We start from the raw sequence: 57,671 nt of genomic DNA, 5'->3' as shown, positions 1-57,671 counted from the left end.
CGGGCCTTCACGCGGTCTTACCCGCGCTTCACCCTGGCCATGGGTAGATCACCCCGCTTCGGGTCCACAACACGCCACTACACCAACCCCAACGAGTTGGATACGCCCTATTCAGACTCGCTTTCGCTGCGGCTACCCCACCCGGGTTAACCTCGCGACATGTCAGTGACTCGCAGGCTCATTCTTCAAAAGGCACGCCATCACCCCACACCACAGGGCGGGGGCTTTGACGGTTTGTAGGCACACGGTTTCAGGTACTTTTTCACTCCCCTCCCGGGGTACTTTTCACCATTCCCTCACGGTACTGTTCCGCTATCGGTCATCGGGAAGTATTTAGGCTTACCGGGTGGTCCCGGCCGATTCACAGCAGATTCCACGGGCCCGCTGCTACTCGGGAACGCTTCCACGGAAGCCGCGCTGTTTTCGCCTACCGGGCTCTCACCGTCTACGGCGGGCCATCCCAGGCCACTTCGACTAACACCACGGTTGATCACTTCCGCCCGGGCCGGCGGACCCAGACCAGAAACGCCCCACAACCCCGCACACACAACCCCCGCCGGGTATCCCATGTGCACGGTTTAGCCATCCTCCGCGTTCGCTCGCCACTACTAACGGAATCACAGGTTGTTTTCTTCTCCTGCGGGTACTGAGATGTTTCACTTCCCCGCGTTCCCCCCCGCACCCTATACATTCAGATGCGGGTGACACGACATCACTCGTGCCGGGTTACCCCATTCGGACATCCTCGGATCCACGCTCGGTTGACAGCTCCCCGAGGCTTATCGCAGCCTCCCACGTCCTTCATCGGCCCCCGATGCCAAGGCATCCACCATGCGCCCTTAACCACTTACCTTCACACACAAAACCAAGACACAAAAAAACGCTGCCACGCTTTTTGTCGATGCTCGCAACCACTATCCACGACTCAAACACCACACCCCACCACCACGGTGAGGCCACAACACCAAACCGGTGTTGCCTCAAAACCCAACAGTGTGCTGGCGGCTCATCTGCTGCGCACCCCACCCAACCAACCCCACCACGGGGCCGGCCCCGTCAACATTGATATTGACGCTCCCCCGAACCCCCGCTACCACACGAGAACCCGGGAAAACACGAGGTGCTCCCTAGAAAGGAGGTGATCCAGCCGCACCTTCCGGTACGGCTACCTTGTTACGACTTCGTCCCAATCGCCGATCCCACCTTCGACGCCTCCCTCCCGGACGGGTTAGGCCAGCGGCTTCGGGTGTTACCGACTTTCATGACGTGACGGGCGGTGTGTACAAGGCCCGGGAACGTATTCACCGCAGCATTGCTGATCTGCGATTACTAGCGACTCCGACTTCACGGGGTCGAGTTGCAGACCCGATCCGAACTGAGACCGGCTTTCAAGGATTCGCTGAACCTCACGGCATCGCAGCCCTTTGTACCGGCCATTGTAGCATGTGTGAAGCCCTGGACATAAGGGGCATGATGACTTGACGTCATCCCCACCTTCCTCCGAGTTGACCCCGGCAGTCTCCCATGAGTCCCCACCCTCACGTGCTGGCAACATGGGACAAGGGTTGCGCTCGTTGCGGGACTTAACCCAACATCTCACGACACGAGCTGACGACAGCCATGCACCACCTGCACACAGGCCACAAGGGAACCGACATCTCTGCCGGCGTCCTGTGCATGTCAAACCCAGGTAAGGTTCTTCGCGTTGCATCGAATTAATCCACATGCTCCGCCGCTTGTGCGGGCCCCCGTCAATTCCTTTGAGTTTTAGCCTTGCGGCCGTACTCCCCAGGCGGGTACTTAATGCGTTAGCTACGGCACGGATCCTTCAGGAAAGAACCCACACCTAGTACCCACCGTTTACGGCGTGGACTACCAGGGTATCTAATCCTGTTCGCTCCCCACGCTTTCGCTCCTCAGCGTCAGTTACTGCCCAGAGACCCGCCTTCGCCACCGGTGTTCCTCCTGATATCTGCGCATTCCACCGCTACACCAGGAATTCCAGTCTCCCCTGCAGCACTCCAGTCTGCCCGTATCGCCCGCACGCCCACAGTTAAGCTGTGGCATTCCACGAACAACGCGACAAACCGCCTACGAGCTCTTTACGCCCAGTAACTCCGGACAACGCTCGCACCCTACGTATTACCGCGGCTGCTGGCACGTAGTTGGCCGGTGCTTCTTCTGCCCCTACCGTCACCACGAGAAAACCCGCAGCTTCGTCGAGGCTGAAAGAGGTTTACAACCCGAAGGCCGTCATCCCCCACGCGGCGTCGCTGCATCAGGCTTGCGCCCATTGTGCAATATTCCCCACTGCTGCCTCCCGTAGGAGTCTGGGCCGTATCTCAGTCCCAGTGTGGCCGGACACCCTCTCAGGCCGGCTACCCGTCGTCGCCTTGGTAGGCCATCACCCCACCAACAAGCTGATAGGCCGCGGGCCCATCCCACACCACTACATAACGCTTTCCACCACACCACATGCATGGGGTGGTCCTATCCGGTATTAGACCCAGTTTCCCAGGCTTATCCCGAAGTGCAGGGCAGGTCACCCACGTGTTACTCACCCGTTCGCCACTCGAGCACCCCCAAAGGGGCCTTTCCGTTCGACTTGCATGTGTTAAGCACGCCGCCAGCGTTCGTCCTGAGCCAGGATCAAACTCTCCAAACAAAACCCAACACTCCCCACAACAGAGAGCCCAGGCCAATCAGAGATACCTGACCACAAACACCACACCCTGACACGGGGACATCAGAGCGCGGCACAAAAACAACAACAAACAAACCACCAAACACACTATTGAGTTCTCAAACAACACCCGCTGAAGGGCAACCCTGCCATTGTACTCCGCGCATTGCTAAACGTCAACACCCATGTGTTATAGTTCACTGCGGCATAAGGGAGTTGACGTCTGAGCTTTATTCTAACCGCTCGATCTCGGCCCCGAGACTGACAAGGTTTTCCACGAACAACGGATAGCCGCGATCAATGTGGAAGACATCGTGCACTTCGGTGTCACCGTCGGCCACCAAGCCTGCCAGTACCAAACCAGCGCCCGCGCGGATGTCCGAGCACCACACCGGCGCGCTCGACAGTTGCGGCAGTCCGCGCACCACAGCATGGTGTCCGTCGGTACGTGCGTCGGCGCCCAACCGGATCATTTCCTCGACGAATCGGAAGCGCGCTTCGAACACGTTCTCGGTAATCATCGAGGTTCCGTCGGCGATCGAGGCCAACGCGATCGCCATGGGTTGGAGGTCTGTCGGGAACCCCGGAAATGGCAATGTCGCGACATTGACAGCCTTCGGGCGCTCATACTGTGTCACCCGGAAGCTGTTATCGGTCTGCGTGACGGTCGCGCCCGCATCGTGCAGTTTGTGCAACACCACCTGTAAGTGCGCGGGGTCGACGCCGGTCACCGTGATGTCCCCGCGAGTCATCGCTGCGGCGATGCCCCAAGTGGCGGCCACGATGCGGTCTCCGATCACTCGATGCTCAGTCGGATAGAGGCGCGGCACACCAGTGATCGTCATGGTCGGTGAGCCGGCACCCTCCACCTGTGCACCCATCTGGTTGAGCATCGTGCACAGGTCGACGACGTCCGGTTCACGCGCCGCATTGTGGATGGTGGTGACGCCCTCGGCCAGGACCGCGGCCATCAGGATGTTCTCAGTCGCCCCCACCGACGGAAACTCCAGCTGAATCTCCGCGCCGTGCAGCCTATCCGCCTGGGCCACTACGCATCCGTGTTCGATGTTACATTCGGCACCCAGCTGGCGCAGACCGGCCTGGTGCATATCCAGCGGACGTGATCCGATCGCGTCTCCTCCCGGCAGCGCAACCTTGGCCCGCTTGCACCGCCCGACTAGCGGTCCGAGCACGCACACCGACGCCCGAAACTGCCTTACCGCAGCGAAGTCGGCATCGTACTTGGGTTCGTCCGGCGATGTGATGCGGACGGTGTCGCCGGCTAACTCGACATTGGCGCCCAGGCCGCGCAGTACTTCCGCCATCAAAGGCACGTCGAGGATATCGGGGCAGTTGGTGATCGTGCTGGTTCCCTCAGCCAACAGCGCTGCGGCCATCAGCTTGAGCACGCTGTTCTTCGCGCCCCCGACAGCAACCTCACCTGACAATCGGTTGCCACCGGTCACCACGAAACGCTCAGCCACTCGGGTTAGTTTAGTGAACGGCATCGCCGGATGTCAGTCGGCCCGGTAGGGTTTGACACATGGCAGTGCACCTCACCCGCATCTATACCCGCACCGGCGACGACGGCACCACCGCACTGAGCGATTTTTCGCGCGTCTCCAAAAACGATGCGAGGTTGGTGGCGTACGCCGATTGCGACGAAGCAAACGCAGCGATTGGCACTGCAATCGCACTGGGAAAGCCTGGGCAGCAAATAACCCATGTGCTGCGACAGATCCAAAATGACCTATTCGACGTCGGCGCAGATTTATCGACTCCGGCCGTCGCGAATCCGAAGTATCCCCAGCTGCGAATCACGCAGGCCTACATCGACCGGCTGGAGGGATGGTGCGACAGGTTCAACGCGGCCCTGCCCGCGTTGAACTCCTTTGTACTGCCAGGCGGTTCGCCACTGTCGGCTCTGCTCCACGTCGCCCGCACAGTGACTCGTCGTGCTGAACGCTCGGCGTGGGCCGCTGTAGAAGCTCACCCGAAGGATGTAAATACCTTGGCAGCAAAGTATCTCAACCGGCTGTCCGATCTGCTGTTCATCCTCGCTCGGGTCGGAAACCCCGACGGCGATGTCCTGTGGCAGCCCGGCGGTCACAGGGCTGAGGAGCCGGAGCGCTGACACCATCGGGATGCGTGCCGTCGGCTCACGTTTGGCGACGTCGTGCCCGCGGTGAGGGACGTGACTCCAACCAGGAGAGAAAAGCGGTCAATGCGCCTCTGTCGAGCGCGATCTCGTAACCCCAACGGCGGTCCTGTGTGGTGTCGTGCACTTCCAGGACAACGACCTCGTCGGTCATGATGTCAAACTCGTCGCCCCGCGGCGATCGCCGCGAGACAATCTCGATGCCTCTCCTACTCAGCCGTCGATCCGGCCATAACCGCACGCTGGACAGCCGGTAGAACGCCGCTTCGCCACCGCGATAACGGACCACTCCATGACGCCACCCGTGGCCTCCGACCGCAGGGATGTCGCGCATGATCGCTGCAGTTCCTCCCCGGCGCAGCTTCCACAACCGGTAACTCAGCGCGAAGACCGCAGCGAATAGCACAGCGGTGAGCGCGACCATGGCCATCATTGGCGCGCTCACCATCCCCGCTAATCAAGCAGGCCAAGAGCACGCAATCTGGCCCGCCCTTGTGCGGCGATCCTGGGATCGCCCGACTGGGCGTCGTGGCGGGCGGTGGTCTCGTCGATTTCCGAAGCGAACTCTGCTGACTCGGCGAGAATACTGACACCACCCTGCTCAGTCACCGACAAGTATCCGCCGTGCGTCGCGATGCGCAGATCCTCTTCGCCCTCACGTTCGACACGAACCATCGCATCCTCGACCAGTTGCGCGACCAGCGGGATATGCCGCGGCATGATTCCGATCTCGCCAACGGTGGTGCGGGTGAAGATGAACGTCGCTTTACCTGACCACATCTTCCGATCAGGCGATACTATGTCGACGTCCATTTCAGCCATCTCACACCACCTTTCAACTCAGCCCGCTACTCCGCACGAAATCCCCAACGCTAACGTAACCGCGCTAAAGCTTGACGCCGAAGGTTTCGGCCTTCTTGGCCAGGTCGTCAAGACCACCGATCAGAAAGAACGCCTGCTCGGGAACGTGGTCGAATTCGCCTTTGCACAAGCGATCGAACGCCTCGATGGTCTCCTTGACCGGGACCGTCGAGCCGGGCTGGCCAGTAAACTGCTCGGCTGCCATCATATTCTGCGAGAGGAAGCGCTCGATACGGCGCGCGCGGTTGACTAGCTGCTTGTCTTCCTCGGATAGTTCATCAATGCCCAAAATCGCAATGATATCTTGAAGGTCCTTGTAGCGTTGCAAGATTCGAATTACTTCCTGCGCCACTCGGTAATGTTCCTCGCCGACAATCGCTGGATCGAGGATGGTGGAGCTGGATGCCAACGGGTCTACGGCGGGGAAGATGCCTTTCGAGAACACCGTACGCGACAGCTCAGTGGTGGCATCCAAGTGAGCGAAGGTGGTCGCTGGTGCGGGATCGGTGTAGTCGTCAGCCGGAACGTAGACCGCTTGCATCGACGTGATAGACCGACCCCGTGTCGAGGTGATGCGTTCCTGTAGCTCGCCCATCTCGTCGGCCAGCGTGGGCTGGTAACCCACCGCCGACGGCATTCGGCCCAGCAGTGTCGACACCTCCGACCCCGCTTGAGTGAACCGGAAGATGTTGTCGATGAACAACAGTACGTCTTGACCCTTTTCGTCGCGGAACCACTCCGCCATGGTCAGCGCAGACAGCCCCACCCGCATCCGGTTGCCTGGAGGCTCGTCCATCTGACCGAATACCAGCGCGGTGTCCTTGAGGACATCGGCTTCGCCGAGCTCGACCCACAGGTCGTTGCCCTCGCGGGTGCGCTCGCCCACGCCGGCGAACACCGAGGTGCCGCCGAAGTTACGCGCGATGCGGTTGATCATTTCCTGGATCAGTACCGTCTTGCCCACCCCCGCTCCGCCAAACAATGCAATCTTTCCGCCACGCACATACGGGGTGAGCAAATCGACGACCTTCAAACCTGTCTCTAGCATCTCCGTGCGCGGTTCCAGTTCTTCGAAGGCTGGCGACTTACGGTGAATCGACCAGCGCTCGAAGTCTTTCCCGTAGCCTGGCTGGTCCAGGCAGTCGCCGAGCACGTTGAAAACGTGACCCTTGACGCCCTCCCCAACCGGCACGGAGATCGAGCCACCTGTGTCGATCACCTCAGCACCGCGCACCAACCCATCAGTAGGTTGCATCGAGATGCAGCGAACCAGGTTGTCGCCGAGGTGCTGCTCTACCTCCAACGTCAAGGTTTTCGCCAACGACTTGAACGAGACGTCGACGTGTAACGCGTTGAACAGCTCGGGAATCGAACCGCGCGGGAACTCGACGTCAACCACGGGCCCGATCACGCGCACCACCCGCCCGTTCGCGTCTGTGCGCCTTGCTGTCTTTTCAGCGGTAGCAGTCATAATTTTGTTTCCTCGTGCACTTACGTAGCAGACTCGGCGAGCGCGTTTGCACCGCCGACGATTTCGCTGATTTCTTGTGTTATCTGGGCCTGCCGCTCGCGGTTAGCCTCCAGCGTCAGCGCTTTGATAAGGTCGTCGGCATTGTCTGTGGCCGACTTCATCGCGCGCTGTCGTGACGCCAATTCGGATGCCGCGGCTTCTAACAACGCGGCGTAGACTCGCGTGGTGAGATAGCGCGGCAGTAGTGATTCGAAAAGCGTTGTCGCGTCTGGTTCGAACGAGTACAGGGTACGGGGTCCGACTTCCTCTTCGACATATTCCACCACCATGGGAGCGATCCGGCGCGCCTCAGCTGACTGCGACAGCATTGACTTGAACTCGGTGGCGACGATGTGCAGCTCGTCGACGCCCTGGACGGTGCCGGGATCTTGGCTCTCGCCGTCACCGGCGCCGGCCATGAACGTATCCACCAGCGTCGAGGCGATTGCTGCGGCGTTTTCATACCGAGGTTGCTCCGAGAAGCCACTCCACGACTGGGTAATGTCCCAGTGACGAAAAGTATAGTAGTTCAGTGCTTTTCGACCCACCACGTAGAGAACTGGCGTCTTGCCTTCCTCGCGGAGCAGTGAGAAAAGCTCCTCGGCACGGCGAAATATATTCGCGTTGTACGCACCACAAAGTCCGCGGTCGGACGACACTACCAAAACACCGGCCCGCTTGGGCTCGGGACGCTCCACGAGCAGCGGATGGTCCAGGGCAGCCTCAGCGGCCAAGGTGGTGAGCATCCGAGTGATCTCGAAGGCGTAGGGCCGAGCCGCTTCGAGTCGCGCCTGCGCCCTGGCGATACGCGAGGTCGCGATCAGCTCCTGGGCCTTGGTGATCTTTTTAATCGACCCGGCGGAGCGGATCCGTCCCCGCAATTCACGCAGTGTGGCTGCCATGCTTCGACTACTTCTTCTTCGCCGGTGGCGGCTTGCGAACCTGCACCGATTCTTTGCCCAGTTTTTCTTCGTCTAACGCTGCGACATGCTCGTCGCCCGGAACCACCGAGGTGCCGCTCGTCGTTGCGAAGCCCTTCTTGAACTCGGTGACCACCTGGCTGAGCTTGTCGCTGAGCTCATCGGTGAGTTTCTGGCTTTCCCGGAGCTCTTGCAGAATCTGCTGCTCTGAGACCCGCACGTGGTCGAGAAACTCGGCCTCGAAGCGCCGGACGTCTTCAACGGGCACCGAGTCGAGATGTCCCGCGGTGCCCAGGAAGATCGAAACCACCTGCTCTTCAACAGGCATCGGCTGAAATTGCGGCTGCTTGAGCAGCTCAACCAGGCGCGCCCCGCGCTCTAATTGTGCTTTGGAGGTCGCATCCAGGTCGGACGCGAAAGCAGCGAAGGCTTCCAGTTCGCGGTACTGCGACAGATCCAAACGCAGTGAGCCGGCGACGTCCTTCATGGCTTTGATCTGCGCATTACCCCCCACCCGAGACACTGACACCCCGACGTTGATCGCCGGACGCACACCCTGGTTGAACAGGTCGGTCTCCAAAAAGCACTGACCATCGGTGATCGAAATGACGTTGGTTGGGATGTAGGCCGAGATGTCGTTCGCTTTCGTCTCGATAATCGGCAGCCCCGTCAGCGAGCCGCCACCGAGCTCGTCCGACAGTTTCGCGCACCGCTCCAACAGCCTGGAATGGAGGTAAAATACGTCGCCCGGGTAAGCTTCGCGGCCGGGCGGGCGCCGCAGCAACAACGAAATCGCTCGGTAGGCCTCGGCCTGCTTGGAGAGGTCGTCAAAAACGATCAGCACGTGCTTACCCTGATACATCCAATGCTGCCCGATCGCTGAACCGGTGTACGGCGCTAGCCATTTGAAGCCGGCTGACTCGGACGCCGGAGCGGCGACGATGGTCGTGTAATCCATCGCGCCGCCCTCTTCCAATGCGCGGCGCACGGCTGCGATCGTGGAGCCCTTCTGCCCTACCGCCACGTAAACACACCGCACCTGCAGTTTGGGATCCCCGCTCTCCCAGTTCTTCCGCTGGTTCAAAATGGTGTCGACGCACACAGCGGTCTTGCCGGTCTTGCGGTCACCGATGATCAGCTGACGCTGACCACGACCGATCGGGGTCATCGAGTCAATGGCCTTGATCCCGGTTTGCAGCGGCTCCTTGACGCCCTGACGCTGCACCACCGAGGGAGCCTGGATCTCCAGCGCGCGGCGGGTCTCAGCTTCGATGTCGCCGCGCCCGTCGATCGGCTGGCCGAGCGGATTGATCACACGACCCAGGAAGCCCTCGCCGACCGGAACCGACAACACGTCCCCGGTTCGCTTGACCTGCTGGCCTTCTGCGATCTTCTCGAAGTCGCCCAGGATGACCGCTCCGACCGTGTGCTCATCGAGGTTGAGCGCGACTCCGAGGATCCCGCCGGGGAATTCAAGCAGTTCCTGGGTCATCACTGAGGGCAGGCCCTCGACGTGCGCGATGCCGTCACCGGCATCCACGACCGTACCCACCTCCTCACGGACGGTTTCCGACGTGAACGAGCTAACGTATTCCTCGATCGCGCCTTGGATATCACCAGCGGAGATTGTCAACTCTGCCATCGCTTTTCGTCTTCCTGCTTGTCAATTAGGTGTTCATGGGCGTTCAGTCGGGCAACTGGGTCTCGGCTACGGCCAGGCGGGACGAGAGCGTGCCGTCGATCACCTCATCGCCGACACAGATCGACAGTCCTCCCAGCAGCGCTGGGTCGATGTGCACCTGCACCGACACCGGATTACCGTAAATCCGGGTGAGCACCTCGGTGAGGCGAGTGTGCTGGGCCTCGCTGAGCTCAGCTGCCGCATCGACGTGCGCCACAACTTCGCCGCGGCGAGCCACCGCCGCTTCGGCCAAACCCAGCACCGCCTCCTCGGCCGGTTGGCCCCGCAACAGCTCGACAGCTTGGGACAGCAATGCGGCTGCGATCGGGTTGACGGGGCTCGCCGCGCGGTCAAGCACAGTGTGCAGCAACCCGAGACGGCGTTCGACGGGCGCCGTGCGGTCACCCAACATGACGGCTAGGCGTGGATTGGCGTCCAGAATACGAGAGAACCGGAATAGCTGGTCTTCGACCTCGTCGACGTGACCCTCCCGTTCGGCGCGCGTTAACAACGCTTGCCGCGCCAGGTGCTCAACGGCATCGACCAAATCCGAGTTTGCCGACCATCGCGCCGACACAGCAGCTCTCAGCACGTCAAGCGTCGGCGCGCCAACTCTTCCGGACACCAACCGCTCGATCAGCTGAACCTTGGGCCCCGAATCGTCGGTCGGTGCGGTGAGATAGCGCGTCAGAGTGACTTCGCGGTCCAAGAGCCCGGCCAGCGACGCCAACTCGCCAGCGAGCGTGGACAGCTGCTGGTTGTCAAGGGTACCGGCCAATTCGTCGAATTGCTGCACGACGGTGATCAGCGCTTGACGACTGGCTGCACGCATCTTCGCCAACACGGGGTGGTCGACACCCGCCTCGGACGGCGCCATGGCCTCGAGCTCATCCAGAAAGCGATCGACAGTCGCGGACCGCTGTGCCGGGTCGGTGACGTGGTCCCGCACCAGTTCGCCCGCCCGGCGCACAGATTCGTGACCCAGATCGTGCCGCAGCTGGCGGATCAACTGGGCGCGCAGCAACTCGACCTGTTTGCTGCCCTGAACCTTGATCCGCTCCACTTCGTGGTCAGCCTGGGCCCGCAGCTGTTCGACGATGCGTTCGGCGTCGACGCGGGCCTCCTCGACTAATCGCTGCGCCTCCACCTTGGCTTCCTCGAGAGCCTTGGTATGCGCCTGGCGCGCTTCGGTCAGCCGCTCCGCGGCGGCAGCGGCCTCGTTCAATTCCTGGCGCACCGCGTTCTGCCGTGCCGTCATCAGCTCCCGCACCGGCGGTACCGCGTAACGCCATACGAGGAACACGATGACCGCGAACCCGACCAACTGCCCGAGGAATGTCGACATTCGTCGCTACCGCCCGGATACCCTAACCGTCGGCGCCGCCGCGGTTGAGGTGGCGCTGATGTCGACCCCGAGGATCCGGCTGGCCAGAACCGTCGACATGGCCTCTACCCTCGCACGCAGATCCGTTGCCACCACGTCACCTTCTCGCTTCAATTGCTCGCTGGCGTTGTTCAACGTCGACGCCACCTCCTCCTCAGCTCGGGCGCGCATGTCTTCGATGACCTTGCGCCCGTCGGCGCGAGCATCGTCACGGATGGCCGACGCCTGGAGCCGGGCTTCAGCCATCGCCTTTTCGTAGTCGGCTTGGGCAGCGGCGAACTGTTGAGCTGCATTTCTGTTGTCCTCGATGGTCTTGGTGACCATATTCTCGCGTTCCCGCAGCACTTTCATGATCGGCGGCACGACGAAGGTGCCGATCACACCGAGCACAATCAAAAAAATAATCAGCACAACGAAGAAAGTGCCGTTGGGGATGAGGAAGTTGCTGCTTCCTCCTTCCCCCGCCGTCTGGCCGCCGGCCAGAACGCTAGCGCTCACCTCACCCCTCACCGCGGATTACTTGACTGGCGTAGCGAAGACGAACAGTGCCATGAAAGCCAGGTTGATGAAGTACATGGCTTCCACGAGGCCGACGGTGATAAAGAACGGGGTGAACAACCGGCCCTGCGCCTCGGGTTGCCGTGCAATGCCGGAGATCAGCGCGTTACCGGCGACACCGTCACCGATAGCGGCGCCGACAGCGCCGCCGCCCAGGATCAGTCCACCGCCGATCAGTGCGCCGGCAGCGATAGTGGGGTCCATTACCTCTCCTCCTTGCTCTCTGGCAGCCATCTACCAGTTCTGTTGTGATGCCGCGGCCGCTGGCCGTGCTACCCGTGTTCCTCTTCCAGTTCCATCGACTGAGCAAAGTACAAAATCGTCAACAACGCGAAAATGAATGCCTGAATGAAGCCGACGAACAAGTCGAACGCCTTCCACACCGCATTGGGCGCCCACAGGATATACGGCGGGAACAGGGCAATGAGGGCCACCATGATGCCCCCGGCGAAGATGTTGCCGAAGAGTCGGAGCGACAGTGAGATCGGCTTTGCGACTTCTTCGACAACGTTGATCGGTGCCAGGGCCGCAACATGCCCCTTGAGCAGTTTGACCGGGTGTCCCAGAATGCCGCGGCGCCAGATGCCGGCCAGGTGGTAGCAGACGAACACGAACAGAGCCAGCGCCAGCACGTAGTTGATGTCGGCCGCCGCCGGTTTGAGTAATTCGCTGGTTTGCCCTGCCGCATCGGTGTATTGCAGCGGCAGCACGGCCAGCCAGTTGGAAATCAGGATGAACACGAAGATCGTCACCGCCAGCGGCAGCACGAACGGGGCGATCCGCATACCGATGGTGCTCTCGATCTGGTTGCGCATCTGGATGGTGACGGCCTCAAAAAACAACTGCACACCACTGGGCACGTCGGTCGAGGTGACTTTGGCGCGCAGAAAGAAAGCCAGCGCGATGACGATCACCGCTGCGATCGCGGTAGACAGCACCGTGTCGGTGTTGACGGTCATCCCCAACCACGTTGCGGTATGGTGCTCGCCCACCTCGATATGGGCGTCAGCCAACGGGATGGTCTCACTCATCGCCGGCTTGCCTCCTTTCCGCGCTGTCCCCGCCTGCACCCTGATCAGATGTCGCCAATGACGCATTTGGCGTGCGGAGTTTCTTCCAGACCGGCAGCGCGGTCGATACGACCAGGAGCACCTGGAAGAACGCCAGCCCGAACACCACGCAGAGCCCATCCGGCCGAAACGCGAACGCGATGGCGAGAGCAATGACAGTGAACACCAGCAACCGCCCTGCGGAATTTATCGCCATCTTCCTCTTCAGCAGATGGGAACCAGCGGTGATCGCTGCCACTGAGCGCCGCACCAGAATGGCGTTGAACAGACCCATCAACAGCCCGATCCCGAAGAACACGCCGTCGATCAGGCGACCGAACGATCCGGTGACCAGGATCGCCAGCACCATCAAGGCCATGCAGATGACAAAAAGTCGAGTCGGGCGAAAAGCAACGCCGGGCAACACCAATGGCGCGTTCTGCGCGGGTGTTGTCACTGCGACACCTCACTCGCGGGTATGGGGACACCGAATTGATCGGTAGTGCGCAGAGCGTATCGAAGGGCAGTCGCCGCGCTGCAATCACCCAATGGGCAGCCCCTTAGGTCGGTCGTTGAATCGGCACGATCGGAGATGCTTCCGACGGGCCGGTGGCCGGCAACCCGTGATGCTTTTCCGGGTTCTAGCTGCACCGTACCACAAGGTAGAGCCGGTACTACTGCTCGTCGTAGAGATCGTCTCGCCGGCGCAGCAGCGGGATGAGCGTCACGACGACCGCCCCCACGACGGCGGCCAGCATCACCACCGCAGTGCCGCGTGGGTTAAAGAAGATCGTGCTCGCGGTACCGAAGGCCACGATGCCCACCCACAAATAGATCAGCAGCACCACCCGCCGGTGCGAATGGCCAATCTGCAACAGGCGGTGGTGCAGGTGCATCTTGTCGGGACTGAACGCGCTGCGGCCCGCGCGGGTACGCCGCACGATCGCCAGCAGCAGATCGAGCATGGGCACGAACATCACCGCAATCACCAGCAGAAACGGTGACAGCAGCACAAACACGTCGCGGGCGCCGTAGGCGTTCTGCGAGATCGGGCCGGCGGCGGTCGTCGAGGCCGCCGCCAGCATCAACCCGATCAACATCGACCCCGAGTCGCCCATGAAGATTTTCGCCTGGTGGAAGTTGTGGGGCAGAAAACCCAGACAAGCACCGGCCAACACCACTGAAATCACCGCCGGCGGATAAAACAGCACATCACCACCGTGGTCACGGAGCAGTCCTACGGAAAACATGCAGATGGCCAGGGCGGTGATGAGCCCCAGCCCGGCGGCCAGTCCGTCAAGCCCGTCGACGAAGTTCATCGCGTTGACGATCGAGACGGTCAGCGCCAGCGTGAGCAGAATCGAGGACGCCTGGTCCAGCACGATGGTGCCGACACCGCCGAACGGAATGTACAGCACGCTCCAGGCCACACCCATGGTCACCAATACGCTGGCTGCCGTGATCTGACCCGCGAACTTCGTCAAAGCATCCAGACCCCAGCGGTCGTCGATGAGACCAATGCCCATGATTACCGCGCCTGCCACCACGACCGCGGGCATGCCCGTCGAGTACACGAAACCGCGAGTAAGCGCAGGCAGCTGCGAGGCGAGAAAGACTGCGCCGATAACGCCGAGGTACATCGCCAGACCGCCCATCCGTGGGGTGGGCGTCACGTGCACATCACGTTCCCGCGGGTAGGCCACCGCCCCGAACCGGGTGGCCAGCAGCCGCACCGGGCCGGTTGCGAAGTAGGTAACGATTGCGGCAGTCAACCCGACAAGAGCGAGCTCGCGCAGCGGGACGCCAGCGCCGCGATTAGAGAAGCCGAGCAGACTCCCGGCAGCCATACCCGCATCGCTGAACACTGAAAGACCCTACTGCACAAAGCCCGCGCTCGGGTACTAGGCGGCGGGCGGATCACACTCCCGACACCTGCGCGGCGCTCAATCGAGCAGCGCGGCGGGGTTCAGTCCAAGTACGGCAGCGACGTCCTCGGCGCTCACCGGCCCCGTCCGCAGAATGCGGGGGGTCGACCCGGTGAGGTCGACGATCGTCGAGGCCGCCTGCCGATCGGACGGTCCGGCGTCGAGGTAGACCGCGACGCGATCCCCCAGCTGGCGACGTGCCTCATCAACGTCGACCGCCGGTGGGTGGCCGGAGATGTTGGCGCTGGATACCGCCATCGGTCCCACTTCGCGGAGCAATTCGATGGCAACCGGGTGCAGCGGCATGCGCAACATCACGGTACCGCGCGCATCTCCTAGGTCCCACTGCAGTGACGGCGCGTGCCGCACGACCAGGCTCAGCGCGCCCGGCCAGAATGCGCGAACCAGGTCGCGGGCCCCCGGCGGCATGGTCAAAACCAATCCTTCGATGGTGTGCCACGAACCGACGAGAACTCCTACCGGCATATCGCGGCCGCGGCCTTTGGCCGCCAGCAGCTCAGCCACCGCGGCGCTGTCGAAAGCCTCCGCGCCGACACCGTAGACCGTGTCCGTGGGCAGCACCACCAGTCGGCCGCTTTTGACTGCGCTGACCGCTGCCGCGAGCCCGCGGGACCGCTGATCGGGGTCACCGCAGTCGAAAACCTCAGCCACAGGCGCTGCTCCTGTTCATCGTGCTGTGCCTCGTCGCGTAGCTCACGTTCTGTCTTGTCGGCGGGCTGTCACGAACCTGGGCCGGCCGGTCAAGTCAGCCCGCGCGACGACCTTATCGAAAAGTCCTGTGCTACCTATCAATTCCACAGTCAGTCCGGACGTACTGTCGTCATGCTCGACGCCGAACATACCGCCGGGACGCAGCCAACGGCCGGCAAGGTTGACGACAGCTGTGATCACTGTCATTCCGTCCGGGCCGCCGAACAATGCGTGGTGTGGATCGTGCTGGGCCACTTCAGGTTCCAACAAGCTGCCATCAGGAATGTAGGGCGGGTTGGCTACCACGAGATCCACCAGACCGTCGAGTTCGGGAAACAGGTCGGGTGTGGTCACGTCGGCGCACACCAGGTCCACGGCAGTGCCCTGCGCATTCTGGCGCGCATAAGCCAGGGCGGTTTCGGAGTCATCGACACCCAGAACGCGGGCCTGGGGCCAGTGGTGGGCCAGCGCAACAGCCAGTGCACCCGATCCGGTGCAGAGGTCGACGATCACCGGGCGCGCCGATAACGGCAGGGCGGTCGCCCACGCCAGCAAAGCTTCGGTTTCCGGGCGCGGGATGAACACCCCCGGACCGACGCACAACGTGACCGGACCGAACGCGGCCGTTCCGGTGAGGTGCTGCAGCGGAACCCGTCGGCAGCGGGCGGCGACCACATCGTGATAACGCTCGAAAAACTCGTCGCCGGGCCGGTCGAGCAGCGGCAGTCGCCCACGTTCGGTGCCGGTCAGGTGCGCAGCCAGTTCTTCAGCGTCCCGGCGCGCGGAATAAATACCCGCCTCGGCGAGCAGCGCCGCAGCGGAATCGATCGCACGCCCCAGCGGATTCATGGCTGTTGGAGCCGCGATCGCCGGTCGGCGGCGGCTAGCGCGTCGAACAATGCGTCCAGGTCGCCGTCGAGCACTTGATCGAGGTTGTGCGCCTTGTACCCGATGCGGTGATCAGTGACCCGGTTCTCCGGGAAGTTGTAGGTGCGAATGCGTTCGCTGCGATCCACCGTGCGGATCTGGCTGGCGCGGTCGGCCGACGCATCGGCCAGCGCCTGCTCCTCGGCCATCGCTTGCAGGCGAGCCGCCAGCACCTGCATCGCACGGGTTTTGTTCTGCAGCTGCGAACGCTCGTTTTGGCAAGTGACGACGACCCCGGTCGGCAGGTGGGTGATCCGCACCGCGGAGTCGGTGGTGTTGACGCCTTGTCCGCCCTTGCCTGAGGAACGGTACACGTCGATGCGCAGATCCGATTCGTCGATCTGTACCTCGCCGACTTCTTCCGGTTCCGGGTAGACCAGCACACCGGCGGCTGACGTGTGCACGCGGCCTTGAGATTCGGTCACCGGAACACGCTGCACCCGGTGCACCCCGCCCTCGAATTTCATTCGCGACCACACGCCGTCGGGAGAGTCGCCCTTGCTGGCGATCGCCAGTGTCGCGTCTTTGTAGCCGCCCAGATCCGAGGTGGTTTCGTCCAGCACCGTCACCGTCCAGCCGCGCCGCTCGGCATAGCGGATATACATTCGGGCAAGGTCGGCGGCGAACAATGCCGATTCTTCGCCGCCCTCGCCGGATTTGACTTCGAGCACGATGTTGTCGGGGTCGTGTGGGTCACGAGGTGCCAGCATGTCGGTCAGTTGGGTATCCAGCTGGGCGACTCGTGTTTCCAGTTCGGCGACGTCGGCCGCGAATGAATCGTCGGAGGCGGCCAGCTCACGCGCAGTCTCCAAATCCGCGCGCGCGGACTCCAGTTTGCGATACGCCGCGACAATCGGTGCCAACTGGGCAAACCGGCGTCCCGCTTTGCGCGCATCGGCCGGCTTGCTGTGCAGTTCGGGGTCGGCCAGTCGACGCTCGAGCTCGGCGTGTTCTGCGAGCACCGTGTCGATCGCTCGCACGCTCTGCGTCATCTCGTCCTCCCAACCCTGTGCCCGGTGACGATAGGCGGCACCACAGCGAACCGACGCCCGAGCTGCACGGTGTTGCACACAGCTCGGGCGTCGGTACTTCGGCTATTTGTCGACCGAAACCTTCTGGTCCGTGATCTTGCGCTTGCCGTAGCGCTTCTCGAAACGAGCCACTCGCCCACCACTATCGACGATCTTCTGTTTGCCGGTGTAAAACGGATGGCACTGGGAGCAAATCTCGACGTTGATGCGGCCACCCGGTTTCGTGCTGCGGGTCTGGAAGGTGTTGCCGCATCCGCAGACGACCGTTGTGTCGCCGTATGCGGGATGAATTCCAGCTTTCATCACGTCCCTCTTCACTCGTCGACCGCCAGGCCGCCCACCTACTCGAACGATCGCGGCCGCGAACGGGGCCCGACGGGTTTCTGCGGTGGCCGAAGGTCGATTATGCCAGGTCAACCACCATCACCCCAAAACACATGGGTGCGTGCACAAAATTCCCGACCGCCGTCATGCCGTGACCTGTCGCGCGCCACAACCGGCGGGCCGATTGCGCCAGACGGCTCCCAGCCGGCTAGCTGCGACTGATCTCGTAGTGCTCCCGCCGGTCGGCACTGCCCTGATCGACACGGGTATAGGTCGCTGTCCGGCCGATCCGGTTCCACAACACACCGCCCTGGGGTCTGGTGCCGCGAGCGCGCAGTTCCCTCTTGAGAATCTTGTTGGTCGCCGTGGTCGGCAGGCTGTCGGTGACCCACACGTACCGCGGCCACGCCTTCGGCGACAGGTCGGGCTGGCCAGCCAGGAACTCACCAAATTCCTCGGGTGTGAGGTCGGCGTTATCGTGCAACACCACTGCGGCCATCACCTGGTCACCGACGTGTTCGTCGGGTACCGCATACACGGCGACCTGGTTGACCGCGGGCAGCCGCTGCACGATCCGTTCAATGGGGGCGGTGGTCATGTTCTCGCCGTCCACGCGCAACCAGTCGGCGCTGCGCCCGGCGAAATAGATCCAGCCGTCCTCGTCGCGGTATGCCAGGTCGCCCGACCAGAACATGCCGTGGCGCAGCCGGTCCTCGGTGGCCTGCGGATCGTTGTAGTAGCCCGCGAATAGGCCTGCACCGGTCGTATTGACCAGTTCGCCGATCGCCTCTTCGGGGTTGGCCAACGCGCCGTCGCGATCAAAACGCGCCGGAGGGCACTCGGTGAGAGTGTCCGGGTTGTAGATGGCTACACCGGGAAAGCCCCGCCCGAGGGAGCCCGGCGGGCACCCCTCTTCGCGCGTGATGATGATCGCGCCCTCGGTGGAGCCGAAACCATCCCACACCGTGCAGTCGAAGCGGCGGCTGAATTCGGCGATATCGCGATCGGTTGCCTCGTTGCCGAATGCCACCCGCAGCGGGTTGTCGTGGTCGTCGGGCTGCTCCGGGGTGGCCAGCACATATGCCAGCGGCTTGCCCACATAGTTCATGTAAGTCACGCCGTAGCGCCGCAGGTCAGCCAGCAGCCGGGAGGCCGAAAAAGTCGCCGGGACCATTGCCGCGCCGGAACCCACCGCCACACTCCAGCCGGCCAGTACCGCATTGGAGTGAAACAGCGGCATGGACAGGTAGCACACATCGGCTGCGGTGATCTCGAACCGCTCGATCAGCGCCGTCCCGGCAAACAGCACAGTCAGGTGGGTGACCGCTACCGCCTTGGGCTCGCCGCTGGTCCCGGACGTAAAGATCATCATGAAGGTGTCGGTGGCCGTGACCTCGCGATGCGGGGTTAACGGTGCTGCCCGCGCCAGCAATTCCGACCAGTCGCTGCCCGAGGTGTCGACTACGCGGACGCCGGGCAGATCGAGACCGTCGAGCAGGTGGCGGTGCGCGGGATCGGTCAGCAATATCTGACAGTCGGCCCGCAGGATGTCGCGCGCCAGCGCGCCACCGCGACGGGTGTCATTGATCCCGCACAGCACGTATCCGCCCAGGGCCGCCGCCGCCATCGCAGTGAGCATCTCGGGCGTGTTGCCCAACAGGGTGCCGACGTGCAGCGGCCGCTGACGATCGGCGATACCGATCAGCGCGGCAGCCATGGTCGAGGCGTCCGCCAGATGCTCCTGCCAACTCCAAACCCGATCGCCGTACTTCACCGCCGCAGTCTGCTGGCCCATGCGTTCGCGAAGCAGTTGCTGAAGCGTCTCCGCCATGGCATCACCACTTTCGGTCGATCCATGCCAATTGCGCAGGCTCGCACATTACCGGTGCGGCCGGGGCCGGCGGTTGCCGGGATGACGGCCGCACGCCGGGGAGTGGCCGCTGGGGCAGGGACCTGTCCCGAGCCGAATCAGTCGCTGTCGAGGGCGCCCGGTGCCGTTTTCGAGACCTGCACCAAGAACTCGTAGTTGTTCTTGGTCTTACGCAACTGCGAAATGAGCAGGTCGATGGCTTGGTGGGAGTCTAGACCCGACAGCAGGCGGCGCAATTTGTGCACGACAGCGAACTCGTCGGGGGACAGCAACAACTCGTCCTTGCGGGTGCCCGAGGGATTCACATCGACCGCGGGGAAAACGCGGCGCTCAGCGATCTTGCGGTCGAGTTTGAGTTCGGCGTTACCGGTGCCCTTGAACTCTTCGAAAATCACCGTGTCACCCTGTGAGCCGGTCTCCACCATCGCCGTCGCGATGACGGTCAACGAGCCGCCCTCCTCGATATTGCGGGCGGCACCCAGGAACCGCTTCGGCGGATACAACGCCGTCGAATCGACACCGCCGGACAAAATGCGCCCGGACGCCGGCGACGCGTTGTTATAGGCGCGCCCGAGCCGGGTGATCGAGTCGAGCAACACGACGACGTCTTTGCCCTGCTCGACGAGCCGCTTGGCGCGCTCGGTCGCCAGCTCGGCGACCGACGTGTGGTCCGACGGCGGCCGGTCGAACGTCGAGGCGATAACTTCGCCCTTGACCGAGCGCTGCATGTCGGTGACCTCTTCGGGTCGCTCGTCGACCAGGACCACCATCAGATGGCATTCCGGGTTGTTCGTGGAAATCGCGTTGGCGATGTCCTTGAGAATCGTGGTCTTGCCAGCTTTGGGCGGCGACACAATCAGCGCGCGCTGGCCCTTGCCGATCGGCATGATCAAGTCGATGACCCGTGTGGTCAGCTTTTCTGTCGTCGTTTCCAGACGCAGCCGCTGGTTGGGATACAACGGGGTCAGCTTGCCGAATTCCGGACGTTTCTTGGCGTCTTCGACGGGTCCGCCATTCACGCTGTCCAGACGCACGAGCGGATTAAACTTCTGCCGCTGGTTGGGTTGTTCACCTTCCCTGGGCACCCGCACAGCGCCCGTCACCGCGTCTCCGCGTCGCAAGCCGTACTTGCGCACCATGTTCATCGACACGTACACGTCGTGCGGACCGGCAAGGTAACCGGAGGTGCGCACGAACGCGTAGTTGTCCAGGACATCGAGGATTCCCGCCACGGGCTGAACCACATCATCGTCACGCAATTCCGCGTCAGCGCTGTCACCCGAACGTTCGCCGCGGCGCCGCCGATCGCGGAACCGCCGCCCTCGACGCCCTTGACGGCCCTCGGCGTCCTCGTCGCCGCGAGCCTGCTGTCCAGCCACCGCTTCGTGGTCAGCGCCGCGGTCACTGTCTGGGTCGGATGCGCGTTCCTCGGTCTTGGTCTCGGTCTCTCGACCATCGGCATCGGACCGCTCGGCGACTTCGTGTGCGCCGGCCTCCGTGGCGGGCGATCCGCTATCTTCCGCGGCGCCGCGCCGCGCCCCTGCTGATGCCTCGGTGGCCGAGCGGCCCGGCGCCTGGTCGGCTGACTCAGCGGCGCCGGCTTCACCGGTGTCTTGTGACAACGGTGCACCGGAGGGTGCGCCGTTAGCCTGTTTCTGAACTTCCCGGATCGCCGCGATCAGCTCGTTCTTGCGCATACCCGACGCGCCCTTGACGCCGGCCCGATTGGCCAGTGCCCGCAACTCGGGCAGCACCATCGCGGTCAGCGCCCCATCCGATGCAATGCTGCCCGCAGCTGCGGACAACTCGCCGTCGGTCGCAGCCGGTGCGGCAGGGTCGGCGCCGGACGCGGTGGGAGTAGCAGTGTCTGCGGTCACGGCATTCGAGAGCTTCTTGGTGTCTTCATTGTCTTGAGTGCTATCGCCGGCCATGATGAGGTCCGTATCAGTCACGGATTTCCTTTCTTCCCTCGCTGATTGCGTCGCGCGAGGGGTCTGTTGCATTCAGCCAACTCGCTGAGTGCGCCCAATCATCGACTCTGCAACGGTGATCGCCACCATCGGCGGCTCGAACAGCGAACCATCGTCCACGAGAAGAATTTGGTATGGTCCTAGTGGCAAGACAGTATCGACGCGATGCAGATGCTGCGATTGCTGGACGGCTCCGAGGATAACGCGCTTCGGTGCCGGAAGCAAGAAACCGCTCTCCTGTCCGGACGCGGCTCAGCCGGGGACTGCAACACCAGAACTCCAACGAACTCCGTCACCGACAGCCATTTCGCTGACGGTAAACCCATTTGCGGTACCGTACTCGACCGCCTCGGAGGGTAACTCCGGCTCCGTGCTCAATGCGATGACCGCCGGCCCTGCTCCCGAAAGCACGGCCGCAATGTTATAACGCCGCAGCAGCCGCAAATATTCCGCAGATGCCGGCATCGCCGGGGCACGCTGCGGCTGATGAAGCACATCCTCAGTAGCGACCATCAGCAAGTCGGGCCGTTCGGTGAGAGCCACCACCAACAGCGCCGCGCGGCTGACGTTGAAGCGGGCGTCGCCATGGCTGACCTGCGCCGGCAGCAATACCCGGGTCTCGGCTGTCAAGGACTGCTCCTCGGGGATCGCGGGAAACAGGTGGATATCGGGGTGAAGGCGCAGCCGCACGGCGGCGTAGCGGGGCGGATCACATCCGTGGTCGATCCACGAGACCACCGCACCGCCTAATACCGCCGCTGCGGCGTTGTCGGGATGACCCTCGAATTCCGACGACAGTTGAATCAATTGGGCCTCACTCAACGGCATTGAATCAACCTGCGCAGCAAGTCCATTCACTACGGCAAGCCCGCCGACTACCGCGGCAGCGGACGAGCCGACACCACGGCAATGCGGAATAGCATTGCGGCAGCGCACCGCTAAGCCAGGCGCACTGATTCCTGACGCCTGCAGCCCGCGTTCAATTGCCCGTACCACCAAGTGGCTGGATCCCAGAGGTACCTGCCCGGCTCCTTCACCTTCAACCTCGACGGTCAGACCGGATTCTGTTGTCTCGACAACGATCTCATCGTAAAGACTTAACGCCAGACCGATACAGTCGAATCCCGGGCCGAGGTTGGCGCTCGACGCTGCAACGAGAGCGCTAGCCATCAGACCCGCAGGCAGCTCAGTCACCACCGGCCCTTCACGAGCCCAGTCCCAGTTCCGCGGCGACCGCTTCGGGATCAACGGGCACTGGGCTTACCTTCGGCAGATCCTTCAGTGCCGTGTCCGGATCCTTGAGACCGTGGCCGGTCACGGTACATACCACCGTCGAACCCCGCGGCACCCAGCCATCCCCGATGGACTTGAGCACACCGGCGACGCTCGCCGCCGACGCGGGTTCGACGAACACGCCCTCGGCGTCGGCCACCAGGTGATATGCCGCCAGGATCTCCTCGTCGGTAGCGGCCAGGAACCGCCCCCGGGACTGCTGCTGCGCCGCTACGGCCGAGGCCCACGACGCTGGTGCGCCGATGCGGATAGCCGTGGCGACTGTCTCCGGGTGGCTCACCGGTTTACCCAGTACCAGGGGCGCAGCGCCTGCCGCCTGAGTGCCCAGCATGCGCGGCAATTTGTCGATCACACCCTCGTCGTAGTACTCGCTATACCCTTTCCAGTACGCGGTGATGTTGCCGGCGTTGCCGACGGGAAGGGCATGCACGTCCGGCGCGGCGCCCAGCGTGTCCACGATTTCGAACGCCGCGGTTTTCTGGCCCTCGATGCGCGCGGGGTTGACCGAGTTCACCAATGTGATGGCCGGGAAGTCGGCAGCCATTTTGCGGGCGAGTTCCAAGCATTCATCGAAGTTGCCGTCGACTTGAATGATCTTGGCCCCGTGCATGACCGCTTGCGCCAGCTTCCCCATTGCGATCTTGCCCTGCGGTATCAGCACCGCGCATGTGATGCCGGCGCGGGCCGCGTATGCCGCCGCCGAGGCCGACGTGTTTCCTGTGGACGCGCACAATATGGCCTGCTGACCACGAGCCAGCGCATCGGTGACAGCCACCGTCATGCCCCGGTCTTTGAAGGAACCGGTAGGGTTCAACCCCTCGACCTTGAGATGTATTTGGCAGCCGGTCTGCTGGGACAGGCTGGTGGCCGGAATCAACGGGGTCCCGCCCTCAAACAACGTGACAGGTGTCCAGTCGTCGCCCACCGGCAGGCGGTCGCGATACGCCGCGATCACACCTGGCCATGGCCGGCGTGTGGTGGTGCGTGGCACGCTCATGGACCGGTTCCTTCCAGTCGCAGCACAGCCGCGACACGCTGTACCACATCGAGATCAGCCAGCGCAGCCACGGTTTCCGATACGGCAGAGTCGGTAGCATTGTGAGTGACCACCACGATGCGCGCGGCTACCCGCTGGCCGTCTTCGTCGACCACGCCTTCCTGGCGGACTTCGGCGATACTGACCGCGCGCTTCGCGAATTCCGCTGCTACCGAAGACAATACGCCAGGATTATCGGCAACATACATCCTGACGTAATAGCGGGCTGAGGTGAAACCGATCGGAAGCACCGGTAGTTGGGCGTACTTGGACTCGCGTGGACCGCGGCTGCCCAGCACCCGGTTGCGGGCGGCCATCACCAGGTCGCCGGCTACCGCTGACGCCGTCGGTGCCCCGCCGGCTCCCTGACCGTAGAACATCAACCGCCCTGCTGCCTTGGCCTCGACGACTACCGCATTGAAAGCGCCATTGACCGAGGCAAGCGGATGCGTCAACGGCACCAAAGCCGGATACACACGGGCTGAAACGTGTTGCTGCCCTTGTTCTGTAGTGATGCGCTCACAGATCGCCAGCAACTTGATGGTGCAGCCGAGCGCCCGCGCGGATGCGAAATCGTCTGGGGTGATTTTCGTGATGCCCTCGCGGTAGACATCATCGACGGTCACGCGGGTATGGAAGGCGATGGAGGCCAAAATCGCGGCTTTCGCCGCCGCGTCGTAGCCTTCCACATCAGCGGTGGGATCGGCCTCGGCGTAACCCAGCGCGCTCGCGTCGGCCAGCGCGCGCGCATAGTCGGCTCCCGTTCTGTCCATTTCAGAAAGGATGTAGTTGGTGGTGCCGTTCACGATGCCGGCCACTCGCACCACCGTGTCGCCGGCCAACGATTGGGTTAAGGGACGGATGACCGGGATGGCTCCTGCCACTGCCGCCTCGAAATACAGGTCGACATGCGCGTTTTCGGCAGCCTGCGCCAATTCTCCGGTGGACTGGGACAACAAAGCCTTGTTCGCGGTGACGACAGACTTGCCGTGCTCGAGCGCGGAAAGGATCGCCTTACGAGCCGGTTCCACCGGTCCCATCAGTTCGACGACGATGTCGACGTCCTCACGCGTGACCAGTTCTTCGATGTTGTCGGTGAGCAACTCGACTGGCATACCGCGATCAGCGGCGACCCGGCGAACACCGATACCCCGCAGCGCCAGCGGCGCCCCGATCCGGGCCGCCAGGTCCCCCGCGGTGTCCTCGATAATGCGGACGAGCTCCCTGCCGACGTTGCCCAGACCCAGCACCGCGACGCCAACCGGCTTTTCCTCGCCGAACAAGGCTCACCCCACTTCCAGACTCAACAGATCGTCGACCGTCTCCCGGCGTAGTATGAGGCGGGCCCGGCCGTCGCGCACCACTACCATCGCCGGGCGGCCGATCATGTTGTATCGGCTCGACAGTGCATAGCAGTAAGCGCCGGTAGCCGCCACCGCAAGCAGGTCACCGGGTTCGATGTCGTCGGGCACCCACGCATTGCGGACGACGATATCTCCGCTTTCGCAGTGCTTGCCGACGATCCGCGCCAAAATCGGTGATGCGTTGCTGGCTCGCGAGACCAGCCGGACGTCGTAGTCTGCGTCATACAGCGCGGTGCGAATGTTGTCGCTCATCCCGCCGTCGACGCTGACGTAGCGCCGGTGCGCTGTAGGACTCACGTCGACGTCCTTGACGGTACCGACCTGATACAGCGTCACCGTTCCCGGCCCGGCAATGGCACGGCCGGGCTCGACGACGAGCCTGGGCTTAGGCAGCCCGACCGCCGCAGACTCCCGGACAACAATCGCATCGAGCGTGGCGGCCAATTCCCGCACCGGGGGTGGATCCTCGTGCGGCAGATACGAAATTCCCAGACCGCCGCCGAGGTCGACCGTCGAAACCTGCGCGGTTTTGTCCGCACCGAACTCGCTGACGATGTCACTCAAGAAGCCGATCACCCGGTGCGCCGCAAGTTCGAAGCCCGCCGTGTCGAAAATCTGCGAGCCGATATGGCTGTGCAGGCCGACCAGCCGCAGGTGGTCGGCGGAAAACACCCGGCGGGCTGCGGTCATCGCCGCGCCGCTAGCCAGCGAGAGACCGAATTTCTGGTCTTCGTGGGCGGTGGCGATGAACTCATGTGTATGCGCCTCGACGCCGACTGTCACGCGTATGAGCACGTCCTGGACAACACCCGCCTCGCCCGCAATGGCATCCAGACGCTCGATTTCTGTCATCGAATCCACGACCACCAGGCCGACTCCGGCCTTGACCGCCGCGGTTAACTCCGCCACCGACTTGTTATTACCGTGCAAAGCGATACGCTCGGCCGGGAAATGCGCGTGCAGCGCCACCGCCAGCTCCCCACCGGTGCACACATCGAGTGAGAGCCCTTCTTCTTCGACCCAGCGCACTATTTCACTGCACAAAAAGGCTTTGGCGGCGTAGTGCACGTTCTGTCCGCCGCCGAACGCGGCGGCCATTTCTCGACACCGCGAGCGGAAGTCGTTCTCGTCGACAACAAATAGCGGAGTGCCGTACTCCCGCGCAAGGTAGGTCAGCGGAACACCCGCGATGCTGACCACGCCGTCGTCAGCTCGAACCGTGTTGCGCGGCCAGACGTTCGGCGCTAAAAGCAAGAGTTCCTCAGATGCCTGCGGGCGCGGCGGGGACGCCACATGGTGAATCTGCTCAACGTGGCGGGTGCCGGCGGGATAGGCCTTCACATTCGCTCCGGGGCGCTTACACCAAGAATGGCCAGCCCGTTGGCGATGACTTGGCGGGTGGCCTGGCACAGCGCCAGGCGCGCAGTGTGCAGGGGGGTAGGTTGCTCGTCACCTTGCGGCAAGACCCGACAGGAGTCGTAAAAGCGGTGGTAATCACCGGAAAGATCTTCCAGGTAACGACATACCCGATGCGGTTCTCTCAGGGAGGCAGCGGTTTTCAGCACTCGCGGAAATTCACCGATGGTGCGCACCAGTGCTCCCTCCTTGTCGTGGGTAAGCAGTTCGAGGTGAGCAACATCGGGTGTCAAACCGAGTTCGGCAGCGTTGCGGGCCAGCGCTGACAGTCGTGCATGCGCATATTGCACGTAATAGACCGGATTGTCATTCGACGCCGAGGACCACAACGCAAGGTCGATGTCGATTGGCGTGTCGACCGACGCGCGGATCAGACTGTAACGGGCGGCGTCGACACCGATTGCCTCGACCAGGTCATCGAGTGTGATCACCGTGCCGGCGCGTTTGCTCATCCGAACGGGCTGTCCGTCACGGACCAGGTTGACCATCTGACCGATGAGAACCTCCACCGTTGCCGGGTCGTCACCGAGCGCGGCGGCCGCCGCCTTGAGGCGTGCGATGTAGCCGTGATGGTCGGCACCGAGCATGTAGATACACAAGTCGAACCCACGCTGCCGCTTGTCCAGGTAATAGGCGAGATCAGCGGCGAAATAAGTTGGCTGGCCGTCGCTTTTAATGACTACCCGATCCTTGTCGTCACCAAAGGAGCTGGACCGCAGCCAGGTTGCGCCGTCCTTTTCGTAGATGTTGCCATGGGCGCGCAACCGGTCGATGACCTGCTTGACGCGGCCGCTGCTGTGCATCGATTCTTCGTGAGTGTAGACATCGAAGTCCGTGCCGAAGTCGTGCAGCGACCGCTTGATGTGGGCGAACATCAATTCGACGCCGATTTCCCGGAACGTCTCGCGTAACTCAGGGTCGGGCCGGTTCAACACACCAGGTTCGCGCTGCAGCACCTGTGCGGCTATCTCGGTGATGTAGGTGCCCGCGTAGCCGTCGGGCGGAGTTGGATCGTGCCTGGCCGCAGCAATTAATGAGCTGACAAAGCGGTCGATTTGGGCACCGTGATCGTTGAAGTAATACTCACGTACCACTTGGGCACCTTGCGCCGACAACAACCGGCCCAGCGCATCGCCGACGGCGGCCCACCGGGTTCCGCCGATGTGGATGGGCCCGGTCGGGTTGGCGGAGACGAATTCCAGATTGATCTTCTGCCCGGCTAGTTCGTCGGAGTTCCCGAAACTCCCGCCCACCTCGATGACATGGCGGATAATGACGCCCTGGGCCGCGGCGTCCAGGCGAATGTTGACAAAACCTGGTCCGGCCGCCTCCGCCGAGGCAATGCCTTCGACACCCACCAGGGCCTCGGCCAGCCAGCTGGCCAGTTCACGCGGATGTGCGCCGACCGCCTTACCCAGCTGAAGCGCCAGGTTGGTCGCGTAATCGCCGTGCCCGGGGTTGCGCGGTCGCTCGACGGTGATGGTCTGAGGCAGCTTAGCCGCGTCCAGGCCGTGTTCGGCCAGCACCGCGGCGGCGGTGCACTTGAGCAACTCGGCCAGGTCAGCGGGGGTCACGAGGGTCCATCCTATGGGCTGTGGCGGCCAGGGTCCGAATCCGTTCCGCTGGCTACGCGGCGGCTGCGATGCGCTAATCTGACGGGGCCCGTGGTGCATCGCGTTGCTCGTGCGCCCCCGTAGCTCAGGGGATAGAGCGTCTGCCTCCGGAGCAGAAGGTCGCAGGTTCGAATCCTGTCGGGGGCACGCTATTTGCCCAGCTCAAGCGGCCGGGTTTCGGGGATGGCGTCTTCGTCGCCGTACGAGCAATGACGGCCACCGGCGATTTGATGGTTGATAGAGCTTGCGCGGCCATTCCGCGTCACCGCCGCTAGGTGGCCGGTCTCGGCGACTCTGCAGCCGGACTCACCCACTGCTGATATCATCCGCGCTATCGTGGTGCGCCTCGATCTGCCGGCGTGCTGACGGCACTCCCGTGACGGGTGCCATCGCCATCGCGGTCCAAGCTGGAGGCTCATGTCCGTCTTCTCGGCATGCGACCCCAGGTGGGGCAGCGGCCCGGTCGGTGGCACGGCGTCCGGAACCGGCGGGGTATCGCTCGTCCGGTGTCGGGTGCACATCACGTGCACCTCGCTGATGTGTGCCAGTGCAGCACCCAAGTGGCGGTGCAGCATTGTGTGGTGGTGTCGAGAGTGGTTGACTTGCACCAGCAATGGCTATCAGTTTCGACCACACTATTGTCGCGGCTCGCGATAAGCGAGAGTCCGCGCAATTTCTTACCGAACTATTCGGGCTGCCTGATCCAGTGCCGGCCGGCCGGTTCATGGCGGTCAGGCTCGAGCATGGGGCCACGCTGGATTATGCCGATGTACCCGACAACGAGGAGATCCGCCCACAGCACTACGCGTTTCTGGTTTCTGACGACGATTTCGACGCGATCTACGCCAAAATTCAGTCGCGCGGCCTGCCGCACTGGGCCGATCCGGCCGGCGAGCGGCCCGGCGAGATCAACCACCGAGACGGGGGGCGCGGGGTGTACTTCCCGGACCCGGCCGGGCATCACATGGAGATTCTGACCAGGCCATACGGCTCGGGGGGCTGACGGTTCATCGCGGCCCGTGGCGTGTGCTTTCCTGTTCCCGATAGTCGTCAGCGAGCTGGGCGACATGCTTGGGCAGCGTGCCGGCAGCGACATCGGCCAATGTCGTTTGCTCCAGCACAGAACGCATGCTGGCCCGCAGCGCCCGCCAAACATCGGTGAGCGCCGCGGTCGGACCTGAGTAGGGCAGGTCCCCGAGCCCCATGTCGCGCACACTGGCCAGTGGACCATCAATACAGCGCAGGACGTCGGCGATGCTGATCTCGGTTCCGGGGCGGGCCAGTTCATAGCCCCCTTCGCGGCCGCGGCGGCTGCGGACCAAACGGTCGGTACGCAGATCAGACAGGATGTCGACGAGAAACTGCGGTGGTATGCCCTGCGCCTTAGCCAAGTCATCGGTTTTGACCACCGCACCCGGCTCGGCCGTCGCGAGCTGGATCATCGCGCGCACCGCGTATTCCGCTTTCGCCGACATGCGCATTCTGTGAATTGTGCCATTATCTCTCCGGCAAGAGGCGATTCGCGCGGCTGAGCCGGTGAACCGCCGCGCAGCCGCCCGGGTGCGACACGGCTCAGAGCGCATCCGCAGGACCAGCGTAGGGCTGATGCGCGCGGGGCGACAGCGCCCACCGCAAACGTCCCGGTTACCACAGCGCCGCGCACCCGAGCACCCACACGCCGGGCGTGTCATGGTGTCCTGCGGCCGGCAAGCGCCACGTGCCGCACACTCAACGGGTGACCTCGTTGAGCTTACCGGTGGCGACGTCGAAGACGAACCCGCGCAGCGATTCATGCTTGGTGACAAACGGACTGGCCTGGATGCGGCGTAACGACTGGCGGACATCCTCCTCGACATCGGGGAAGGCCTCAGCTGCCCACGACGGCTTGATGCCAGTCTCCTCCTGGATGGCTCGCTTGAAATCGTCGTCGGTGAAGGTAAGCATCCCGCAATCGGTGTGGTGAATCAGGATGATCTCCCGCGTTCCCAACAGCCGCTGGCTGATGGCTAACGACCGGATCACATCGTCGGTGACCACCCCGCCGGCGTTCCGGATGACATGCGCCTCACCTTCCCTGAGGCCAAGCAGGCGGTAGACATCCAGGCGAGCATCCATGCATGCCACGATGGCCACATGCTTGCTCGGCGGCATCGGCAGCGGTCCGGTGAAGTTTCTCGCGTACTCGGCATTGTTCACCAAATAGCCGTCAGTAACCGTCACGCGAATCTCCTTGTGGGTCTTATTATTTGCTACACGGCACGCCAGTGTCGCGGGATTGTAGCAATCGGCCAGCGAGATTTCACGAATCTGGATCAGCCAGATCGGTAAGTAGTGCCGCCCACAAACCCGCCGCTCAGGTAGCGCAGCCGACGGCAGTGTGCTGCCTACGCCGCCGCGAACGCCCGACCGCACTCCCCGAGGACCGTTGGCGCCGCCGCCATGTCTGCTGCCCGATTGCGACGACATCTCTTACCCTGTGCCCATGCGACACGGGTGGGGCGGACCAACATGACCAGGTTTCTGGCGCGTCGGCTTGCCAATTACATGGTGCTGTTAGCGCTGGCGTCTTTCCTGACCTATTGCCTGACATCGGTGACATTCCATCCGCTGGACAGCTTCATGCAGCGCCACCCTCGGCCACCGCAGGCCGTGATCGAGGCCAAGGCCGCCCAGCTCGGGTTGGACAAACCGATTCCCATCCGGTACGCGAGGTGGGTCTCCGGCGCGGTCCGGGGCGATTTTGGCGCCACCGTGTCGGGTCATCCGGTATCCGATGAGCTATGGCGACGAATCGGGGTCAGCCTGCGCCTGGTGGTGCTGGGCTCGGTGTTCGGCACCGTGACCGGTGTCGTTGTGGGGGCCTGGGGAGCGATCCGCCAGTACCGGCTCAGCGACCGCGTGATCACCCTGTTGTCGCTGACCATCCTCAGCATCCCGACATTCGTGCTGGCGGGGCTGCTCATTCTCGGCGCGCTGCGCATCAATATGTTTCTGGGGGTGCGTGTTTTCCTGTACACCGGGGAGACGTCGCCTCTACCGTCCGGAGGGGTCTGGCAACAGTTGCTCGACCGCCTCCAGCACCTGGTGTTGCCGAGTCTCACGCTGGCTCTCGGCGCGATCGCGGGTTTCAGCCGGTACCAGCGAAACGCGATGCTCGACGTGCTGGGCGAGGATTTCATCCGCACCGCCCGCGCCAAAGGCCTCAGGCGCCGGCGCGCACTGGTTAAACACGGCCTACGCACCGCTTTGATTCCGATGGCCACGTTGTTTGCCTATAGTGTCGCCGGGCTGGTCACCGGCGCGGTATTCGTCGAGAAAATCTTCGGCTGGCACGGCATGGGCGAGTGGGTGGTGCAGGGTATCGCGACCCAGGACACCAACATCGTCGCGGCGATCACGGTGTTCTCCGGCGCAGTGGTCCTGCTTGCCGGCTTGTTGTCCGACGTCCTCTACGCCGCACTTGATCCACGGGTGCGGGTGTCATGACGCACCGGGTTGCCGAGACCACCTCCGTCCGCGCCGGTATCCACACCACCTCCTTCGCGTCGCGACGAAGCCTGATAGCACGACGGTTCATCCGCAACAAGCCCGCGATCGCCGCATTGGTAGTGCTGACCTTTTTGTTCGTCGGCTGCTATGCGCTGCCGGTGTTCCTTCCGTTCAGCTACATCGACATGGACTCCGGTGCGCTGCTGCAGCCCCCGTCGCTTGAGCACTGGTTCGGCACCAACGCGCTGGGCCAGGACCTACTGGCCCGGACCCTGCGCGGCATGCAGAAGTCGATGTTGATCGGGGTTTGTGTGGCCGTCATCTCGACAACTATCGCCGCGACGGTCGGATCAGTTTCGGGTTACTTCGGCGGTTGGCGCGACCGAACCTTGATGTGGCTGGTCGATCTGCTATTGGTAGTGCCCAGCTTCATCCTGATCGCCATCGTAACCCCACGCACCAAGCGGTCGGGCAGCATTCTGTGGCTGATCGTGCTGCTTGCGGCGTTCGGCTGGATGGTCAGCTCACGGATGGTCCGCGGTATGACAATGAGTCTGAGAGAACGCGAATTCATCCGCGCAGCAAGGTATATGGGCGTACCTAGCCGCCGTATCATCGCACATCACATTGTGCCGAACGTCGCCTCCATCCTCATCATCGATGCCACACTCAACGTCGGAGTGGCTATACTCGCTGAAACCGGTCTGAGCTTCCTGGGATTCGGTGTTCAGCCGCCTGACGTATCGTTGGGCACACTTATCGCGGACGGCACCAGTTCAGTGGCGACATTCCCGTGGGTTTTCTTGTTCCCAGCCGGGGCGCTGATCGCGATCGTATTGTGCGCCAACCTCACCGGTGACGGCCTACGGGATGCTTTGGACCCCACCACGCCTAAAAGGCAGCGGCACAAGTGACGCCTCTACTCGAGGTGACGGATTTGAGTGTCTCCTTCGCAACCGGGGACTCGCAGGTGGCCGCCGTGCGCGGGTTGAGCTACCACGTCGATCCCCGCGAAGTTGTCGCCCTCGTCGGTGAATCAGGTTCGGGCAAAACCACTGCCGCACTGGCTGTTGTGGGCCTGCTGCCTGAACACGCTCAGGTGTCTGGCTCGGTGCGCCTGTACGGCGATGAGTTGCTCGGACGGTCCGATACCGCGATGTCACACATTCGCGGCCGGACGATCGGCACGGTGTTTCAGGATCCGATGTCAGCTCTGACACCCGTCTACACCATCGGCGACCAAATTGCCGAGGCCGTCGAAATCCACAACCGCCGGGTCACCCGCGCTGATGCCCGCAAGCGAGCGGTCGAGCTGCTCGAGCTGGTCGGCATCGCCCAACCGCAACACCGGGCGAAAGCATTCCCGCACGAGCTTTCCGGCGGCGAACGCCAGCGCGTAGTGATCGCGATCGCGATCGCCAACGATCCAGATCTGCTGATTTGCGACGAGCCGACCACCGCGCTGGACGTCACTGTGCAAGCGCAGATTCTGGACGTGCTCAAAACCGCGCGAGACGTTACCGGCGCCGCAGTGTTGATCATCACGCACGACTTGGGTGTGGTGTCGCAGTTCGCCGACCGGGCGTTGGTCATGTATGCCGGACGCGCGGTCGAGGTAGCTACCGTTGACGAGCTTTATCGTGACCGCCGAATGCCCTACACGGTAGGACTGCTGGGTTCGGTACCGCGGCTCAGCGCCGTACAGGGGACGCGTCTGGTTCCGATTCCCGGCGCCCCACCGACGATGTCGTCACTGCGATTCGGGTCCTGCCCCTTCGCTCCCCGCTGCCCCCTTGTCATCGACAAATGCCGCTCGGGCGAACCGGATCTGGTCACCATCACCGATGGCCACCGGGCGGCGTGTATCCGCACCGACGACGTCGCCGGGCGCAGCGCGTCCGAAATCTTTCGCGTGCCGACCCAAACCCCTTCTGCGGGCAACGTAAGCCGGCGAACACCAGTGGTGCTGCGCGTCAACGACCTAACAAAGACCTACACACTCACCAAAGGTGTGGTGTTACGAAGGCGGCTGGGCGAAATCCGCGCGGTCGACAGGGTCAGTTTCACATTGGAACAGGGCCGCACTTTGGGCATTGTCGGAGAATCCGGGTCGGGCAAGTCCACGACGCTGCACCAGATTCTCGAACTCACCGCCCCAGAAGTGGGTTCCATCGAAATTCTCGGGACCGACGTTTCGACCCTCGACGCAGCTGCGCGCCGCGAGCTGCGGACTAAACTGCAAGTGGTCTTCCAGGATCCGTCGGCGGCGCTAGACCCCCGGCTCCCGGTTTTCGATGTGCTCGCTGAACCGCTAGTCGCCAACGGGTTTGACCGGAGCCGGTGCGAAAAACGGGTTGCTGAGCTTCTGGATGTTGTCGGGTTAGACCACGCCGACGCCAGCCGGTATCCCGGCGAGTTTTCCGGTGGACAAAAGCAGCGGATCGGTATTGCGCGGGCACTGGCATTGCAGCCGAGCATCCTCCTATTGGACGAGCCGGTGTCGTCGCTGGATGTGTCGATTCAAGCGGGCATCATCAACTTGTTGCTCGATCTGCAAGAGCGATTCGAGTTGTCGTATCTGTTTGTGTCGCACGATCTCTCGGTGGTCAGACATCTTGCCCACCGAGTGGCAGTGATGTATCGGGGAGCGATTGTTGAACAGGGCGATGCTGAGCAGATCTTCACCAACCCGCAGCACGAATACACCCGGCGGCTTTTGGCCGCGGTGCCGCGGACGCATCCCGATGTCGCCGGTGTTTAGCATCGCCAAGGTGGCGTATCCGTCGACGGTTCAGACAGTGTCGATGCTGGTTGTGGCCGCCTGTGTGATTGTGACGGGCTGTTCGGACGGGTATCGAAACCTACCGGCGGCGGGAACCACACGGGTCGGAACGACCAGTGATATCAACCCGCAGAACCCGGCGACGTTACGGGAGGGCGGCACTTTGCGGCTGCCGCTGACGTCATTTCCCTCCAACTTCAACGAGTTGCATATCGACGGTAACACCGCCGACGTCAATGCGATTACCGGTCCGACGCTGCCGGGCGCATTCATCACCGAGGCCAACGGGACACTGAAACTGAACACCGACTATTTCACTGCGGCAGAACTGACCAGCACCAACCCCCAGGTTGTCACCTACACGATCAACCCGAAAGCGGTCTGGAGCGATGGCACTCCGATGACCTGGGAGGACCTCGCCGCGGAGGTCAGCGCGTGCAGCGGTCGCGACAAACGCTACGCCATCGCCAGCAGAGCAGGGTTCGAACGGGTGCAGTCGGTCACCAGGGGCGTTGACGACCGCCAGGCGGTGGTCACCTTCGCCAAACCATACGCGGAGTGGCGCGGAATGTTTGCCAGCGGTATCCAGCCCCGCAGTATGACGGCGAACCCCGACGTCTTCAATAAGGGCCAGCTCGATGCGCCCGGCCCGTCGGCTGGACCGTTCATCGTGTCAACGATCGACAGGACCGCACAGCGGATCGTGCTGACCCGTAATCCCCGCTGGTGGGGCGCCAAGCCGAGACTTGACTCCATCACATTTCTGGTGCTCGACCCGGCCGCAGTCATCCCCGCGCTGCAGAACAACTCGATCGACGCTGCCGGGGTGGGCTCGATCGATGACATGGTCACCGCCCAGCGCACGCCCGGTATCGTGATCCGGCGCGCGCCGGCGCTCACCTGGTATCAATTCACATTCAACGGCGCCCCCGGTTCTCTGCTGGCCGACGAGCGGCTGCGACTGGCGATCTGTAAAGGCATCGACCGTCAGACCATCGCCAACGTAGCCCAACATGGCTTGACCGACCGCCCCGCGCCGCTGAACAACCACATCTACGTTGCCGGTCAGGTTGGCTACGAAAACAACAGTGCACCAGCTGCTTTCAATCCCGATCAGGCCCGGAGGGAATTAGAAGCAATGGGCTGGAAGCTCAACGGAGCGGTGCGGGAAAGGAACGGCAGACAGCTGGCGATTCGCGACGTATTCTTCGACGCGCAATCCACCCGTCAGATCGCGCTGGTCGCGCAGCACAACCTGGCGCAGATCGGCGTGAAGCTGATCCTCGACGCTAAACCGGGCACCGGATTCTTCGAGCGTTATGTCGCCGTCGGCGACTTCGATATCACCCAATTCGGTTGGGTCGGTAACGCCTTCCCGCTGTCCGCACTACCTCAGATCTATACCTCCGACGGTGAGAGCAATTTCGGCAAAATCGGCAGCCCGAAAGTCGACGCCGAAATCGAACAGACGCTCTCCGAGTTGAACGAGGGCAAGGCACGCGCACTCGCCAACCAGGTCGACATGTTGATCTGGCAGGAAGGGTTCAGCTTGCCGCTGTTTCAGTCACCCGGCGACGTCGCGGTCCGCTCCGATCTAGCCAACTACGGAGCGTTTGGTTTGGCCGACGTCGACTACACGGCAATCGGATTCATGCGACGCTGATCGCAGCGGCCGCTAAGCCGACGAAAGCAGAGCAAGGCGAAGGTGGGCAACAAGGCCCGAGCCTGCTGACGGCGCAGGCCAAAACCGTCAGCCGCACAGTTCGATACGATGGGCGCTTTGCACATCGTCATAACGAGCGGGTGTGCAGGTCAGCACGATCACTTGTCCGTGTGCCCCCACAACGTCGAACACTTCACCCATCCTGGCCAGCCTCTCCGGATCGGCGAAGCCCAACGCGTCGTCGATGAGCACCGGTACGGTGTCTTCCTTGGCGACCAATGTCGCGCCGGCCAGCCGTACCAGGATGCCGAGTTGCTCCTTGGCCCCACCAGACAGCGACTCGTAGGGCACAGTGCAACCGTCAAGAGTGCGGCTGCGGATCCGCAGCTCACTGTCGATGTCGACGTCGAAGGTGGACCCGAACACCAACCGGCCCAGCCGCAGTAGTTCTGCCCGGAACGGCTCGACGTAGCGTAATCGGGTAACGTCGCGATGGCGTGCCATCACCAAACGCAGCAGCTCCGCGGCACGGGCTCGGCGCCGGACCCGGGTGTATTCCCCGGCAGCGCGTTCCCGCTCAGCCTCAGCCGTGTCGAGTTTGCTTTGACGCCCTTCGGTCCCGAAGACGGCGAGCTCAACACTGACTTCGTGCAGGGCACGGACAACTTCGCTGTGGCGGATGCGCAGCACCTCAACCTGTTCGGTCGCCTCGGCTAATTCGGCGGCGGCCATATCAGGAGCAGCAGCGGCGAGTTGCTCAGCCAGCTCCGCGACACGACGCTCAGCGATCTGCGCCGCCCGCCGTTCATCATCCGCCGCTGCCGCCAAGTCCTCGTCGCTCACCGAGGCCCGCTCCCGGGCCAACCGATCACTGACGGCGTCGAGTTCGGCACGGTGGGTAGCGACTTTCGTTTGTAAAGCTGTTGCACGCGTCGATACCTCGGCAAACTCGCGTGCCACGGAGGCCGCGACACGGCGGCGGGTCTCGCATTCGGCATCCGCGGCGGCGCAAGCGGCTTCGGCGGCCTCGAGCTCCGCGCGGGCGGCGCTGATGTCCATTGCGGCCAGATCTGAGTGCGTGGAGTGACCGGCGCGCAGGCGCGCCAGCCTGCAACGCAGCTCGTCGACCTGGTCTTCCCCGCACAATCCCGCGATGATGGCGTTCAACTGCTCATGACTGTTTTCCAGATCGCGGCGCTGCTGCGCGGCGCGTCGCGCCGCTGCAAGGTCGGCCACACCCGCCGCCCCCAGTGCGGCCGTTAACTCCGTTTGCGCCGCAGCGTATTCGGCTTGAGCATCGATAGCAGTGGCAGCCGGGATCACTCGCGCGGTCAACACACCGGGAACCTCGACTGCGGTGGAGTCGGTGACTGTCATCGACCAGCTCTCGCCCGCAGATAGTGACACCCGTTGGCCGCCGGTCGCGAGTTCGATCTCGGCTGCCGCGGTGAACTCGAGCGTCGCGCAGATCAGCGCCAGGCGGCTGCGAGCACGATCGACGGCGGCAGCGGCATCCTCGATACGCCGCTCGAGTTCTTCGGTGACGGCGACTGCGCCCAGTTCGTCATTCACCCGGTCGCGATCACCCATCAGGGCGTCGATCCTGGCCAGCCGAGCACTCAACCGCTCTGACTCGTCACGGTCGCCAAGTTGCTCGAGGATGCGGCGGGCGGACTCAGCGCGGCGCTGGGCAGCCGCACGCACACACGCGGCCTGGTCCATCGCGGCATCGGCGGCGGCAACGTCGGCACGGACACGCGCAGCTGCGTCGGCCGATTGGCGCGCTTCGGCGTCGAGCGCGGCAACCGTCGCGGCCCGCGTATCAAATTCGGTACGCAGCCGCAGCCGCTCGGTATGCGCTTTTGTGGCCGCAGCACTGGTCGCCGCCGCCGCGGCGGCGACCAGCTGGGCTTGATGGTGCTTTTCGGTGAGCACCGCGATCTTGTCGGCGGCGGCCTGTGCGGTTGCGTGCCGGTGCTGGGCCCTGGCCTGGTGCTGCGCCAACTCGGCCAGCTGTTCGGTCAGGCTGGCGTGGCGACGCACCCGCTCATCCACCTCGGCGACCGCCGCCGCGCACCGCGCCACCTCCTCTTCAGCGGCGGCCAGTCGCGAGATCGCGGCGGCCCACTCGCCGGTCGGGCGTCCGGTGGGGGTGAAATAGCGCGCATACTCGGCGTCGATCCGCTCGATGAGCGACGATTCGCCGGCAGCGGACGCGGCAACCTCACCAGCGGCGATATCGAGCGCACGCGATAGCGCATCACAACCGGAGAGGTCCACCGCGGCGGTCGAGGCAGCCTGCAGCACCCGCTGAGCGCGCCAGAGTTCGGTATCCACCGTCTCAGCCAGTATCGCCCGGACCCGGTCGTGTGCTTCGTCGCCGGTCAGCTGTTCGCGGCTGGGTGTCAGCAGTGTCAATTCGGTCTCGTACTGTTTGTGGAAACGCTTGCGGTAGACGAAGCGATACGGGCCGGTGCTGATCTCGGCAGTGATCTCCGACCCGACGTCAGCGTGGGTGGGTTTCACCTGCTTCACTTCTTTTTTGGTTGAGCGGTCTTTGGCTTCCAGCAGCAAATCCAGCGCCTCGATCATCGACGACTTGCCGATCTCGTTGGCACCGCACACCACCACGACGCCGTGGTCGGGAAACTCGATCTCGCGGTGCGCAACGCCCCGGAAATTGCTCAGCACGAGGCGGTGCAACTTCATGCCGCGCCCCTACCGGTGAGCCGTAGCAGCAGGGCCAGTGCCGCCCGGGCATCGTCGGCGGCCTCGGCATCCCCGGTGCGTGCCGTCTCAACCAGTTCCTCTACCGCCGCGGCGGCGAACCCCCCGATACCAAGGTCGCGGAATTCATCGTCGGCTGGTAACACTGTCAGGTCGCTGTGACGCTCCCATAACCCCAGCCAGGCGAACAACCGTGAGTATTTGTCCAGGCAGGTATCCAGTGCGGCGCGGTCGGTGACGGTCAGCGAACCGGTCAGAACCAGCCGCACCACCGTGCGGTCCTTGCCGGCCAGCTGATCGAGGTTGATGTCCAGCGCCATGATGTCACGGCTGTTGTCCACGTGGGCGCGCAGGGTGAGAAACCGCCAGGTACCGACGTGGCGGGCTTCGACGGTCACGGGCCGACGGGGATCGGTTTCGTCGATGTCGACGATCAGGATGTGGCCGGGGTCGGGTTCGATGTCATCGAAATTGGTGACTTCCGGGGACCCCGGATACCACACCCGGCCGCTGCCGCCGACCTCGGTGAGCGAATGCTTGTCACCCAATGCCACATAGTGCACCGCACCCCTTCGCAGCGCATCGTCTACCGTGGCGAGCCGGATCAGAGAGGATTTGGTGCGGTCGGGGTCGAGTGCGTCGACACCGCCGTGAGCGACCAGCACCCTGGTCGCCGCGCCGTCGGCCGGCAGCCCCTCCAACACCTCGGCAACCAAATCCGTCGTCGGCACCTTGGAGCGCCACGGGGCGGCGACGATCTGCACCCCCGGCCGCACCTCAGAGATACCGGGCCGGTCGAGCACGACCACGTTGGGAGGGCATTCAGCGGTGAACAGTGCGCTGGTGTACACGGAGGAGGCGTCCAGCGGGTCATGATTACCCGGTAGCAGATAGACCGGAATACCGACGGCCCGCATGGCTTCCAACGACTGACTGATCACCTCGGGAGCCAGATGGTTGTGCTCGAAGACATCTCCGGCCACCACCACGAACTCGGCCCCCGCCTCGGCCGCCAGCGGGCCCAGTCCTGCCACCACGTCGCGGCGGGCCGCCGCGTACCGCGGCTGCGCCTCACCGGCCAGGAAATGGCGGGCCATCCCCAGTTGCCAGTCGGCGGTGTGCACGAAGCGCATGCCGTCGGCACCTCCTGATATCGCACGGCTCTCCGGCAAGGCGAGTCTAGGACCGTCGACCGACAACTCCGCGGACCTCGATCGGCACGTCCGGCGCCCCGCTTTGGCGTGCGCTTTAGGGTGGGCACGTGGACGATCAACGCCGGACTCTGGCACTGCTGCGGCACGCGAAATCGGCGTACCCCGAAGGGATCGTTGACCACGAGCGACCACTGGCGCCCCGCGGAGTCCGGCAGGCCAGGCTGGCCGGCGACTGGCTGCGGGCCAACCTGCCCGTCATCGACCACGTGCTATGTTCCACCGCGACGCGTGCGCGGCAGACCTTGGAATACACCGGCGTCGACTCACCTGTGCACTACAGCGAACGGCTCTACGGCACCACCGCGGCCACGGTGATCGAGGAAATCCATACTGTTGACGACGGGGTGATGACGCTGCTGGTCGTAGGGCACGAACCGGTCATCTCTGAAGTGGCGGTCCGGCTGGCCGGTGCCGGCGGCACCGATACGGCTGCTGTCGAACGTATTTCAGCGAAATTTCCCACCTCCGCGATCGCAGTGCTGCGCATTGGCTGCAGCTGGGAGCGCCTCGAACCCGGAGGCGCCACATTGATCAACTTCCACGTGCCGCGCTGACTCGAGACCGGGCGGCTACGAGTTGGTCGCCAGGGTCAGCTCCATGAGCTTGATCGCCTGGGCGCACGCGTCGATGCCGGGCGCCTGTGGATTGACCCACCAGCCGACCACCCCCGCGGCGTCGCTGGCGACGCCACACGACCCGTTAGGGTCGTTGGGACGCATGACGATCGAGTCAACACCTGCGATCGAGCGGTTCTCGATTTGATATTTGTAGAATTGGGCGACTTTGCGTTCGTTGCTCAAGCTGTCCTGCTCAAACCAGAACCGGGTGATATCGATGAGGCCAGCCGGGTTGGCCGCCTGCCACCGGCAGATCGCCCCGACGAAGGTGCTTTGAATGTCGAGCGGATCCGCGCCCACGGTCTTGGCCAGGATGTCAGTGGTCAGCACCTCGCATTCCTTGAGCAAGTTCGGGTACTGCTGTTCGGAATTCTGGTTGCGCGGAACGTCGCCCGATCCGGCCTTGACGGGATTTCCGGCCACCGATCTCGAACACCCGGTGAACACCAACAATACGGTGAGCACGACGGCCATTCCGGCCACCAGATGATGACGAACCGAACGACTCATTTCGCGTTCGCAATCGACTGACGGGTCAATTGTTTGGCTACGTCGCATGGATCCGGGAAGGGTTTCTGGTTGAAGCTGATCGACCATTCGATGAAATCGTCATTGAATTGGATTCCGATCTCGCACAACGAGTCACCTAACGTCGGCTCGCTGCCGATCGCGATGAAACCACTATGTCCGTCGATATTGATGTCTTCGACGCTGGTCCGCGATAGTTCCTCCGTCTTGCGCTCCCGCCCGATCGGGCTGCCGCGGTACCACGAGAAAGAAAAATGCGGGCCGAGGATCCCGCCACCCGCCAGCCACTGACACCCGACGGTATTCTGCGCGGTATTGACCAGCCCGGTCACCTTAGTCAGTTCGGTGACCGTCTGGTCGCTAATCCCGCCGCATGGCGGGAACATCGGTCCGTGGTGGCCTTGCGGAGATGCCGACGCAGACGACTGGGTCTGCTGAGGTTGGCTGGACCCGGAATGAGAGCATCCGGCAACCATCGGAACCAAGGCCGCGGCCACCAGGGCCAGCGCCGCTCTGTGTCGCCGCACCACTACGCCCGCCTACTGGTCATCACACGATGCACTGTAGCGTCAGCCCAGCGGGTCAACCACCGACGCGCCTGACCAGGGCGTTCCCCGGCGCCGCCGGCACGGCACGGGCGTGAACCATCCGGTGACCGGCCCCGGGTCGGTGTGCAACAGTTACCAGGTGGTCCTGGCACTGCTGCGCCAGTATGTGCGGCCGTACAGGTGGTCGATCGCTGCAGTGATGGTGCTGCAGCTGATCAGCACCCTGGCGTCGCTGTATCTGCCGACGGTCAACGCCGCGATCATCGACGACGGTGTGGCCAAGGGCAACACCGCTACCATCGTCAGACTCGGCGCGGTGATGCTCGCGGTCGCCGGACTGCAGCTGCTGTGCGCCGTCGGCGCGGTCTACTTTGGCTCACGGACCGGCATGGGGTTCGGCCGCGATCTGCGTGCCGCGATGTTCCACCAGGTGATCAGCTTCTCCGGACACGAGAGCGTGCGCTTCGGCGCGCCGTCGCTGTTGACCCGCACCACCAACGACGTCCGCCAGATCCAATTCCTGGTGCAGATGTCGTGCACCGTGCTGGTCACCGCGCCCATTATGTGCGTCGGCGGGATCGTCATGGCTATCCACCAGGACGCCGGGTTGTCGTGGTTACTGCTCGTCAGCGTCCCGGTCCTGGCGGCCGCCAACTACTGGATTGTGTCGCACACAATGCCGATCTACCGCCGCATGCAAAAGCTGATCGACACCATCAATCGGGTCATGCGCGACCAACTGTCGGGTGTCCGAGTGGTCCGCGCGTTCGCGCGTGAACCTTTCGAACGCCAGAGGTTCGCCGCCGCGAACGTCGCACTGTCGAATACCGCGCTGGCCGCTGGCAACTGGCAGGCACTGATGCTGCCCGTGACCACATTGACGATCAACTGCTCGAGCGTCGCAGTGATCTGGTTCGGCGGCCTGCGCATCGAGGCCGGTCACATGCAGATCGGCTCACTGATCGCGTTTCTGTCGTATTTCATGCAGATTTTGATGGCGGTGTTGTTGGCGACGATGTTGCTGGCGGTGCTGCCGCGGGCATCCGTATGCGCCGAACGCATTGCCGAGGTGCTGGCTACCAGCCCGGCAATCCGCAGCCCGGAGCATCCGGTGCACCCCTCCCGCCGGGACCGGGGTGAGGTGCGGCTGGATAGAGCGACATTTTGCTACCCCGGCGCTGACCGTCCTGTGCTGCAGGATGTTTCGTTAACCGCCGCTCCGGGCACCATTACCGCTGTTGTTGGCAGCACCGGTTCTGGCAAGTCGACGCTGGTGTCGCTGATCTGCCGGTTCTATGACGTGACCGCCGGCGCTGTCTGCCTCGACGGCGTCGATGTCCGCGATTACGACATCGAGCACCTGTGGTCGATGATCGGCTTGGTGCCGCAACGCGGCTACCTGTTCTCCGGTTCGGTCGCCGACAATCTCCGCTACGGCAAAGCCGACGCGACCGAGACTGAAATGTGGGAAGCGCTGCGGGTGGCGGCCGCCGACGGATTCGTACGTGCACACGATGACGGGCTGCAGATGCGCGTGGCCCAAGGCGGTGTCAACTTATCCGGTGGACAACGGCAGCGACTGGCTATCGCGCGCGCGGTAATTCGCCGTCCGACGGTTTACCTGTTCGACGACGCGTTCTCCGCACTGGACGTCCACACGGACTTGCGTATCCGCAAATCGCTGCAAGAAGTCTCTGCGGATTCGACGACGATCATCGTGTCGCAGCGCATCTCCACCGTCGCGCACGCCGACCAGGTCGTCGTTGTCGAACGCGGCCGGGTAATCGGAACCGGCACACACGATTCCCTGTTGGCCGGCTGTCCGACATACGCCGAGTTCGTGGACTCCCAGACGCTGGGCGCCGGAGTGCCAGGCCAGCCGTGACCGGGTCGATGGAGAGGCCGATCCGCGGGGTGGTCCAGGCGCCCACCGAGCGGTCCCGCGACTTCACAGGCTCTGCGTTACGATTGCTGAAACGTCTTGGTCCGCAACGAAAGCAGATCGCCATAGCGATCTCATTGTCGATGGCTGGAATCGCCATCTCGGTGGTGGTCCCCCGGATTTTGGGCCATGCCACCGATCTCCTGTTCAGCGGTGTGGTCAGCCGGCATCTGCCGCCGGGCTCAACCAAAGAACAAGCGATCGCTGCCGCCCGTGCCCGCGGAGACACTACCTTCGCCGAGTTGCTGTCCAGAATGAGCCTCCAGCCGGGGAAGGGTGTGGATTTCGGCGCGGTGGGCCACACCCTGTTGCTGGCCCTAATGCTGTACCTTATTGCTGCTGCGACTATTTGGCTACAAGCACGGATACTCAACGCCACGGTGCAACAAGCCATCAGGGGGCTGCGCTCCGACGTTGAAGACAAGGTACACCGGTTGCCACTGTCCTACTTCGACAATCGGCAGCGCGGTGAGCTGTTAAGCCGCGTCACCAATGACATCGACAACATCCAGACGTCGGTCTCGGTCACGATCAGCCAGTTGCTCAGCGCCGTGGTCACCGTGGTGGCCGTCTTGGTGATGATGCTGTCGATCTCGCCGCTATTGACCGGGATGATGGTGCTCACCGTGCCGCTGTCGCTGGCGCTGACCAAAGTCATCACTCGGCGTTCGCAACGGTTATTCGTCGCACAGTGGACCAACACCGGGCGGCTCAACGCGCACATCGAGGAAACCTACAGTGGTTTCACCGTCGTCAAGACTTTCGGGCATCGGGCCGATGCGCAGCAGCAGTTCCGTGAGCTCAACGACGACGTTTATCAGGCCAGCTTGGGCGCCCAGTTCTGGTCCGCCCTGCTGTCACCGGCGCTGGCGTTCGTCGGCAACCTGGGCTACGTCGCGGTGGCGGTGGTCGGTGGTCTGCAGGTGGCGACCGGACAGATCACGCTGGGCGGCATTCAGGCGTTCATCCAGTACCTGCGCCAGTTCAACCAACCGTTGACCCAAGTCGCGGCGATGTACAACACATTGCAGTCCGGGATGGCCAGCGCTGAGAGGGTTTTCGACTTTCTCGACGAGGCCGAAGAGCCACCCGAGCACCCGTTGCCCCTGCCGTCGGTTAACGGTGAGCATCCCGGCCGAGTCGAGTTTCGGGGTGTGAGTTTTAGCTATCGTCCGGGACATGCGGTCATCGAGAACCTGTCGCTGGTGGCCGAGCCGGGCAGCACGGTCGCGATCGTCGGTCCGACGGGCGCCGGCAAGACCACGCTGGTGAATCTGCTGATGCGTTTCTACGACGTCGACTCCGGGCAGATCTTGATCGACGGCGTCGATATCGCGTCGATGAGCCGGCATTCGCTGCGTTCGCGGATCGGGATGGTGCTGCAAGACACCTGGCTGTTCGAGGGGACGATTGCGGAAAACATCGCGTACGGGCGACCAGGGGCGAGCGAACACGAAGTCGTGGACGCCGCCAAGGCGGCCTACGTGGACCGCTTTGTGCATACCCTGCCGGCCGGTTATCAGACGCGGGTCAGTGACGACGGCACCAACATCAGCGCCGGCGAAAAGCAGTTGATCACGATCGCGCGGGCTTTTCTTGCCCGCCCCCAGTTGCTGATCCTCGACGAGGCCACCAGCTCCGTTGATACCCGCACTGAGGCGCTCATCCAGCACGCGATGTGTGAGCTTCGCCGTGATCGCACGAGTTTTATTATCGCTCACCGACTTTCGACGATCCGAGACGCGGATGTCATACTAGTGATGGAGTCAGGCAAGATCGTCGAGCAGGGCACTCACCGCCAACTGTTGGCCCGTCGCGGTGCGTACTGGGACATGGCCCGGCTCTGACTGTGAGGCGACCGGTCACAGGTGGCCCCTGCCGTTGCCGTCGCCGGTGTCACCGGGCGGGTGCACAATCGAGACGCACGATTGAACGGTCTCGGTCGAGGAACCGGCGCAGCGGGCCGGTGCTTTAGAGATCCGGGCCTTGCGCGCGCAGGTGATCGACGTGTTCCATCGCTTCCCGCAGCTTGGCCAGCCATTCCTGGGTGTGCTCACCGACCAGTTTGACCGCCCAGGCGAGCGCATCGGAGCGCGAGCGCGCCACACCGGCGTCGACCAAAGTATCGAGCACTTGCCGCTCCGGCTGTTTTAAGCGGGTCATCACCGGCACCGCCAGATGCGTGAACAGGATCCGCTCGCCGCCCACCTCGACGCCCCAGGAAACCTTACGGCCGTAACGGGCTTGTGCCTCCTCGGCGATCGCCATCCGCTCTGCGCGGGTTTCTTCGCGGAATCGGGAGACGCGGCCCGACGCGCGGGCCGGGGTTTGTTCTTTGCCCGAGGTCTGGGCGTCGGGCAGCTTGCCGATGACCGTGATCTCCTCACGATCGACAGTCACCCTGGGGTCACCGTCAAACCAGTCTTCAGGGAGACGTCCGGCAAACCATTCCGCCGCGTCGCAAGCATCGGGTTGATGAGCTTGCTGCCAGCCGCCGGAGCGCCCGTAACGCCGTGCGTAACCCCGCGAGGTCATGATTACATAATTACTTTGTTATAAACTTCTGGCAAGTGGTTTCACTGCCAGCGAACACCTCACGGCGGCGTCCCAGCGTCAGGTGGGCCGTGTGGGAGCTTCGTGACGGGTGGGTGCGCCGCGCGACATCGGTGCCGGAGATTTTGCGCGGTCTCCCGCGCGCAGATGCAGCGGCCCTCGTCACCCCGCCGCACGATCACCGGCATCGGAGCCCGGCTGACCTTTGTGCGCGATGATGAGCAGTGATGAACGCACCGGTTCCGAAAGGCTTGCCGCCCGTTGTCGACGACGGCGCCCGGCTGCTGATCCTCGGCTCGTTCCCGAGTGTGCAGTCACTGGTAGCGCACCAGTACTATGCCAATCCGCGAAATTGTTTCTGGCGTATTACCAGCGAACTCTTTGGCTTTGACCAGAGCGCCCCATACGAAACGCGTGTGGACGCACTTCAATCCCACGCAGTGGCGCTGTGGGATGTGCTGCACAAGTGTCGTCGTGTCGGCAGTTCTGACTCCAATATTGATCTGAAAAGTCTGGTGCCCAACGACTTCCAAAAACTGTTCACGTGCTATCCCAGCATTACTCGAGTGTATTTCAACGGGAACAAGGCAGACGCGCTGTTTCGCAGATTTGTCCGGGTCGACACAACAGTGAGCTATCAGCGGCTGCCGTCTACCAGCCCGGCCCACGTCATGCCCGTCTGCGACAAGTTGGCGGCGTGGCGAGTCATTTCGCGCTCATGACACCGGCGGGCGTCGATGAGCCCACGCTCGTGCGGCCTCGAGCTGCGCACTGAGCGCCGGCCGGGTCGCCTCGTCGTAGGGACGGCCGACGAGCTGCACCGGCAGCGGCAGCCGCCGGCATCCAGGCGGCGCCCCGCACCGGCGAGAGCCTGTTCACAAGGGTCCACCGCGGCAGAATATGTTGCCTTGCCGCCAGGCGCCGTGAGCCACGGCGTCACAAGCCGAGCAGGGAGCAGACTACTGATATGAGCGATTGCGTCTTTGACCTGTTGACCGAGGATCAGCTGCGACAACGCAAGACGGTCAAGTGGAATCACTTCGAGCCCGATGTGCTGCCATTGTGGATCGCGGAAATGGACTTTCCCACCGCGCCGGCGGTGCTCGACGCGGTGCACAGGTGGGTCGCCGACGAGGAGTTCGGCTACCCGGCGTTCGCCGACGATGCACTGCCGACGGCAACGGCTGACTGGTGTCGGCGCCGCTATGGCTGGAACGTGTCTGCGGAATGGGTTCGCATCGTCCCGGACGTCCTGAAGGGCATGGAGGTCGTCATCAACTTTTTAACCCGACCCGAAAGTCCAGTGGCCTTGCCTGTTCCGGCCTATATGCCTTTTTTCGACGTCCTGCACGTCACCGGCCGGCAAAGGGTAGAGATCCCGATGACACCGCAGCCGGATTCGGGCCGATACGTCTTAGACCCCGATGCCGTCGACGCCGCATTCGCCAAAGGGGCCGGGTCGCTGATCCTGTGCAATCCCAACAATCCGCTGGGCACGGCGTTCACCGTCGATGAGCTGCGCGTGATCGTGGACATCGCGGCGCGTCACGGTGCGAGGATCATCGCCGACGAGATCCACGCACCGCTGGTCTACGGACATCCCCACGTCGCCGCCGCCTCGGTGTCGGATGCGGCCGCCCAAACGGTTATCACGCTGATGTCGGCGTCCAAGGGCTGGAACCTGCCCGGTCTCATGTGCGCGCAGGTGATCCTGTCCAACAGCCGCGACGCCAAGGAGTGGGACCGGATCAACTGGCTGCACCGGATGGGCGCGTCCACAGTCGGTATCCGGGCCAATATCGCCGCGTACAACCACGGCGCCGACTGGCTGGATCAGCTGCTTGTCTACCTGCAGGCGAACCGCGACCACCTGGCGCGGACCCTGCCGGAGTCGGCTCCCGGGGTGACAGTCACCACCCCGGAGGGCACCTACCTTGCATGGGTGGATTTTCGTGCGCTGAACCTGCCGGCCGAGCCGGCCGAATACCTGCTCGCAAAGGCCAAAGTCGCGCTCAGCCCGGGTCTTCCGTTCGGCGCCGCGGTGGGTTCGGGTTTCGCTCGGCTGAACTTCGGCACCACCCGCGCGATCCTCGATCGGGCGATCGCGGCGATCGCCGCTGCGCTCCCGCCCGGGCGGTAATACCAGCGGCCGAGCCGCTACCGTGGCGGCATGTCCTGCGTGTTCTGTGCGATCGTGGCCGGGACGGCTCCGGCCATCCGAATCTATGAAGACGGCGGCTACCTGGCGATCCTTGACATCCGCCCGTTTACCCGTGGCCACACCCTGGTACTGCCCAAGCGGCACACCGTGGATCTCACCGACACCCCGCCCGAGACACTGGCCGAGATGGTCACCATCGGCCAGCGGATCGCGCGGGCGGCCCGCACGACGGAGCTCGCCGACGCGACCAATATCGCGATCAACGACGGCCGCGCGGCATTCCAGACGGTGTTCCACATTCATCTGCACGTCCTGCCGCGGCGCAACGGCGACAAGTTCGCAGTCGCGAAAGGAATGCTGTTGCGCCATGACCCCGACCGTGAGGCCACCGCGCAAATCCTGCGGGAGGCGCTGGCACGGACCGATGCGAGTCAGCCAGACTGAACGCATGGACGTCTCCCAGTGGGTCGAGCAGGTCGTCGGGATACCGCTGCTCCGAATGCACAACGCGATCTACACCGCCACCAAAGGCCGGATCGGACACCGGATTCCCGGTGGGCCACCGAACTTGCTGTTGCACACGACCGGAGCCAAGACCGGTAAGCCGCGCACCACATCACTGACTTATGCGCGCGACGGCGACAACTACCTCGTTGTCGCCTCGAAAGGCGGCGATCCCCGGGCACCGGGCTGGTATCACAACCTCAAAGCTGACCCCAACGTTGAAATCAACGTCGGCCCAAAACGATTTAGTGTCACGGCAAAACCAGTGGCACCCGGGGATCCCGACTATCCGCGGCTGTGGCAGATCGTCAACACGAACAACGCCAACCGCTATGAGAAGTACCAGCGCCGAACGTCGCGCCCAATACCGGTCATCGTGCTCACACCGCGCTAGCGCACGGCCCGGCCCGGAACGGACCGGCGACGCTTTAGATTTAAAAAAGCTCTTTTGCCAGCAACTCCAATGTCGCCACCCGGCCGGGAGCGGTCGCCGGATCGGTGCCGCGATGCGCCGAGGCCACCGGGTTGATCATCACCTCGTCCACGTCGAACTGCTGGGCCAGGGCCCGCAGTTGAGCGGCGGCGTCGGCGGGGGTGCCGAGGATGGCGCGCTGTAACCCGCGCTCGACGATGTGCAGTTGCTGCGGTGTGAGCTGCTCCGCCCGCGCATCTTCGACAAGCTGTACCGGCCCCAGCGGCTGCCCGGTTCGTAGCCGGGCCATCATGTGCAGGTTGGGCATCATCAATGCCGTTGCCTCCTCACGTGTTTCCGCCACCACCGCATTGACCGTCAAAAATGTGACCGGCTGTGCGGCGAGCTTGCTGGGCACGAATCGCGAACGGTAAACCGCGAGCGCCTCTGCGGTGCCCTTACCGGAGAAGTGGTGGGCGAACACATACGGCAGCCCTTTGGCGGCAGCCACATGCGCCGAGTACATCGATGACCCCAACAGCCACAGCCGCGGTTCGCTGACGGCGGCCGGGGTAGCCTTCAGCACATACTCCCCGTCGCGCAACGGCAGTCGTGCGCCTCGTGGGCTCATCAGCGCGACCACGTCGTCGAGGTAGTCGGGAAAGTGTTCCAGGTCGCGGTCATCGCGGCCGGCCCGCAGCGCCCATGAGGTGATCGGGTCGGAGCCCGGTGCCCGCCCGATGCCGAGGTCGATGCGGCCCGGGGCGGCCGCCTCCAGCAGTGCGAACTGTTCGGCCACCGCCAGCGGCGCATGATTGGGCAGCATCACACCGCCGGATCCGAGCCGCAGCTGCGCGGTCTGCGCGGCAAGATAGGCGATCAGCACCGGGGGGCTGGTGGCGGCGATTGCGGGCATGTTGTGGTGTTCGGCGACCCAGTAGCGGGTGAAGCCCAGCCGGTCGGCGGTCTGCGCCAGTTGGACGGTGGCCGCCAGTGCATCCGAGGTCGACTGGTCGGTACGCACCGGGACGAGGTCGAGAACGGACAGTCGCACGCTGGCGTCAACACCGACGGCCAGCCCAAGCTTCCCGTTCAGTGGCGTCACCTGATCCCGGCCATCGTCTTGGCGTCGGTGAAAATCGCGTCGAGCATGGCCGGGGTCAGCTTGCCGGTGAACATGTTCTGCTGGCTGGGGTGATAGCACCCGAGCACACGCAGGCCAGACGGCAGCTCCGCGAGCGCGCCGTGGCTGAACAGCGGCTTGCGTATGCCGGCGTGTTCCACCAGCCGCAGCGCGACCTGCCAGGCGAAACCGCCCAAAGCGACAATCACCCGGACATGGCCGGATACCAGCCGCCACTCGGCCTCCAGCCACGGCGAGCACGTCACCTGTTCCTCGGGTGCCGGCTTATTGGCGGGCGGCGCGCATCGCACTGGCGCGGTGATCCGAATGCGATTAGCCCGCAGTCCGTCCGCGGCGTCGACACTGCTCGGCGAACTCACCAGCCCGGCCCGGTGCAGCGCAGCGAACAACTGGTCACCGGAGCGGTCACCGGTGAACATCCGTCCCGTCCGGTTGCCGCCGTGCGCGGCCGGCGCCAAGCCGAGAATCAGCAGCCGCGGCTGTTGCGATCCCCACCCGGGCACCGGACGCCCCCAGTAGGGTTGGTCGGCGAAAGCCCGCCGTTTGATAACTGCGGCTTGTTCACGCCAAGCGACCAGCCGCGGGCAAGCGCGGCAGACGCTGACCAGCGCGTCGAGTTCCGGGATCGAGTGGACCTCCCCCGCCAATGCCGACACCTGCGCCGGATCGGCTGCTACCGGCGTCTGCGGTGTGGCCGGATCTCCTGGCCAGCCGGTACCGGGGGCGACCGGCGAGGCGAAGAGTCGGCCGGTACGAGGATGGGGACGCACACCCCACATCGTGCCTGCAGCGGCGTCGGAGCACGATCCCCGTTGCCGCTCACCGCAACGACTCCGCCGCGTCGGTCGCGGTTGACCTGGGGCTATGCTGTCCGGGCTGTGCGGCGGCCGAACTGGGGCGGCGTCCGGCCGTAGGATCGGGCCGTGGGTGCTGAGGTACTGGCCAGTCTGATCGCTGAGCTGCCCGACGGGATGGTGGTCACCGATCCGGCCGTCACCGAGGGCTACCGGCAGGACCGCGCATTCGACCCGTCGGCGGGCAAACCCCTGGCCGTGGTGCGGCCGCGACGCACCGAGGACGTGCAGACCGTGCTGCGCTGGGCCAGCGCCAATCGGGTGCCCGTCATCACCCGGGGCGCCGGCACCGGGCTATCGGGCGGATCGACCGCACTCGATGACAGCATCGTGCTGTCGACGGAGAAGATGCGCGACATCGTCGTCGACCCGCTCACCCGCACCGCGGTCTGCCAGCCGGGGCTGCTCAACGCCGAGGTGAAAAAGGCGGCCGCTGATTACGGGCTGTGGTATCCGCCGGACCCGTCGTCGTATGAGATCTGCAGCATCGGCGGCAACATCGCCACCAACGCCGGCGGTCTGTGCTGCGTGAAATACGGCGTCACCACCGACTATGTGCTGGGCCTGCAAGTGGTGCTGGCCGACGGGACCGCGGTGCGGCTGGGCGGCCCGCGGCTCAAAGATGTCGCCGGGCTTTCTCTGACCAAACTATTCGTCGGCAGCGAGGGCACGCTGGGCGTGATCACCGAGGTGACGCTGCGGCTACTGCCGGCCCAGCACGCGTCGAGCACCGTGGTGGCGACCTTCGCCTCGGTGCAAGCCGCGACCGACGCGGTGCTCGCGGTCGCCGGGCGGATCCGCCCGGCGATGCTGGAGTTCATGGATTCGGTGGCGATCAACGCGGTCGAGGACAGCTTCCGCATGGGCCTGGACCGGGAGGCCGCCGCCATGGTGCTCGGTGGCTCTGACGAGCGGGGACGAGCCGGAACCGAGGACGCTGAGCTGATGGCTGCCGTGTTCGCCGAACACGGCGCGAAGGAGGTGTTTTCCACCGACGATCCGCAGGAAAGCGAGGCGTTCGTCGCCGCCCGCCGGTTTTGCATCCCAGCGGTCGAGGGCAAGGGATCGTTGTTGCTGGAAGACGTCGGCGTACCGCTGCCCGCGCTGGGCAGACTGGTCACCGGGATCGCGCACATCGCCGCAGAGCGCGAACTCACCATCTCGGTGATCGCACATGCCGGCGACGGGAACACCCACCCGTTGATCGTCTACGACCCCGCCGATGCCGCGATGATGCAGCGCGCTCACCAGGCATTCGGCGAAATCATGGAGCTGGCCATCGGCCTGGGTGGCACGATCACCGGCGAGCACGGCGTGGGCCGGTTGAAACGGCCGTGGCTGGCAGACCAGATCGGGCCCGATGCCATGGCGTTAAATCAGCGAATCAAGCAGGCGCTGGACCCACTGGGCATTCTCAACCCCGGTGCGGCCATCTGACGCGACGCAGACATGTGCTGCGCCCGGCCCGCAGATCACTTCGCGCCATCCTTCCCCGACCCGCCTGTTGACAGCAGAAGGTAAGTGTCGTACTCATAAGACATGTCAATGAGCGTGTCTCACGCCGCGCACTTTCAGCTGGCCACGGCTGAAACGTGGGCCGATCCATGGGCAATGTACAAAGCGCTGCGCGACCACGACCCGGTGCACCACGTGGTGCCCGAAGACAGACCCGACCACGACTACTACGTGCTGTCCAGGCACGCCGATGTGTGGAACGCCGCGCGCGACCATGAGACGTTCTCGTCCGCGCAGGGGCTGACCGTCAACTACAGCGAGCTGGAACTGATTGGGCTGCAAGACAATCCCCCAATGGTGATGCAGGACCCGCCAGTGCACACCGCGTTTCGCAAGCTGGTGTCGCGTGGATTCACTCCGCGGCAGGTCGAAACCGTCAGGCCCAGGGTGCGCCAGTTCGTCATCGAGCGCATCGAGCGGTTGCGTGCCAACGGTGGCGGCGACATCGTCGCTGAGCTGTTCAAACCCCTGCCGTCGATGGTTGTCGCGCATTACCTCGGCGTGCCCGAAGAAGACCGCACGCAATTCGACGGCTGGACCCAGGCGATCGTTGCAGCCAACACCGCCCAAGCCGGCCTCGCCACGGCCGGGGACGCGGTCGCGGCGATGATGGCCTACTTCAGCGAGCTGATCGAGCGGCGCCGAACCCAGCCTGAGGATGACACCCTCTCGCACTTGGTGGCCGCTGGAGTTGGAGCCGACGGCGATGTCGCCGGCACATTGTCGGTGCTGGCGTTCGCGTTCACCATGGTCACCGGCGGCAACGACACCACCACCGGAATGCTTGGCGGCTCCATGCCATTGCTGCACCAACGCCCCGATCAGCGCCGGCTGCTAGCGCAAAATCCGGCACTGATCCCCGACGCTGTCGAAGAACTGCTGCGGCTGACCTCTCCGGTGCAGGGGCTCGCACGCACCGCCACTCGCGATGTCCGGATCGGCGACACCACCATCCCGGCGGGCCGCAAGGTCTTGTTGTTGTACGGCTCGGCCAATCGCGATGAGCGCCAGTACGGTCCAGACGCCGGAGAGCTCGACGTGACTCGCTGTCCGCGCAATATCCTGACGTTCAGCCACGGTGCGCACCATTGCCTGGGCGCCGCCGCAGCACGGATGCAATCGCAGGTCGCACTGACCGAGCTGCTGGCGCGCTGCCCGAATTTCGAGGTCGACGAGTCAGCCATCGTGTGGGCCGACGGCAGCTATGTGCGACGTCCCCTGTCGGTGCCGTTGACGGTGAAATCCTGATGGCCCGCTCCGACTGGCTGGCGGCCCGTCGCACCGAAGCTGCTGCCAACCGGATTCTCGACGCAGCCGAAACCCTGTTCACGGTACATGACCCGGGGTCTGTCGGTATGAACGAAATTGCAAGGGCCGCCGGATGTTCCCGCGCTACACTGTACCGCTATTTCGAAAGCCGGGAAGCATTACGGAACGCTTACGTACACCGCGAAGCCTATCGGTTGCACGACGTGATCAAAAAGAAGATCAGCGGCATCGAGGATCCGCGGCAACGGCTGGTCACCGGGATCGCCACCACGCTGCGGACGGTCCGGGAAAGCCCCCCGCTGGCGTCGTGGTTCGCCGCCACCCGCCCACCCATCGGCGGTGAGATGGCTGAGCGTTCCGAGGTGATCAAGGCCTTGGTCGCCGCATTCCTCAGCTCGCTGGGCCCTGACGATCCGGCTGCCGTGCAACGCCGGGCGCGCTGGCTGGTACGAGTGATCACCTCACTGCTGCTCTTCCCCGGCCACGACGACACCGACGAACAGGCGATGCTCGACGAATTCGTCGTCCCGGTCATGGTGCCGATCGAGCAGCGGACCGGTCAGGCCATCCAATAGGCCCGCGCGGTGATCGAACTTCGTGGTATCCCGAAATCCTCGCGCAGCACCCTGACCACCGACCGTGTGGTGCGGTTGTCGCAGGCCACCCAGCCGAAGTGGTCACGGGCGTCGAACGCCATCGACCTGAGCTTTTGAACCAAGGCTTTTCCGCCGTCCTTGCGGTCGACCCAAATGACACCCGCGCTGCGCGCCACGGGCAGGTCTTTGTCGTCGTCGTAGCCGGCTTCCAGAAACACCCGGGCGGAAGTGTCCCCGATCGCGCCGAGTAACGAGTTGATCGCCGGCAGCGAGGCGGTGTCACCGACGATCACATAGCCGGCGGGAGCCGGCTCGGGCAGAGCGAACCTGCTGCCCATCACGGTCACGTCGATCGTGTCACCCGGCTGTGCTGCCTGCGCCCACCGCGAGGCGACGCCGCCGTGCAGTGCGAACTCGATGTCGACGGTATCGGCGGCCGGATCGGGATCGACCAAGGTATAGCCGCGTTGATGGGGCTTATCGCCGTTGGGAAACCACATCCGGATCCACATGGTCGGGTGCAGGGACTGCTCACCGAGCATCCCGCCGGCCCGGAAGCTCAACCGCAGGTAATGCGGGCTGATCTCACGTCGACCGATCACGGTGAACCGGTAGTCGGCGCCGCGCAGCAGCTTCAGTACCGCGCCCTGTACACCTCGCGCTGCCCTGGATTCAGCCATCCCTGCCCCTCGCCTCCCGATGTCAACTTAGGCAAGGGTAACCTCTCACCGGCGCACTGGCGCGCCGGGGACCGCGCGCCCATGCCCATCGCTGCTGACTTGTCCCTGTTCGGTTCTGATTCGAGTGAACCGGTGCAACAGCCAGGCCAGCGGAATCGTGATGATCAGCGTCACGGCGAAGAGGTTCAGCATCGACCCGGTGTAGATGCGGTAACGGACGAGGTCGACCATGGCGAACTCCATGGTCACCAGATGAATCAGGAAGATTTCGTAGGAAATCTCGCCCAGCCACACCATGGGCCTGGCCGCCAGCAGCCGGGCGTACCAGCCATGGTCCCCCAGAGCCAACGGTGCCACGGCCAGTGTGCCGATAACCGCATAAAAGCCCGCTTTGACCAGCGCTTCTGTCAAACCGGTGGGCGAGGTCGTCGGGGCGCCCGCGATCGGGGTCGACGCGATGAAATAGCTGATCACCGCCAACGGTATGGCCACCAGCGCATAGCAGCGCACTCCCATCGCTTGCAGTACGGCCAGCATCATGCCGCCGACGAACCACGACAGGTACGTCGGCAGCCACAGCCGGGCGCCGTCGGGCAACCAATCGGTGGTGTGCACCATGATCAGCCAGGCCGGGGTGACCAACGCCAACACGCCTAACGCCGTCAGCGCCAGGACCGGCTGCCATCGACGTTGGCACACCACGACCAGCACCAGGTAAGCCAGCAGCGGCAGCACCAGGTAGAAAGCGACTTCCACTGCCAGACTCCACATCTGGGTGAGACCCTGATGCAGATACGAGCCCAGGTAGTTGTCGGTGTAGATCTGCGTCAAAGTGAGGTTGCGGAGCAACCCGCTCCAGGTGTGACCCGGGTTCGGACCGGCCGTGCGGAACTGGTAGACGACATAGGCGGCCAGCACGGTGATCGTGTAGGCGGGCATGATGCGCCGCACCCGGTGCCAGGCGTAGCGGCTTAGCGACGGCGGCGCACCGCCCGTGGCGAGGGCTTTCACCCAGGGGCGGAATAACAAGAAGCCGGATAGCACGAAGAAGATCGGAACTCCGATCTCCATCCGCGAACAGACCAGTCCGAAGTAGCCGTGGGTGTATTTGCCGGTGGTATAGGCCGAATGGGTGCCCACCACCAGCAGGGCTGCGACGGCCCGGATACCGGTGAGCGACGCGACCCGCTCTACTCGAGAGATCTGCTCCAGTCCGCCCTGAGCGGCCACGGCCTTGGGCGCGGTCATCCCCGGCCAGTCGTTTGCCGATTGCTGACGTCGACACGCTGGGGTGCCGTTGCGGGCTGGCGCGCAGATTCGGGCGCACCCATCCCGGCGCTCATGTGCGCGCGGCTCAGGCCACGGCTTCGGCACCGTCGCCCAGCCCACGGTGACGCCGGGCACGGCCGATCGACGGATCCGCGGGTCGGCAGACCTTGCCGGGGCGCCGACTTCAGGCTATCCGCAAAACACATCGGACATGCAGTCTAGTGGCCCAGCGACGACAAGGTCGTCGACAGCCACCCGGCGACGTCTGCCGCGCGAACGCATCCGGTACCGGTACGGTGCGGGTTGTGTGCTGGCTACCCTGGCGTGTCCGGAGCATGCTGGCCGCGGCAGCACTGCTGGCCGCGGGATTGGCCGGCTGCGGGCCCGGCGACTCGACCGTCGCAAAGACACCGCAACCGCCGGCGGCCGCACCAATCAGCACTCCGGGCAGACCGAGTACCACGGCCGCCGCTGCCCCGACCGGCACCACCGCCCCGCCGGTTGACCCCTGTGCGGTCGACTTGGCAGCACCCGCGATCGCCCGGGCGGTTTCCGAGCTGCCCCGCGATCCGCGCAGCCACCAGCCGTGGAACCCGGAACCGTTGGCCGGTAACTACAACGAATGCGCCCAGTTGTCGGCGGTGATCGTCAAGGCCAACACTAACGCCACCAACCCCAATACTCGCGCGGTAATGTTCCATCTGGGCAAGTACATACCCCAGGGAGTGCCTGACACATACGGCTTCAACGGGATTGACCCTTCTCAATGCACCGGCGACACGGTGGCGCTCACGTACTCCAACGGTATCGACGGGTTGAAGAGCGTGGTGAAATTCCGGTGGAACGGTGCTGGAGTCGAGCTCATCGGTAACACTGCCAACTGAGCGGATCATCCCGACGACCAACAAGTCCGCAAATGG

The 57,671-nt window shown here is 63.8% G+C and carries 51 protein-coding genes, 1 tRNA gene, 2 rRNA genes and 1 pseudogene (1 of these 55 cut by a window edge); 18 read left to right on the top strand and 37 right to left on the bottom strand.

Annotated elements, in window-relative coordinates; genetic code table 11:
• The 3 genes from G6N08_RS12275 to murA all read right to left on the bottom strand — a co-directional run.
• A 23S ribosomal RNA gene (locus tag G6N08_RS12275) occupies positions 1 to 853 on the bottom strand; it reaches 2,278 nt to the left of the window's first position.
• Between the two features lie 278 nt (positions 854 to 1,131).
• Positions 1,132 to 2,665: ribosomal RNA gene (locus tag G6N08_RS12270) — 16S ribosomal RNA — on the bottom strand.
• The 16S and 23S rRNA genes sit together here, the layout of an rRNA operon.
• Positions 2,666 to 2,913: 248 nt before the next feature.
• Positions 2,914 to 4,167 carry a UDP-N-acetylglucosamine 1-carboxyvinyltransferase gene (gene murA / locus G6N08_RS12265; protein WP_163757655.1) on the bottom strand — a complete coding sequence of 418 codons (1,254 nt, stop codon included), beginning with the start codon at positions 4,165 to 4,167 and terminating at the stop codon, positions 2,914 to 2,916.
• Between the two features lie 59 nt (positions 4,168 to 4,226).
• On the opposite strand from murA, the gene G6N08_RS12260 reads away from it, so the two are divergent.
• Positions 4,227 to 4,817: a cob(I)yrinic acid a,c-diamide adenosyltransferase gene (locus G6N08_RS12260; protein WP_163757653.1), complete on the top strand. Its 591-nt coding sequence runs from the start codon at positions 4,227 to 4,229 to the stop codon at positions 4,815 to 4,817.
• Positions 4,818 to 4,842: 25 nt separating this feature from the next.
• Here G6N08_RS12260 and G6N08_RS12255 read toward each other — a convergent pair whose 3' ends face one another.
• The 22 genes from G6N08_RS12255 to argS all read right to left on the bottom strand — a co-directional run bounded on the left by G6N08_RS12255 (position 4,843) and on the right by argS (position 28,245).
• Positions 4,843 to 5,286, bottom strand: a complete 444-nt coding sequence (locus tag G6N08_RS12255; protein ID WP_163760535.1) for a DUF2550 domain-containing protein — start codon at positions 5,284 to 5,286, stop codon at positions 4,843 to 4,845.
• Between the two features lie 8 nt (positions 5,287 to 5,294).
• Positions 5,295 to 5,663 carry a F0F1 ATP synthase subunit epsilon gene (locus tag G6N08_RS12250; RefSeq protein WP_163757651.1) on the bottom strand — a complete coding sequence of 123 codons (369 nt, stop codon included), beginning with the start codon at positions 5,661 to 5,663 and terminating at the stop codon, positions 5,295 to 5,297.
• A 64-nt stretch (positions 5,664 to 5,727) separates the two neighbouring features.
• Positions 5,728 to 7,173, bottom strand: coding sequence for a F0F1 ATP synthase subunit beta (gene atpD, locus G6N08_RS12245; protein WP_163757649.1), 1,446 nt, complete (start codon positions 7,171 to 7,173; stop codon positions 5,728 to 5,730).
• A gap of 20 nt (positions 7,174 to 7,193) precedes the next feature.
• The gene (locus G6N08_RS12240; RefSeq protein WP_163757647.1) at positions 7,194 to 8,114 is read right to left on the bottom strand and encodes a F0F1 ATP synthase subunit gamma; all 921 of its coding nucleotides are present in this window, start codon (positions 8,112 to 8,114) and stop codon (positions 7,194 to 7,196) included.
• Positions 8,115 to 8,121: 7 nt separating this feature from the next.
• The gene (gene atpA / locus G6N08_RS12235; RefSeq protein ID WP_163757645.1) at positions 8,122 to 9,774 is read right to left on the bottom strand and encodes a F0F1 ATP synthase subunit alpha; all 1,653 of its coding nucleotides are present in this window, start codon (positions 9,772 to 9,774) and stop codon (positions 8,122 to 8,124) included.
• A 43-nt stretch (positions 9,775 to 9,817) separates the two neighbouring features.
• Positions 9,818 to 11,158, bottom strand: a complete 1,341-nt coding sequence (locus tag G6N08_RS12230) for a F0F1 ATP synthase subunit B/delta (protein ID WP_163757642.1) — start codon at positions 11,156 to 11,158, stop codon at positions 9,818 to 9,820.
• A 6-nt stretch (positions 11,159 to 11,164) separates the two neighbouring features.
• Entirely contained in the window at positions 11,165 to 11,707 is a 543-nt protein-coding gene (locus G6N08_RS12225; RefSeq protein ID WP_163757641.1) for a F0F1 ATP synthase subunit B, read from the bottom strand.
• A gap of 6 nt (positions 11,708 to 11,713) precedes the next feature.
• The gene (locus G6N08_RS12220; protein WP_163757639.1) at positions 11,714 to 11,959 is read right to left on the bottom strand and encodes a F0F1 ATP synthase subunit C; all 246 of its coding nucleotides are present in this window, start codon (positions 11,957 to 11,959) and stop codon (positions 11,714 to 11,716) included.
• Positions 11,960 to 12,027: 68 nt separating this feature from the next.
• Positions 12,028 to 12,786 (bottom strand): F0F1 ATP synthase subunit A, encoded by a 759-nt coding sequence (gene atpB / locus G6N08_RS12215; RefSeq protein ID WP_163757637.1) that lies wholly within the window; start codon positions 12,784 to 12,786, stop codon positions 12,028 to 12,030.
• On the bottom strand, positions 12,779 to 13,261 hold the full coding sequence (locus G6N08_RS12210; protein WP_163757635.1) for an ATP synthase subunit I: 483 nt from the start codon (positions 13,259 to 13,261) through the stop codon (positions 12,779 to 12,781). Before G6N08_RS12210 ends, atpB begins: the two co-directional genes overlap by 8 nt.
• 217 nt (positions 13,262 to 13,478) lie before the next feature.
• Complete coding sequence (locus G6N08_RS12205) at positions 13,479 to 14,651, bottom strand: glycosyltransferase family 4 protein (protein ID WP_163760534.1); 1,173 nt, start codon at positions 14,649 to 14,651, stop codon at positions 13,479 to 13,481.
• 96 nt (positions 14,652 to 14,747) lie between these two features.
• Positions 14,748 to 15,401, bottom strand: coding sequence for an L-threonylcarbamoyladenylate synthase (locus G6N08_RS12200; protein WP_163757633.1), 654 nt, complete (start codon positions 15,399 to 15,401; stop codon positions 14,748 to 14,750).
• 42 nt (positions 15,402 to 15,443) lie between these two features.
• Complete coding sequence (prmC, locus tag G6N08_RS12195; RefSeq protein WP_163757631.1) at positions 15,444 to 16,289, bottom strand: peptide chain release factor N(5)-glutamine methyltransferase; 846 nt, start codon at positions 16,287 to 16,289, stop codon at positions 15,444 to 15,446.
• On the bottom strand, positions 16,286 to 17,359 hold the full coding sequence (gene prfA / locus G6N08_RS12190) for a peptide chain release factor 1 (protein WP_163757629.1): 1,074 nt from the start codon (positions 17,357 to 17,359) through the stop codon (positions 16,286 to 16,288). The genes prmC and prfA overlap by 4 nt, the downstream gene beginning before the upstream one ends.
• Before the next feature lie 102 nt (positions 17,360 to 17,461).
• The gene (gene rpmE, locus G6N08_RS12185) at positions 17,462 to 17,701 is read right to left on the bottom strand and encodes a 50S ribosomal protein L31 (RefSeq protein WP_163757627.1); all 240 of its coding nucleotides are present in this window, start codon (positions 17,699 to 17,701) and stop codon (positions 17,462 to 17,464) included.
• Positions 17,702 to 17,930: 229 nt separating this feature from the next.
• Positions 17,931 to 19,553, bottom strand: a complete 1,623-nt coding sequence (fadD1, locus tag G6N08_RS12180) for a fatty-acid--CoA ligase FadD1 (protein WP_163757625.1) — start codon at positions 19,551 to 19,553, stop codon at positions 17,931 to 17,933.
• Positions 19,554 to 19,690: 137 nt separating this feature from the next.
• Entirely contained in the window at positions 19,691 to 21,544 is a 1,854-nt protein-coding gene (gene rho / locus G6N08_RS12175; protein ID WP_246216744.1) for a transcription termination factor Rho, read from the bottom strand.
• Between the two features lie 270 nt (positions 21,545 to 21,814).
• The gene (gene thrB, locus G6N08_RS12170; protein ID WP_163757623.1) at positions 21,815 to 22,759 is read right to left on the bottom strand and encodes a homoserine kinase; all 945 of its coding nucleotides are present in this window, start codon (positions 22,757 to 22,759) and stop codon (positions 21,815 to 21,817) included.
• A 7-nt stretch (positions 22,760 to 22,766) separates the two neighbouring features.
• Positions 22,767 to 23,852, bottom strand: a complete 1,086-nt coding sequence (gene thrC / locus G6N08_RS12165) for a threonine synthase (RefSeq protein WP_163757621.1) — start codon at positions 23,850 to 23,852, stop codon at positions 22,767 to 22,769.
• Positions 23,849 to 25,174 (bottom strand): homoserine dehydrogenase, encoded by a 1,326-nt coding sequence (locus tag G6N08_RS12160; RefSeq protein ID WP_163757619.1) that lies wholly within the window; start codon positions 25,172 to 25,174, stop codon positions 23,849 to 23,851. The genes thrC and G6N08_RS12160 overlap by 4 nt, the downstream gene beginning before the upstream one ends.
• A 3-nt stretch (positions 25,175 to 25,177) precedes the next feature.
• The gene (gene lysA / locus G6N08_RS12155) at positions 25,178 to 26,548 is read right to left on the bottom strand and encodes a diaminopimelate decarboxylase (protein WP_246216832.1); all 1,371 of its coding nucleotides are present in this window, start codon (positions 26,546 to 26,548) and stop codon (positions 25,178 to 25,180) included.
• A gap of 44 nt (positions 26,549 to 26,592) precedes the next feature.
• Positions 26,593 to 28,245 (bottom strand): arginine--tRNA ligase, encoded by a 1,653-nt coding sequence (gene argS / locus G6N08_RS12150; RefSeq protein ID WP_163757616.1) that lies wholly within the window; start codon positions 28,243 to 28,245, stop codon positions 26,593 to 26,595.
• 113 nt (positions 28,246 to 28,358) lie between these two features.
• Here argS and G6N08_RS12145 point away from each other — a divergent pair.
• Together G6N08_RS12145 and G6N08_RS12140 are read left to right on the top strand one after the other, a co-directional pair.
• Positions 28,359 to 28,431 (top strand) — tRNA-Arg (locus G6N08_RS12145).
• 466 nt (positions 28,432 to 28,897) lie between these two features.
• A complete protein-coding gene (locus tag G6N08_RS12140; RefSeq protein WP_163757614.1) occupies positions 28,898 to 29,287 on the top strand; it encodes a VOC family protein in 390 nt (129 codons plus the stop codon).
• A 4-nt stretch (positions 29,288 to 29,291) separates the two neighbouring features.
• Here the strand turns inward: G6N08_RS12140 and G6N08_RS12135 are convergent, their stop codons facing one another.
• Together G6N08_RS12135 and G6N08_RS12130 are read right to left on the bottom strand one after the other, a co-directional pair.
• Entirely contained in the window at positions 29,292 to 29,765 is a 474-nt protein-coding gene (locus G6N08_RS12135) for an Rrf2 family transcriptional regulator (protein WP_163757612.1), read from the bottom strand.
• A gap of 247 nt (positions 29,766 to 30,012) precedes the next feature.
• Positions 30,013 to 30,504, bottom strand: a complete 492-nt coding sequence (locus tag G6N08_RS12130; protein WP_163757610.1) for a beta-class carbonic anhydrase — start codon at positions 30,502 to 30,504, stop codon at positions 30,013 to 30,015.
• Between the two features lie 288 nt (positions 30,505 to 30,792).
• Between G6N08_RS12130 and G6N08_RS12125 the strand changes: the two genes are divergently transcribed.
• From G6N08_RS12125 to G6N08_RS12110, 4 genes are read left to right on the top strand one after another with little or no spacing between them, the layout of a single operon-like run.
• Positions 30,793 to 31,770: an ABC transporter permease gene (locus G6N08_RS12125; RefSeq protein ID WP_163757607.1), complete on the top strand. Its 978-nt coding sequence runs from the start codon at positions 30,793 to 30,795 to the stop codon at positions 31,768 to 31,770.
• Complete coding sequence (locus G6N08_RS12120) at positions 31,767 to 32,687, top strand: ABC transporter permease (protein WP_163757605.1); 921 nt, start codon at positions 31,767 to 31,769, stop codon at positions 32,685 to 32,687. The genes G6N08_RS12125 and G6N08_RS12120 overlap by 4 nt, the downstream gene beginning before the upstream one ends.
• The gene (locus G6N08_RS12115; protein ID WP_163757603.1) at positions 32,684 to 34,534 is read left to right on the top strand and encodes a dipeptide ABC transporter ATP-binding protein; all 1,851 of its coding nucleotides are present in this window, start codon (positions 32,684 to 32,686) and stop codon (positions 34,532 to 34,534) included. The genes G6N08_RS12120 and G6N08_RS12115 overlap by 4 nt, the downstream gene beginning before the upstream one ends.
• Before the next feature lie 43 nt (positions 34,535 to 34,577).
• Positions 34,578 to 36,218: an ABC transporter family substrate-binding protein gene (locus G6N08_RS12110; protein ID WP_163760530.1), complete on the top strand. Its 1,641-nt coding sequence runs from the start codon at positions 34,578 to 34,580 to the stop codon at positions 36,216 to 36,218.
• Between the two features lie 87 nt (positions 36,219 to 36,305).
• Here the strand turns inward: G6N08_RS12110 and G6N08_RS12105 are convergent, their stop codons facing one another.
• Together G6N08_RS12105 and G6N08_RS12100 are read right to left on the bottom strand one after the other, a co-directional pair.
• Entirely contained in the window at positions 36,306 to 38,927 is a 2,622-nt protein-coding gene (locus G6N08_RS12105) for an AAA family ATPase (protein WP_163757601.1), read from the bottom strand.
• Complete coding sequence (locus G6N08_RS12100) at positions 38,924 to 40,078, bottom strand: metallophosphoesterase family protein (protein ID WP_163757599.1); 1,155 nt, start codon at positions 40,076 to 40,078, stop codon at positions 38,924 to 38,926. Before G6N08_RS12100 ends, G6N08_RS12105 begins: the two co-directional genes overlap by 4 nt.
• A gap of 128 nt (positions 40,079 to 40,206) precedes the next feature.
• Between G6N08_RS12100 and G6N08_RS12095 the strand changes: the two genes are divergently transcribed.
• The gene (locus G6N08_RS12095) at positions 40,207 to 40,713 is read left to right on the top strand and encodes a SixA phosphatase family protein (RefSeq protein WP_174813294.1); all 507 of its coding nucleotides are present in this window, start codon (positions 40,207 to 40,209) and stop codon (positions 40,711 to 40,713) included.
• A gap of 15 nt (positions 40,714 to 40,728) precedes the next feature.
• Here the strand turns inward: G6N08_RS12095 and G6N08_RS12090 are convergent, their stop codons facing one another.
• Positions 40,729 to 41,250 (bottom strand): DUF3558 domain-containing protein, encoded by a 522-nt coding sequence (locus G6N08_RS12090; RefSeq protein WP_371869058.1) that lies wholly within the window; start codon positions 41,248 to 41,250, stop codon positions 40,729 to 40,731.
• Between the two features lie 32 nt (positions 41,251 to 41,282).
• A complete protein-coding gene (locus tag G6N08_RS12085; RefSeq protein ID WP_163760524.1) occupies positions 41,283 to 41,780 on the bottom strand; it encodes a DUF3558 domain-containing protein in 498 nt (165 codons plus the stop codon).
• Between the two features lie 211 nt (positions 41,781 to 41,991).
• Between G6N08_RS12085 and G6N08_RS12080 the strand changes: the two genes are divergently transcribed.
• Positions 41,992 to 43,737, top strand: a complete 1,746-nt coding sequence (locus G6N08_RS12080; protein WP_163760526.1) for an ABC transporter ATP-binding protein — start codon at positions 41,992 to 41,994, stop codon at positions 43,735 to 43,737.
• A gap of 8 nt (positions 43,738 to 43,745) precedes the next feature.
• Positions 43,746 to 45,641: an ABC transporter ATP-binding protein gene (locus G6N08_RS12075; RefSeq protein WP_163757594.1), complete on the top strand. Its 1,896-nt coding sequence runs from the start codon at positions 43,746 to 43,748 to the stop codon at positions 45,639 to 45,641.
• A 124-nt stretch (positions 45,642 to 45,765) separates the two neighbouring features.
• Here the strand turns inward: G6N08_RS12075 and abmR are convergent, their stop codons facing one another.
• Positions 45,766 to 46,329, bottom strand: a complete 564-nt coding sequence (gene abmR / locus G6N08_RS12070; RefSeq protein WP_163757592.1) for an ATP-binding transcription factor AbmR — start codon at positions 46,327 to 46,329, stop codon at positions 45,766 to 45,768.
• Positions 46,330 to 46,574: 245 nt separating this feature from the next.
• On the opposite strand from abmR, the gene G6N08_RS12065 reads away from it, so the two are divergent.
• Entirely contained in the window at positions 46,575 to 47,069 is a 495-nt protein-coding gene (locus G6N08_RS12065; protein ID WP_163757589.1) for a DNA-deoxyinosine glycosylase, read from the top strand.
• Here G6N08_RS12065 and G6N08_RS20755 read toward each other — a convergent pair.
• A pseudogene (locus G6N08_RS20755) lies at positions 47,064 to 47,180 on the bottom strand (hypothetical protein); the annotation flags it as partial. The gene G6N08_RS12065 and the pseudogene G6N08_RS20755 overlap by 6 nt on opposite strands.
• 134 nt (positions 47,181 to 47,314) lie before the next feature.
• Here G6N08_RS20755 and G6N08_RS12060 point away from each other — a divergent pair.
• Genes G6N08_RS12060 through G6N08_RS12050 form a run of 3 tightly spaced genes read left to right on the top strand, consistent with a single transcriptional unit; the run spans position 47,315 to position 49,406 of the window.
• On the top strand, positions 47,315 to 48,487 hold the full coding sequence (locus tag G6N08_RS12060) for a MalY/PatB family protein (protein WP_163757587.1): 1,173 nt from the start codon (positions 47,315 to 47,317) through the stop codon (positions 48,485 to 48,487).
• A gap of 30 nt (positions 48,488 to 48,517) precedes the next feature.
• Entirely contained in the window at positions 48,518 to 48,952 is a 435-nt protein-coding gene (locus tag G6N08_RS12055; RefSeq protein ID WP_163757585.1) for an HIT family protein, read from the top strand.
• 4 nt (positions 48,953 to 48,956) lie between these two features.
• Entirely contained in the window at positions 48,957 to 49,406 is a 450-nt protein-coding gene (locus G6N08_RS12050) for a nitroreductase family deazaflavin-dependent oxidoreductase (RefSeq protein WP_163757584.1), read from the top strand.
• A 40-nt stretch (positions 49,407 to 49,446) separates the two neighbouring features.
• Here G6N08_RS12050 and G6N08_RS12045 read toward each other — a convergent pair whose 3' ends face one another.
• Positions 49,447 to 50,478 carry an LLM class flavin-dependent oxidoreductase gene (locus G6N08_RS12045; protein ID WP_163760522.1) on the bottom strand — a complete coding sequence of 344 codons (1,032 nt, stop codon included), beginning with the start codon at positions 50,476 to 50,478 and terminating at the stop codon, positions 49,447 to 49,449.
• Positions 50,479 to 50,525: 47 nt separating this feature from the next.
• On the bottom strand, positions 50,526 to 51,347 hold the full coding sequence (locus G6N08_RS12040) for a uracil-DNA glycosylase (RefSeq protein ID WP_163757582.1): 822 nt from the start codon (positions 51,345 to 51,347) through the stop codon (positions 50,526 to 50,528).
• A gap of 144 nt (positions 51,348 to 51,491) precedes the next feature.
• Between G6N08_RS12040 and G6N08_RS12035 the strand changes: the two genes are divergently transcribed.
• The 3 genes from G6N08_RS12035 to G6N08_RS12025 all read left to right on the top strand — a co-directional run bounded on the left by G6N08_RS12035 (position 51,492) and on the right by G6N08_RS12025 (position 54,781).
• Complete coding sequence (locus tag G6N08_RS12035) at positions 51,492 to 52,859, top strand: FAD-binding oxidoreductase (protein WP_163757580.1); 1,368 nt, start codon at positions 51,492 to 51,494, stop codon at positions 52,857 to 52,859.
• A gap of 108 nt (positions 52,860 to 52,967) precedes the next feature.
• Positions 52,968 to 54,185: a cytochrome P450 gene (locus tag G6N08_RS12030; protein WP_371869020.1), complete on the top strand. Its 1,218-nt coding sequence runs from the start codon at positions 52,968 to 52,970 to the stop codon at positions 54,183 to 54,185.
• Complete coding sequence (locus G6N08_RS12025; protein WP_163757575.1) at positions 54,185 to 54,781, top strand: TetR/AcrR family transcriptional regulator; 597 nt, start codon at positions 54,185 to 54,187, stop codon at positions 54,779 to 54,781. Before G6N08_RS12030 ends, G6N08_RS12025 begins: the two co-directional genes overlap by 1 nt.
• Here the strand turns inward: G6N08_RS12025 and G6N08_RS12020 are convergent.
• Positions 54,766 to 55,482 carry a siderophore-interacting protein gene (locus tag G6N08_RS12020; protein WP_163757573.1) on the bottom strand — a complete coding sequence of 239 codons (717 nt, stop codon included), beginning with the start codon at positions 55,480 to 55,482 and terminating at the stop codon, positions 54,766 to 54,768. The two genes, G6N08_RS12025 and G6N08_RS12020, sit on opposite strands and share 16 nt — an antisense overlap.
• A 45-nt stretch (positions 55,483 to 55,527) precedes the next feature.
• Positions 55,528 to 56,730 carry an acyltransferase family protein gene (locus G6N08_RS12015; RefSeq protein ID WP_163757571.1) on the bottom strand — a complete coding sequence of 401 codons (1,203 nt, stop codon included), beginning with the start codon at positions 56,728 to 56,730 and terminating at the stop codon, positions 55,528 to 55,530.
• Between the two features lie 356 nt (positions 56,731 to 57,086).
• Between G6N08_RS12015 and G6N08_RS12010 the strand changes: the two genes are divergently transcribed.
• On the top strand, positions 57,087 to 57,635 hold the full coding sequence (locus G6N08_RS12010; protein WP_163760520.1) for an LppP/LprE family lipoprotein: 549 nt from the start codon (positions 57,087 to 57,089) through the stop codon (positions 57,633 to 57,635).
• The last annotated feature ends 36 nt before the right edge of the window (positions 57,636 to 57,671 follow it).

It is taken from the genome of Mycobacterium botniense, from assembly GCF_010723305.1.
GTDB classification, from domain to species: Bacteria; Actinomycetota; Actinomycetes; order Mycobacteriales; family Mycobacteriaceae; genus Mycobacterium; species Mycobacterium botniense.
This window is presented reverse-complemented; position numbering and strand designations above follow the sequence as displayed.

What these genes read in the sequence shown, in the direction of transcription:
- G6N08_RS12260 (WP_163757653.1), top strand. Translation starts at nt 4,227, where the DNA reads ATGGCAGTGCACCTCACCCGCATCTATACCCGCACCGGCGACGACGGC.
- G6N08_RS12250 (WP_163757651.1), bottom strand. Translation starts at nt 5,663, where the DNA reads ATGGCTGAAATGGACGTCGACATAGTATCGCCTGATCGGAAGATGTGG.
- atpD (WP_163757649.1), bottom strand. Translation starts at nt 7,173, where the DNA reads ATGACTGCTACCGCTGAAAAGACAGCAAGGCGCACAGACGCGAACGGG.
- G6N08_RS12240 (WP_163757647.1), bottom strand. Translation starts at nt 8,114, where the DNA reads ATGGCAGCCACACTGCGTGAATTGCGGGGACGGATCCGCTCCGCCGGG.
- atpA (WP_163757645.1), bottom strand. Translation starts at nt 9,774, where the DNA reads ATGGCAGAGTTGACAATCTCCGCTGGTGATATCCAAGGCGCGATCGAG.
- G6N08_RS12230 (WP_163757642.1), bottom strand. Translation starts at nt 11,158, where the DNA reads ATGTCGACATTCCTCGGGCAGTTGGTCGGGTTCGCGGTCATCGTGTTC.
- G6N08_RS12220 (WP_163757639.1), bottom strand. Translation starts at nt 11,959, where the DNA reads ATGGACCCCACTATCGCTGCCGGCGCACTGATCGGCGGTGGACTGATC.
- atpB (WP_163757637.1), bottom strand. Translation starts at nt 12,786, where the DNA reads ATGAGTGAGACCATCCCGTTGGCTGACGCCCATATCGAGGTGGGCGAG.
- G6N08_RS12205 (WP_163760534.1), bottom strand. Translation starts at nt 14,651, where the DNA reads ATGGCTGCCGGGAGTCTGCTCGGCTTCTCTAATCGCGGCGCTGGCGTC.
- prmC (WP_163757631.1), bottom strand. Translation starts at nt 16,289, where the DNA reads ATGAATCCGCTGGGGCGTGCGATCGATTCCGCTGCGGCGCTGCTCGCC.
- prfA (WP_163757629.1), bottom strand. Translation starts at nt 17,359, where the DNA reads ATGACGCAGAGCGTGCGAGCGATCGACACGGTGCTCGCAGAACACGCC.
- rpmE (WP_163757627.1), bottom strand. Translation starts at nt 17,701, where the DNA reads ATGAAAGCTGGAATTCATCCCGCATACGGCGACACAACGGTCGTCTGC.
- fadD1 (WP_163757625.1), bottom strand. Translation starts at nt 19,553, where the DNA reads ATGGCGGAGACGCTTCAGCAACTGCTTCGCGAACGCATGGGCCAGCAG.
- thrC (WP_163757621.1), bottom strand. Translation starts at nt 23,852, where the DNA reads ATGAGCGTGCCACGCACCACCACACGCCGGCCATGGCCAGGTGTGATC.
- G6N08_RS12140 (WP_163757614.1), top strand. Translation starts at nt 28,898, where the DNA reads ATGGCTATCAGTTTCGACCACACTATTGTCGCGGCTCGCGATAAGCGA.
- G6N08_RS12135 (WP_163757612.1), bottom strand. Translation starts at nt 29,765, where the DNA reads ATGCGCATGTCGGCGAAAGCGGAATACGCGGTGCGCGCGATGATCCAG.
- G6N08_RS12125 (WP_163757607.1), top strand. Translation starts at nt 30,793, where the DNA reads ATGACCAGGTTTCTGGCGCGTCGGCTTGCCAATTACATGGTGCTGTTA.
- G6N08_RS12120 (WP_163757605.1), top strand. Translation starts at nt 31,767, where the DNA reads ATGACGCACCGGGTTGCCGAGACCACCTCCGTCCGCGCCGGTATCCAC.
- G6N08_RS12110 (WP_163760530.1), top strand. Translation starts at nt 34,578, where the DNA reads ATGCTGGTTGTGGCCGCCTGTGTGATTGTGACGGGCTGTTCGGACGGG.
- G6N08_RS12105 (WP_163757601.1), bottom strand. Translation starts at nt 38,927, where the DNA reads ATGAAGTTGCACCGCCTCGTGCTGAGCAATTTCCGGGGCGTTGCGCAC.
- G6N08_RS12100 (WP_163757599.1), bottom strand. Translation starts at nt 40,078, where the DNA reads ATGCGCTTCGTGCACACCGCCGACTGGCAACTGGGGATGGCCCGCCAT.
- G6N08_RS12090 (WP_371869058.1), bottom strand. Translation starts at nt 41,250, where the DNA reads ATGGCCGTCGTGCTCACCGTATTGTTGGTGTTCACCGGGTGTTCGAGA.
- G6N08_RS12085 (WP_163760524.1), bottom strand. Translation starts at nt 41,780, where the DNA reads ATGGTTGCCGGATGCTCTCATTCCGGGTCCAGCCAACCTCAGCAGACC.
- G6N08_RS12075 (WP_163757594.1), top strand. Translation starts at nt 43,746, where the DNA reads ATGGAGAGGCCGATCCGCGGGGTGGTCCAGGCGCCCACCGAGCGGTCC.
- abmR (WP_163757592.1), bottom strand. Translation starts at nt 46,329, where the DNA reads ATGACCTCGCGGGGTTACGCACGGCGTTACGGGCGCTCCGGCGGCTGG.
- G6N08_RS12065 (WP_163757589.1), top strand. Translation starts at nt 46,575, where the DNA reads ATGAACGCACCGGTTCCGAAAGGCTTGCCGCCCGTTGTCGACGACGGC.
- G6N08_RS12060 (WP_163757587.1), top strand. Translation starts at nt 47,315, where the DNA reads ATGAGCGATTGCGTCTTTGACCTGTTGACCGAGGATCAGCTGCGACAA.
- G6N08_RS12055 (WP_163757585.1), top strand. Translation starts at nt 48,518, where the DNA reads ATGTCCTGCGTGTTCTGTGCGATCGTGGCCGGGACGGCTCCGGCCATC.
- G6N08_RS12050 (WP_163757584.1), top strand. Translation starts at nt 48,957, where the DNA reads ATGGACGTCTCCCAGTGGGTCGAGCAGGTCGTCGGGATACCGCTGCTC.
- G6N08_RS12040 (WP_163757582.1), bottom strand. Translation starts at nt 51,347, where the DNA reads ATGTGGGGTGTGCGTCCCCATCCTCGTACCGGCCGACTCTTCGCCTCG.
- G6N08_RS12030 (WP_371869020.1), top strand. Translation starts at nt 52,968, where the DNA reads ATGAGCGTGTCTCACGCCGCGCACTTTCAGCTGGCCACGGCTGAAACG.
- G6N08_RS12025 (WP_163757575.1), top strand. Translation starts at nt 54,185, where the DNA reads ATGGCCCGCTCCGACTGGCTGGCGGCCCGTCGCACCGAAGCTGCTGCC.
- G6N08_RS12020 (WP_163757573.1), bottom strand. Translation starts at nt 55,482, where the DNA reads ATGGCTGAATCCAGGGCAGCGCGAGGTGTACAGGGCGCGGTACTGAAG.
- G6N08_RS12015 (WP_163757571.1), bottom strand. Translation starts at nt 56,730, where the DNA reads ATGACCGCGCCCAAGGCCGTGGCCGCTCAGGGCGGACTGGAGCAGATC.
- G6N08_RS12010 (WP_163760520.1), top strand. Translation starts at nt 57,087, where the DNA reads ATGCTGGCCGCGGCAGCACTGCTGGCCGCGGGATTGGCCGGCTGCGGG.